Source organism: Rhizobium sp. CNPSo 3670, assembly GCF_057784555.1.
In genome coordinates this window covers 55599-111320 of record NZ_JBXSOL010000007.1, presented here as the reverse complement: position 1 = coordinate 111320, position 55722 = coordinate 55599, and the positions used below count along the sequence as shown (strand labels likewise).

The following is a 55722-nucleotide window of genomic DNA, read 5'->3' as shown; positions in this document are numbered from 1 at the left end:
CAATGTCCGCCATCCGCAATTCAGTCCACGCCGGCTTCCTGGGCCGTGCATTTGCTGCGCTGAGCGCCGCCAACGCCGTCAGCGCCGCTGTCGAAGCCGGCCGTCGTCCGCGCGCCCGCGACCTCAAGGAGCTTGGCATTGATCCGGCTTCGTTCGCTCAGGTCATCCGCTAAGCGCTCAAGGCATGCAGGAATGAAACAGCCCGCAACCGGATGGTCGCGGGCTTTATTTATGTCGGAGTAGCCGCAACGCTGAGGCGCGTTGCGACCCGTAATTGTCTGCCACGTCAGACGTGCAGTTCCTCCCGCCGGCCGGCGTGATCTTCTGCCCGCTCGCGCCTGTTGTAGCGAATGGACGACCAGAGCGACAGGCCGATCAGTGCCGCGCCGCCGAGACCGGTGATCACTTCGGGAATATGCACCAAGGTTTGCGCATACATGATCACTGCGAGGATTAGGATGGCGTAGAAGGCGCCATGTTCGAGGTAGCGGTATTCGGCAAGCGTACCCTTCTCGACCAGCATGATGGTCATCGAGCGCACATACATGGCGCCGATGCCGAGGCCGATTGCGATGACGAAGAGGTTCTGCGTCAAGGCGAAGGCGCCGATGACGCCGTCGAAGGAGAAGCTGGCATCCAGTACCTCCAGATAGATGAAGGCGCCGAGGCCGCCCTTGGCGGCAGCGCTCATCGTCTGCTGCGACGCATCGAGCAGTTCGCCGACGACCTCGACGGCTAGGAAGGTGAGCAGGCCGTAGATGGCGCAATGGACGAAGATGCTGGCTTCCTCGCCGCCGATCAGCCAGGAGAAGACAAGCATCAGCGCCAGCACGAAAGCGATCTCGATGCCCCTGATTGTGGCCGAGCGCGCCATCACCTTTTCAAGGCCGCGAAGCCAATGGATCGTCTTCTCATGGTCGAAGAAATAGCTGAGGCCGACCATCATCAGGAAGGTGCCGCCGAAGGCTGCGATCGGCAGATGCGCATCGTTCATGATGCGAGCATATTCCTCGGGCTCGCGGGCGGCGAGCACCAGAGCGTCCCAGGGGCCGATCCGTGCCGCGATCGCGACGATCGCCAACGGAAAGACGATGCGCATTCCGAAGACGGCAATGATGATGCCCCAGGTGAGGAATCGTTTCTGCCAGACCGGCGTCATCTCCTTCAGCTTGTTGGCATTGACGATGGCATTATCGAAGGAGAGCGAGATCTCCAGCACCGCAAGCACGGTGCAGATGAAGAAGACGGTCGCCATGCCGCCGGTCGTGCCGGTCGTCTGCCAACCAAGCACGGCGCCGAGAACAAGGCCGAGAGCCGTGACGATGAACGCCCAGCGGAAATAGCCGAGCGAGGATTTAGTGGTCTGGGGCTGGTTCATGGCCGCACCTCGCGGCCGCACAGCTTGTTGGAGAGGGTGGAGATTTTGTCAAAACGCCGCATGCCACAACGGGCATGCTGACGAGGCATGGTGAGCTTTTTCATCGATGAAAAATCCGCCGGCTGAGTTGCAGGCGGTACCGACATCACGAGAGCGCCGTAAAAACTCTCGCCAGAGGGGCCCGGCACCAATGTTTCCCGTAGCCGATGTCTGGAAGGCTGCGGGATGGGCCTTAGGTAATCTACTTCCCAAACCAGTCAAGGCCAAACGCCCCACGGAAAACCGCATAATTTCGGGAACCATCCGCGCCTCCCCTCGTTAAACCCTGGTTGAGCTGAAAAGGACGCCGATGATGCACACTTCGACCCATATTCCCGACAAACGCACAGAGGCATCCGACCGCATGAAGCGGGCAAAGCCGAACCGCATGCAGAAGGCACAGGTGCTGCCGCCGCATCACGTCGATCTGACGCTGACGCCCGGCGTCTATCACGACATTCACGTGCCGGCACATGTGAGCGGTGCGGACCTCTCCAAAGGAGGCCCCGACATCAAAGCTCATACGAGAACGAAGAAATAGCGGCTCCGAGGGCTTTTCGGCGCGCTGACAGTTGATTTGAAACACAGGGTGAGAAGCACATGACAATGAACTTTGTGCCCCGGGATATTGTTATCCGGCACGAAAATGAATGGCAGGCCATCCGCGAGGGGGCGGACAACCGCATCGAGATCGGTAAACGCAAACAGCCGATCGGTTCCCCCATCAGCGGCGCCGCATCGGCCGGAAAAAACGAGTCTTCAGCTCAACGTCCGGACTAGGCGAAAGACAAACCTCTGGAGATAGGCGCCCGGCGATGCCGGGCGTTTTGTCGTCTAGCGCATCGGCCCGCGTCAAAGATAACGGCCCTCGCCAACCTTTCGGAAAGGATTGGGCAGCGATAATCCCGGCCTCACGGGATTCGGAAAGATGGCCAAGACAGCGACACGCGGCCGCCGCAAGGCGCCGGCGAGAGGAAAGAGCAGAGCACGCAGCAGTGGCGGATTGCTGCCCTGGGCGGTGATCGCCATTGCCGCGGTCGGCGGCATCGTGGCTCACGACAATTGGAAGAGCCTTCAGCCGCTGCTTGAACGGCAGTCGACGCCGATCGTACGCGAAATGGCGGAGCCGAGACCTGTCGCCAGGAAGGATGTGCCGCCGAAGCAGGTGGCGCTTGCCGCACCGACGCCGAGAGCCGCGCCGACGACGCTACAGGCGCCGCCGCTGCCGCCGGCCGCAATCCCGACGCCGGCCATCCAGCCGATCAAGGCGGTGCCGGCCCCGGCCTCTCCCGGAGCTCAGCAGACGGCGACGGGCGCCTTCGGCTATTGCGGGCAGGGCGCGCACATCAATTGCGTCGGCGACGGCGGCGTTTTCTGGTACAAGGGCGAAAAGATCGTCATTGCCGATATGGCAAGCCCGGTGGCCGACCAGGCGCGCTGCGATGACGAACGCAGGGTGGCCTTTGCCGCGAAGCTGCGCCTGCTGGCGCTTCTGAACGCCGGCCCGTTCACCATCGATGCGGCCGGAAAGACGGAGTCCCCAGGCGCGCCGCGGATCGTCTCGCGCGACGGACGCTCTTTTGGCGCACAGCTGATCAAGGAAGGGCTGGCGCGCAAGCCGGGGGCTGCCGGCGGCGCGTGGTGTGCCGCCTGACGGCAGCTATTTTCCCTTTTTCACCAGCTTGCCGCCGGTACGGAAGCTGCCGGTGAAGGAGGAGTCCTTGCTTTCGGCGGTACATTCGATCGCGATCGGCTTGCCGGCGTAGGGATTGCCGAAGGTGCAGAAACCGGCGACCTTGACCTGGCCGGTCATCTTGTTGCCGACGCCCGTCGTGACGAGGCTCAGCGGCAGGCGAGCATTGCCGTTGGAGGCCGGCTTGATGCCGCTGCCATCGCCCTGGAAACCGAGCGCCTTTCCATCTGAAGTGAAGATGAAGGTCACCGAGCCGTTGGCCAGGGTGACGCTGGCAAGCTCGTTTTTGCAGCCCTTCGTGGCGTCGAACTTGGCGACAACCAGTTTGGCGCATTTGCCGGAAAGCGTAATGACGCCGGGGGCGCCGGGAAATGTCTCTGGCGGGGAGGCGGGCGCAGCAGCGGCTGGCAAGGCGAGGACCGCGGCAACAAGGCCGGCGGCGACAAGCGCGGATAATTTCATTTCGATCTCAAATCCCATGTCCTGGCGAGGCGAATCACCGCTTCATCCTAGCATGGCTCTGTGTCCGGATTTGGTTCCGCTACCGCTGCAGCACAAAGATAGTACTGGCGGCCGGCCGTGCTTAGAGCATCCTTTTGCGTCCGATAGGACGCACGGCTCTATAATGGCGGCGCTGGTCGAGCGCCTGCCGCTTTGGATGCACGTCTGCTCAAGGGGAATGGGCCCAGGCAGGGAAGTCCAGGCCCATTCTTTCCCGATCGGAGGTCAGTCGGATCAGGAATGAATAGCTGCCGGTCGGACCGGCAGCCTTGATTAGAACGCGCGCTGCAGGCGGAAGTAGCCCGAGGTCACGTCGTCGGCATTGTCCGGATCGAGGTACTGAACAGAAACCTTTGCCGAGAAGTTGTCGACGATCTGGTAATCGATCGTGACGCCGGCCTTCCAGGCGCTGACGTCGTCGTTGAACTCGCCGGCGGTGACGCCGTAGTTGTCGTAATACTGAACAGCCGGGGTGATCTTCAGCTTGTCAGTCGCCTTGATGGCGTATTCGGCAGCGATCGCCCATTCAGCCTTGTTGTAGTAGGCGTTCGGGTTGGATGCGTAGACAACTGCGAGGCCGAGCGTGCCCGGACCAACAGCAACCGTACCCATGGCGCGGACGGCGCCTTCTTCGTTGTCGGTGTCGTAACCGGCAGTGATCTGGTAGCTGAAGATACCGGCCTTGCCGCCGAGACCGACTGCAACGCCGACGTTGTTAGCGGTTTCGCCGTTGTAGAACGGGCTGTCTTCCAGCTCGTCGACGCTGATGCCGGCGTAGAAGGCGTCGGTTTCGTACTGATAGCGGAGCGAGTTGTGCAGCGTGACCGGAGAGCCGATATCGTCGGTTTCGCCGGAGAGGCCGTCGTCCCACCAGCTGTAGAACAGACCAGCGCGGAAGCCGGCGATGTCGATGTAAGCGGAGTCGAGCTGGGCCTTCTGGGCCGAAGCGTTGTCAGCGTTGAACTGCATGACGATGACGCCGGTCAGCGGACCATATTCGGTGTCGCTCTTGGCCGTGAATTGAACCTGGCCTCGCGTACGGGCGTCCCAATCCGAGTCGTTGGCGACAGAACCGCCGCCGCCGGCGCCGATCGAGCTGGCGTTCGGAGCAACGTCCACCTGGAAACGGATGTAACCGTTGATCTTCAGGCAGGTTTCGGTGCCCGGGATAAAGAAGTAGCCGGTGCCGTAAGCGTCGCAGACGCGGACGTATTCAACCGGTTCCGGCTCGGCAGCAACGATAGCGTCGGCGGCCTGAGCGCCGGATACTGCTGCGAGGGCAGCAGCGGAGCCGAGAAGAAGGCTCTTGATGTTCATGAAATAACCTCCAGTTCAGATGCAGAAGGATGAAGACCGTTGCCATCGGCAGTCCCTACATGTCTTCACCCCGTGTGATCGAAGCGGCACCTTTTTGGCAAGGTGTCTGCCTCGCCGCGGAAGTTACATAGGGGTTGTTGCGCTGCAATGTGATTATCGATCATGACAACAGGCTTCACAGCTATGTTGCTGAAATAACACGCTTTTTGTCACAAACTCGTCATCTGTTTGTCACAAAAATCATACTTTTGGATTGCGAACAACGAGTGGCTGAGCACTCAGCAATTGTATGCAATTATTGCTCGAATGAGCGCGTCCTCATATGAGGGCGCGCCGCGGCCGCCATCTGCATGCAGCCCTGTGGGGCAAGGACAGTGGTCAACCATCCATGCTCTGCAAATCACTCCAGAATAGCTTCCTTGCGCGCCACATTGCCGCTCACGTCGATGTCGCTGCCCAACATCGCGCTGCCGGACAGATCAACGCCGTAGTCCAGGAGGTTCTGCCGTGTCAGATGGAGTATTACCCGGCCAGCCTGCTCGACCGGCCTTCCTCGCAGGTGAGATACGACATATTCGGCAGTGACGGGGTAGCGTCCCTGGGGAAGGCTGACACCTTTTGCCAGCGAAATCTTGTCGTTGGACACGACGAGAGTTTTGCGTCGTTTAATGACCTGCGCCACGGTGAGAACTCCTATTGGCAGGTCTATCGAACCTGCGGGCCACTATGCAAAAAAGGCCTCTCGATTTCTCGAAAGGCCTTTGCTTTTCAGCGAATTAGGATGGTGGGCGTGACAGGGATTGAACCTGTGACCCCTACGATGTCAACGTAGTGCTCTCCCGCTGAGCTACACGCCCATCCGATGGCGGCGCATAGATCACAAAACCTTTGGAGCCGTCAATAGGCTTTTTTCAGTTTTGTGACGCGCCGCCCGACAAGCCTTACGCGGCAAGCATTTTATTGACCTCATCGACGAGATCGCGCAGGTGGAAAGGCTTGGAAAGGACCTTGGCATCCTTCGGCGCCTTCGAATCGGGGTTCAGCGCCACGGCGGCAAATCCGGTGATGAACATCACCTTCAGGTCGGGGTCGAGTTCGGTGGCGCGGCGAGCCAGCTCGATGCCATCCATTTCGGGCATGACGATATCGGTCAGGAGCAGAGAGAACGGCTCCTCGCGCAGGCGGTCATAGGCGCTGGCGCCGTTGTCGTAAGAAAGGACCTTGTAGCCGGCCTTTTCCAGCGCTTTCACCAGGAAACGGCGCATGTCATTGTCGTCTTCGGCGAGAAGTATCTTCTGAGTCATCAATCCAGACCGCTAATCAATAGGTTTTGGGTGGGCTGCCAGCCGTTTACACTAGTCTTTGTCCGGTAAACAACCGGTGAATTGCCTATGCGCGACCGCCATCCCTCCTACATAGTATGGACTTGCGGCCGGGCAACTGGCAACATGGGCGAAGCAGTCAGTTCATGACATGGTAAAGAGGGCCAGAAGTGCCGGAAATCCGCGAATACGAGCTTTTTGAGGTTCATGAGCCCGTGTCGCAGACCATCCCTTTCGTCTACAACTCCCCCCATAGTGGCCGCGTTTATCCACCGGAATTCATCGCGCAGTCGAGGCTGGAAGGCATAGCGATCCGCCGTTCCGAGGACCATTACGTCGACGAGCTGTTCGGCTCGGCCGTCGAACTCGGCGCGCCACTGCTCGCCGCCAATTTTCCGCGGGCCTATCTCGACGTCAATCGTGAGCCCTACGAGCTTGATCCAAGGATGTTCGACGGGCTGCTGCCGCCCTATGCCAATGTCAATTCGCTGAGGGTCGCCGGCGGGCTTGGAACCATTCCGCGCATCGTTGCCGAGAACATGGAGATCTATGCACGGCGGCTGCCGGTGCAGGAGGGGCTCGATCGGGTCGAGGCAGTCTACAAGCCTTACCACGCGGCGCTGCGACGGCTGATCGCCCGCACCCATGTGCAGTTCGGCTTCGGCGTTCTGATCGACTGCCACTCGATGCCCGGCAATGTTCGGGTCGCGGGCTGCACCGGGCGGCCCGATTTCATCATCGGCGATCGCTACGGCACCAGCGCTTCGGCCGAACTTTCGCGCGCCGCCATCGCCATCCTCGAGGAAATGGGCTTTGCTGCGATCCGTAACAAGCCTTACGCCGGCGGCTTCATCACCGAACATTACGGCCGTCCCTCGCGCGGTCTGCACGCGCTGCAGATCGAAGTGAACCGGGCGATCTATGTCGACGAGGTGACGCTGGAGAAGCGCGAGGATTTCGCCGCGGTGGCCGACGCCGTCGCGGCCTTCATGCGGCAGATGGCGGATCATGTCGAAAAATTCGCCGGCGATCGGGCGTTGGCCGCCGAGTAAACCTGCAATTTCCTGATCTCGGCTTGCCTCCCCAGGCCAAAAAAAACCGCGCTTGTCAGCGCGGCTAAGTCTAGGGAGGAAACACCCAAGGAGGGTATTTACAGTCAGAAGACTGTAATGACGACGCTACTATTGCGTTGCACAAATGTCAAGCAATATATTGCGCTGCGATATCTTTGGGCAATCCGCCCGAAGTTGCCCTCGTCGTTTGCATTCCCGCTCGTTTTCGCTATGAAAGCGCATTCCCGCCAGCCAAACGGTGTCACCATGCTTCCTGACCGTTCATTCTTCAATCGTCTGGCGGAGGTCGCCCGCGCCGAGACGCTGCCGCGCTTCCGCTCCGGCCTCGATGTCACGAACAAGCTTTCTTCCGGCTTCGATCCGGTGACGGAAGGCGATCGGGCGGCCGAGCTCGCAATCCGGGCGCTGATCGAGGAGAATTTCCCCGACCACGGCATTCTCGGCGAGGAGCATGGCGATGTCGGGCTCGACCGGGACTATGTCTGGGTGATCGATCCGATCGACGGCACGCGCGCCTTCATATCGGGCGTGCCGGTCTGGGGAACGCTGATCGGTCTGCAGAGGCAAGGCCGGGCGATCATGGGCATGATCGAGCAGCCCTTTACCGGCGAACGTTATTTTGCCGACGAGAACGGCTCGATCTATATCGGGCCAGAGGGTGAGCGACGGCTGGTGACCCGCCAGTGCGAGGCACTTTCGAGCGCCATCCTGTTCACGACCTCGCCACATCTCTTCACCGGCGGCGAGATGGAGAAATACCGGGAGATCGAGGCGCAGGTGCGGCTCTTCCGCTATGGATGCGACTGTTATGCCTATGCGCTGCTTGCCGCCGGTCATATCGATCTCGTCATCGAAAACGGGCTGAAGCCCTATGACGTCGGCGGCATTATTCCGGTCATCGAGGGGGCGGGCGGCATCATCACCACCTGGGACGGCGGACGGCCGGAAAATGGCGGCTCGATCATCGCCGCGGGCAGCCGCGCGGTCTATGAGCAGGCAATCGCCATCCTGCAGCGCTGAAGCCGGGCTCGGCAAAGCCGATGCCCCGGGTCGGAAAGGCCGATGCCAGTCAGCTAGGTTGCCCCGGCTTATGTGCCGAGGGCGGCGACATCACGGTTTTCTTCGGCATCGCTGCCGGGAATGAAGGCGTGGAAGGCGGCCAGCGCCGCGGCGCGATAGATATCCCGTTCCTGGAAGATCTCATGGCGGGCGCCGTTGATCGGCACCAGCTGGCCGGCGCGGAAATAACGCGAGAGCCGCTCCTGCGCCGTGTAGGGCACGACGCCGTCTCGTGTCGGGGCGATGACGATGGTCGGGATGGTGATCGAGAAGAGATGGTTGGGCGAGGTGACCCGGTCCATGGTCCGGAAGGCTTCGGTCAGCCAGCGGGCCGTCGGCGGCCCGAGCGTCAGTTCCGGATGAGCCTTCATCATCGCAACATTGCGCTCGAAGCGTGTTTCGTCCGAGGTCAACGGATTGTCGCGGAAATCGGGCTCCTTCAGCTTCGAGGTCAGCGGCATGAAGCCGAGGCCGCTGGCGGTCAGCGCGCCGGCGAGGGCGCGGATGACGCGGGGCGAGGCCGACTGGCCGGTCAGGCCGATAAAGGGAGCCGATAGCACCATGCGATCGATGCGGGTGGTGAGATAGGGGGCGGCCGATAGCGCGATCAGTCCGCCGGTGGAATGACCGAGCAGGTAGAAGGGCAGGCGGGTATCCGGCAGCACTATCTTTTCGAGGAAGGTGTCGAGGTCGCGCTCGTAATCGGAAAAGCGGCGGATATGGCCGTGATTGCGGCGCGTCAGGAGCCGCGACGAACCACCCTGGCCACGAAGGTCGAAGGTCGCGACCCAGAGGCCCTTGCCTGTCAGGTCGCGGATCGTCTCGAAATATTTTTCGATATATTCGTTGCGGCCATGGATGATGACGACCGTGCCCTTGGCGACCTGGCCACCGGAGCGGAAAACGGCGTAACGCAACCGGTGGCCGTCATGGGTTTCAAAGAACCCTTCGGTGCGGTTTTCCGGGGCGGGATTATCGGGCGTCGAATAGAGAACCTGATCCATGACTTACCAATGCGCCGCTGCTGAATGCTTCCCTATCACGGATAGCGCATGGCGCCCGGCTTGGAAAGCAGGGGAAAAGGGCCGGCGGGAGCGCGAGGGCGCTCGCGGCCGGCCCAAGTTTAGACTGAAGAAGAAGGGACGATGCACTTCAGCCATCGGGGCCAGTGTCACCCGACATCGTCATTTCTACACAGGCATGTCTGAACGCCTTCCGAACCGGCCGTTCACGCGGGGTTCACGGCTGGTCGAGGTGATTTCGAAAAGGTCTTGAACTCCTCGAATCGCATCACCATCTCCATTCTGCGGGTGCCAAAAGGGCCCGCGCAACCGTCCCGAGACTGCCAAGATGGGGTTTCAGGGGCATTTACCGCAACACGTCGCTTCCCTAGGAGGACATCATGCGTCACGTAGACTTCTCTCCCCTCTATCGTTCGACAGTCGGTTTCGACCGGCTCTTCACCATGCTCGACAGCCTTGCTCAGCCGGAGCAGGCGCAGACCTATCCGCCCTATAATATCGAGCGCACCGGTGAAAACACCTATCGCATCACCATGGCGGTCGCCGGTTTCGACGAGACCGAGCTTTCGATCGAAGCTCATGCCCATGTGCTGTCCGTGAAGGGTGAAAAGAACGAGGAAACCGCCGAAGGCGGCGAATTCCTCTATCGCGGCATTGCCAAGCGCGCCTTCGAGCGCCGCTTCCAGCTCGCCGATCATGTCGAGGTGTCAGCCGCTTCGCTGAAGAACGGCCTGCTTCACATCGACCTTCTGCGCAACATTCCCGAGGCCATGAAGCCCCGCAAGATCGCGATTGCCGCCGAGCCGGTCGAGGCTCCGAAGGCGATCGAGGCGCAGGTCATTAACGGTTAACAGCTGGCCCTCTGGGACACCGGACGGCGCCCCGATCGGGGCGCCTTTTTTGTTGCCGTTCATCTTATTGTTCAGGCCGGGCTTGCGGCATCCTTCATCTGCTGTTCCGTTACGCGCCGGGCTGCTGCGGCGGCATATTTCTGGGCGATGACGGCGCAGACCATCAGCTGGATCTGGTGGAAGAGCATCAAGGGAAGCACGATCGCGCCAATCGACTGGCCGGCGAAGATGACGTTTGCCATCGGCACGCCGCTTGCCAGGCTCTTCTTCGAGCCGCAGAAGGTGATGGTGATCTCGTCGGCCTTGTCGAAGCCCAGCCAGCGGCTACCGAACATCGTCAAAACAAGGACAAAGGCCAGAAGCACGACGTCGGCGACGACGACGACGGCGATGTCGGCAATCGAGAAAGTGTGCCACAGTCCTTCGACGACCGCCGTCGAGAAGGCAAGATAGACCACCATCAGGATCGAGCCGCGGTCGACCGGCATCAGGATCTTCTTCTTGGCGCGAATCCAATCGCCGATCCAGGGCTGCAGGATCTGGCCAGCGATAAAGGGGGCAAGCAACTGCAGCAGGATCTGCTGAAGCGCATCGAAGGAGAAGCCGCCATGGCCGCCGACGGAAAAGAGCAGGCCGACCAGCAGCGGCGTCAGGAACATGCCAAAAATGTTCGAGGCCGAGGCCGAGCAGATCGCGGCGGGCACGTTGCCGCCCGCCATCGAGGTGAAGGCGATCGACGACTGCACCGTCGACGGTAGCACGCAGAGGAAGAGAATGCCGAGATAAAGCGGCCGTGGCAGGATCGTGTCGGGGATGAAGCCGAGCCCAAGCCCGAGCAGTGGGAAGATGCCGAAGGTCGTCAGCAGGATGATCAGATGCAGCCGCCAGTGCAGCAGACCAGCGATGACGACGTCACGGGAAAGGCGCGCGCCGTGCAGGAAAAACAGCGCCGCGATGGCAAGATCGGTGGCGATGCCGAAATAATCCGCAAAACTGCCGCTCGCCGGAAAAAGGGAGGCGAGGATGACGGCGCAGACGAGCAGGATCGTGAATGTATCGGGCAGAAAGCGGCGCATCGCGGTCTCGCAGCAATAAAGTAACCATTGTTCTGTCCTCCATTATGATCCAGGATGCAAGAAATAACAGTTATTGAGATTCTGGATTTCCTATGCTCGACCTCTCGCAGTTGCGCAGTTTCGTCGCCGTCGAACAGATGGGCAGCTTCACCCTTGCCGCGGAAAGGCTGGGCCTCGGGCAATCGACGGTCAGCCAGCATATCCAGCGGCTGGAGGCGGCACTCGGACGCAAGCTGCTCGCGCGCGACACGCACAAGGTGATGCTCACCGGTGATGGCGAGGCGCTGCTTTCGCGTGCGCGCGCCATGCTTTCGATCGAGGGGCAAGTGCAGGCGCTGTTCAAGAGCACCAGCCTGCGCGGCAGCCTCCGGCTGGGCGTGTCGGAGGATTTCGTCACCAGCCAGCTACCTGCGGTGCTGGAGGATTTCGTTCGGTTGCATCCGTCTGTGGACCTGGAGCTGACCGTGGCGCTCTCCGGCGTTCTTTACGAAATGCAGGACAATGGCGAAATCGATCTGGTGCTTGCCAAGCGCCGACTTGGCGATGGGCGCGGAAAGCTGGTCTATCGCGAGCCGCTCGTCTGGCTGGCGCGCGATCCTGAACGAGTACTCGCCTCCGGCCCGCTGCCGCTGATCGCATTTCCGCCACCGAGCGTCACGCGGGCGATCGCCCTGGAAGCGCTCGGGCGCAATGGCGTGCCGTGGCGAATCGTCTGCACTTGCGGCAGCCTGAGCGGGCTGACGGCAGCAGCGCGGGCGGGAATGGGTGTGCTGGTGCAGCCGCGCAGTATGGCTCCCGCCGGACTGAAAGAGATCGCCGCGGGGAAACTGCCGGTGCTCGAGGACGTGGAATTCGTCTTGGTGCCGCGCAAGGGCGCGGATCAGGTGCTGGTCGCGGCGCTGTCCGACGATATTCTGCAAAAAGTAAGGGGGCTGAGGTCCGCATGACCCGTCGCCGTCACCGGTCGGCAAGCCCTACCGATCGGCGCTCAGGCAGCCAGACACCTCAGGAAACCATCCACGTCGGCTTCTGTGGTTGCGAAGCTGGTGACAAGGCGGATCAGGGTTTCGCTTTCGGAAACGAGTTCCGAGGTTGCCGCAGGCACAGGCCATTCGTAGAATTTCGCGCCTTTTTCCTCTGCGGTTCTTGCAGCACTCTTGCTGATGACGGCAAAGACCTCGTTGGAAGCGGTCGGCCAGGCGAGGCGCCCGGCGCTGCTGGCGGCAATTCCGGCGCGCAACCGGTCGGCAGCGGCGTTCGAATGGCGGGCGAGATCGAGCCAGAGACCGTTTTCGAAATAGGCGTCGAACTGGGCAGCAATGAAACGCGACTTGGAGAAAAGCTGGGCGGCGCGCTTGCGAATGAAGGGCATTTCCTTTGCCTGATCCGGATTGAAGAAGATGATCGCTTCCGCGCACCAGCAGCCGTTCTTGGTACCGCCGAAGGACAGCATGTCGACGCCGCGTTTCCAGGTCATCTCCGCCGGCGCGGCGCCGAGCGCGATCAGCGCATTGGCGAAGCGGGCGCCATCCATGTGGAGCGGCAGGTTGCGCTTCCTCGATATTGCGGCAATCTCGCCGATCTCCGGCAGGGAATAGACGGTGCCGATCTCGGTCGCCTGGGTAATGGTCACAGCACTGGCCCGGCCCTGACGGAGGGCGTCCTCGGGGAAGTGGGCGATCTTTGCCGAAAGCTTCGCCGGATCAATCTTGCCGGCTTCACCGTCGACGGCCACGAGGCGGGCGGAGCCGGAGAAGAATTCCGGCGCGCCGCATTCATCCTCGATCACGTGCGCTTCCGAATGGCAGAAGGTAATCCCGCCGGGACGCTGAACGCTCGCCAGCGCCAGGGAGTTGGCGGCCGTGCCGGTGGCGACGAAGAAAACGGAAACCTCACGTTCGAAGATCTGGGAGAAACGAGCCTCGACCTTTTTGTCGAGGTCGCCGGCGCCATAGGCCGGAGCAAATCCGGCCGATTCCCTCAGCAGGCGTTCGGCAATGGATCGGTGGGCGCCGGCCCAATTATCGGAAGCAAAGAACATAGCGGAGACCTGGGGAGTGGAAGGAGCTGGGAGGTTCGCAGCGGACCTTACGCCAAAGCTTCACGGGATCAAGGTTGGCGGCGCTGACACATCACGAAAATTGAAGTACGCAATTAATAAAAATAATCAGGCTTCGTTGCGTAATTTTATTTCGCTGCTTGGGTTTTTCTGGCAATCTTCCGTCTCAAAATGACGATTTTTGGCGCGACGCTCTTGCGGACGGAGAAGGTTTCTGGCATAGAGCTGATGAATTAGGACAGTGTTGCTGTCCTATTCTGGCCTTAGTGGCCGAAGAGGCGCCGAAAACCCTGGCAGCGACGGGCTTTCACGCTATAGTTCTTCCGAGCGTCAGCCCTCCGGCTGGCGCACGGGGGCGAATGGCAGGCGCGGAACGCGACGGTTTGCTTTCCTCAAGAAGCAGATGTCTGCGGCCGATCTTCACCATGCAACAGCGCTGTCATGCGACGGACCTACTTTCAGGTTGCGACGCAAGACGAAAGCCGCCCGCGGCCCCGCGGGCTTCGACAGGAGGAAAGACGATGACGAAGACGCCATCCATGGAATTTGACCGGTTTGCCGCTGCAGAGGCGCGCGCGACGGCCAAGACGTCCAAATCCGCTTCCGGCCTGCCGAAGAAGCAGGGGCTTTACGATCCTGCCAACGAGCATGACGCTTGCGGCGTTGGCTTTGTCGCGCATCTGAAGGGCGAAAAGTCGCACCAGATCGTCAAGGACGGCCTCTTCATTCTCGAGAACCTGACGCATCGCGGCGCCGTCGGCGCCGACCCGCTGATGGGCGACGGCGCCGGCATCCTGGTGCAGATTCCCGATCGCTTCTTCCGCGAGGAGATGGCGGCGCAGGGCATCACCCTGCCGCCAGTTGGCGAATATGGCGTCGGCCATATCTTCATGCCGCGCGACGAAAAGCAGATCGAGCACTTCAAGAAGGTGATCAGGGACGTCATCGTCGAGGAAGGCCAGGTCTTCATCGGCTTCCGCGACGTGCCGGTCGACAATTCGTCGCTTTCCAAGGCGCCTGATATCGCCGCGACCGAGCCGCATCACGTGCAGGTCTTCATCGGCGCCGGTGAAGACGCCGAAAACAACGACGAGTTCGAGCGTCGGCTGTTCACCCTTCGCAAGGTCATCTCAAACCGCATCTACGACGAGTTCGACGGCGAGGAGAGCAACTTCTATCCAGTGTCGCTGTCATCGGCGACAGTAGTCTACAAAGGCATGTTCCTGGCCTATCAGGTCGGTGCCTATTATAAGGACCTGTCGGACCCGCGTTTCGAAAGCGCGGTCGCTCTCGTGCACCAGCGCTTTTCGACCAATACCTTCCCGTCGTGGAAGCTCGCGCATCCCTACCGCATGGTCGCCCATAACGGCGAGATCAACACGCTGCGCGGCAACGTCAACTGGATGGCGGCGCGCCAGGCGTCGGTCTCCTCACCGCTGTTCGGCGAGGACATCTCCAAGCTGTGGCCGATTTCATACGAGGGGCAGTCGGACACGGCCTGTTTCGACAATGCACTGGAATTCCTGGTCCGCGGCGGTTACTCGCTGGCACATGCGGTGATGATGCTGATCCCGGAAGCCTGGGCCGGCAACCAGTCGATGGCGGCCGAACGCAAGGCCTTCTACGAATATCACGCCGCGCTGATGGAGCCGTGGGACGGACCGGCTGCCGTCGCCTTCACCGACGGCAAGCAGATCGGCGCCACGCTCGACCGCAACGGCCTCAGGCCGGCGCGTTATCTCGTGACCGATGACGACCGCGTCATCATGGCATCCGAGGCCGGCGTCCTGCCGGTTCCTGAGGAGAAAATCATCCAGAAGTGGCGCCTGCAGCCGGGCAAGATGCTGCTGATCGACATGGAAGAAGGCCGCATCATCTCGGACGACGAGGTGAAGTCGAAGCTTGCAACGGCGCATCCCTATCGCAACTGGCTCGACCGCACCCAGCTCATCCTCGAAGACCTGAAGCCGGTGGAGCCGAGGGCGCTGCGCCGCGACGTGTCGCTGCTCGACCGCCAACAGGCCTTCGGCTACACGACCGAGGATACCAAGATCCTGATGTCGCCGATGGCGACGACGGGTCAGGAAGCGATCGGCTCGATGGGCACGGACACGCCGATCTCGGCAATGTCAGAAAAGCCGAAGCTGCTTTATACCTATTTCAAGCAGAACTTCGCGCAGGTGACGAACCCGCCGATCGATCCGATCCGGGAGGAGCTCGTCATGAGCCTGGTCTCCTTCATCGGCCCGCGCCCGAACATTCTCGACCACGAGGGCATGGCGAACGCCAAGCGCCTCGAAGTGCGCCAGCCGATCCTGACCAATGGCGATCTCGAAAAGATCCGCTCGATCGGCCATACGGAAGACCGCTTCGACACCAAGACGCTCGATTTCACCTATGATATCGAGCGCGGCGCGGCTGGCATGCCCGAAATGCTCGACCGGCTCTGCGAGCGCGCGGAGGCGGCCGTCAAGGGCGGCTACAACATCATCGTGCTCTCCGACCGCCAGATCGGTCCCGACAGAATCGCCATTCCGGCGCTGCTGGCGACGGCTGCCGTGCACCATCACCTGATCCGCAAGGGGCTTCGCACCTCCGTCGGCCTCGTCGTCGAGACGGGGGAGCCGCGCGAAGTGCATCACTTCTGCCTGCTCGCCGGCTACGGCGCAGAGGCGATCAACCCTTATCTCGCCTTCGACACGCTGCTCGACATGCATGCCAAGGGCGAGTTTCCGAAGGAAGTCGATGCATCCGAAATCGTCTACCGCTACATAAAGGCGGTCGGCAAAGGCATCCTCAAGGTGATGTCGAAGATGGGCATCTCGACCTACCAGTCCTATTGCGGCGCGCAGATCTTCGATGCGATCGGCCTGTCGTCGGAACTGGTCGATAAGTATTTCTTCGGAACCGCGACGATGATCGAAGGCATCGGCCTCGAGGCGATCGCTGAAGAGACCGTTGCCCGCCACACCGCAGCCTTCGGCAAGGATCCGCTGCTGGCGACAACGCTCGATATTGGCGGCGAATATGCCTACCGCATGCGCGGCGAAAGCCATGCCTGGACCCCGGACGCGGTTGCAGCCCTTCAGCATGCCGTGCGCGGCAATGCCGAGGATCGTTACCGCGAATTCTCCGAAATGGTGAACAACTCGGCGCTGCGGATGAACACGATCCGCGGGCTCTTCAACATCAAGAGCGCCGAGGCGCTCGGACGTAAGCCGGTATCGATCGACGAGGTCGAGCCGGCCGCCGATATCGTCAAACGTTTCTCGACCGGGGCGATGTCCTTCGGCTCGATCTCCAGAGAGGCGCATACGACGCTGGCGATCGCCATGAACCGGATCGGCGGCAAGTCGAACACCGGCGAAGGCGGCGAGGAATCCGACCGCTACATGCCGCTCTCCGATGGTTCGATGAACCCGGAACGCTCGGCGATCAAGCAGATCGCATCGGGCCGCTTCGGCGTCACCACCGAATATCTGGTCAATGCCGACGTGCTGCAGATCAAGGTGGCGCAGGGCGCCAAGCCCGGCGAAGGCGGCCAGCTTCCGGGTCATAAAGTCGACGCGACCGTTGCCAAGACCCGCCACTCGACGCCGGGTGTCGGCCTGATCTCGCCGCCGCCGCACCACGACATCTATTCGATCGAGGATCTGGCACAGCTGATCTATGATCTGAAGAACGTCAACCCGACCTCCGACGTCTCGGTCAAACTCGTCTCCGAAGTCGGCGTCGGTACCGTCGCCGCCGGTGTCGCCAAGGCGCGGGCCGACCATATCACGGTCGCCGGCTTCGACGGCGGCACGGGTGCCTCGCCGCTGACCTCGCTCAAGCATGCCGGCAGCCCCTGGGAGATCGGCCTTGCCGAAACCCAGCAGACGCTGGTGCTGAACGGCCTGCGTTCGCGAGTCGCGCTGCAGGTGGACGGCGGCCTCAAGACTGGCCGCGATGTCATCATCGGGGCGCTGCTGGGCGCCGACGAGTTTGGCTTTGCCACCGCGCCGCTGATCGCGGCCGGCTGCATCATGATGCGGAAGTGCCATCTCAACACCTGTCCGGTGGGAGTGGCGACGCAGGACCCGGTGCTGCGCAAGCGCTTCAAGGGCACGCCGGAGCACGTCATCAACTACTTCTTCTTCGTCGCCAACGAAGTGCGCGAGATCCTCGCCTCGCTCGGGTTCACCCGGCTCGACGACATTATCGGCGCTTCGGAGCTCCTGGAGAAGGACGAGATGCTAGCGCACTGGAAGGCGAAAGGCCTCGATTTCAGCCGCATCTTCCACAAGGTCGAGGCTGCCAAGGAGGAGACTTTCTGGACGAGCCGGCAGCAGCACCCGATCGAGGATATTCTCGATCGCAAGCTGATCGAGCTCGCACAGCCGGCGCTGACCGACAAGACGCCCGTCGCCTTCGAGGTCGGCATCAAGAACGTCGATCGTTCGGCGGGCGCAATGCTTTCCGGGGAAGTCGCTAAGCGCTTCCGCCATCGTGGGCTGAAGGAAGACACGATCAACGTGACGCTTCGCGGCACTGCGGGGCAGAGCTTCGGCGCATTCCTGGCGCGCGGCGTTACCTTCAACCTGATCGGCGACGGCAACGACTATGTCGGCAAGGGGCTTTCGGGAGGCAAGATCATCATCCGGCCGCCGGAGAATTCGCGGATCGTCGCCGAAAACTCGATCATCGTCGGCAACACCGTGCTTTACGGTGCGACCGAGGGCGAATGCTATTTCCGCGGCGTTGCGGGTGAACGTTTCGCCGTTCGCAATTCGGGTGCGATCGCCGTAGTCGAAGGTGTCGGCGACCATGGTTGCGAATACATGACCGGCGGCGTCGTCGTCGTGCTCGGCGGCACTGGCCGCAACTTCGCGGCCGGCATGTCCGGCGGCGTCGCTTACGTGCTCGATGAAACAGGCGATTTCGCCAGCCGCTGCAACATGGCGATGGTCGAACTCGAGCCGGTGCCGGAGGAGGACGACATGCTGGAGAAGCTGCATCATCACGGCGGCGATCTCATGCACAAGGGACGCGTCGACGTCTCGGGCGACATGACGCGTCATGACGAGGAGCGTCTCTACCAGCTGATCTCCAACCATCTGCACTATACGGGCTCCGCCCGCGCCAAGCAGATCCTCGACAATTGGGCCGACTACCGTCCGAAGTTCCGCAAGGTCATGCCTGTGGAATACCGCCGTGCGCTCGAGGAAATGGAGCGTAGCCGGATGGGTATAGCCGCGGAGTGATTTGCGCCGGATATCGGCCGCCTGCCGAGCGCAGATGGCCGATGTCGGAAACGTCTCGATGACCCGTGACGATCATGCCGGTGTAGGCCGCCTGGATCGCGCGGATGTTTCAGGGGATATGTTCCAATGACGGTCAAGAGAAGCAACCCGCCCGGGATACCGGGACTGACGACAGAAACTGGCCGCGGGTGAGGCGGTCATGAGGGTAAGGGACGAAGAAATGGGTAAGGTAACAGGATTTCTGGAAATCGACCGGCAGGTGGCGAAGTACCAGCCGGCGTCGGATCGCATCCGTCATTTCCGCGAGTTCACGATCCCGATGTCGGACCCGGAAGTGCAGAAACAGGCGGCGCGCTGCATGGACTGTGGCATCCCCTATTGCCACGGCCCCACAGGCTGCCCGGTTCACAACCAGATTCCCGATTGGAACGACCTCGTTTACAACAACAACTGGGAAGCGGCGATCCAGAACCTGCATTCCACCAACAACTTCCCGGAGTTCACCGGCCGCGTTTGCCCCGCCCCCTGCGAGGAAGCCTGCACTTTGAATCTCGAGGATGCGCCGGTCGCCATCAAAACAGTCGAGCAGGCGATTGCCGACAAGGCTTATGAACTCGGTTTCATCCGGCCGCAGCCGGCGACGGTCCATACCGGCAAAAAGGTCGCCGTCATCGGTTCCGGCCCCGCCGGTATGGCTGCCGCCCAGCAGCTCGGTCGCGCCGGCCACGACGTGCATGTCTACGAGCGTGAGACCAAGCCGGGCGGTTTGCTGCGCTACGGCATTCCCGACTTCAAGATGGAGAAGAACTTCATCGACCGTCGCGTCGAGCAGATGAAGGGCGAGGGCGTGACCTTCCATTGCGGCGTCAATGTCGGCGTCGACGTCAAGGTCGAACAATTGCTGGCCGAACACGACGCCGTCCTTTACTGCGGCGGCTCCGAGACGCCGCGCGAGGCGGGCATTCCGGGCACCGACCTTGCGGGGGTGCATGATGCGATGCCCTATCTGGTGCAGCAGAACCGCCGCGTCGGGCGCGAAAACATCGACAGCGTCGGCTGGCCGTCGGACCCAATCCTTGCCGGCGCCAAACATGTCGTCGTCGTCGGTGGCGGCGATACGGCTTCGGACTGCGTCGGCACGGCCTTCCGCCAAGGCGCCGTCAAGGTCACCCAGCTCGACATCCGGCCGCAGCCGCCTGAGAAGGAAGACAAGCTTGCTGTGTGGCCCTTCTGGGCGACGAAGATGCGCACGTCCTCCTCGCAGGCTGAGGGCGCAGTGCGCGAATTTCAGGTTGCGACGCTCGAATTCATCGGCGAGGACGGCGTGCTGACCGGCGTCAAGTGCTGCGAGGTGGACGAGCGCCGGCGGCCGGTCGCCGGTACGGAATTCGTCATTCGCGCCGATCTCGCCTTCATCGCCATCGGTTTCCGCGGCCCGTTCACGACAAGCGTGCTGAAGGAGCTCGAAGGCAAGCTGACGCTCAACACCGACAAGCGCGGCTCGACCAACGTCGTCGCAAACGACCGCGACTACAAGACTTCGGTCGACAAGTTTTGGACGGCGGGCGATGTGCGCCGCGGCCAGTCGCTGGTGGTCTGGGCGATCCGCGAAGGCCGCCAAGCAGCGCGCGCCATCGACGAGGCGTTGATGGGCTCGACCGTCCTGCCGAACTGATCGCACCTCATATAGGCTGACGAAGACACGAACTCCGCCTTTCCGGCGGAGTTTTTTATTGTGCGCGGCGCATCCGGCGGGACCTCTTTTCGCCGGTGCGACCGCTTGACGCGCCGGGCTGAGGCGCAAGCTTGAAGCAATGCCGGAGGGTGAGGCTTATGCCTGACGCGGGCTCAGGAGGAGCCGCCGCGAATGATCGACAAGGATTATTCAAATGGTTTCTGCACTCGATAATACCAGGATGGTTTCGGCCCAATACGCATTGAAGAATCTTCGTAGCTCCGATGAAAGCTCAGAGGATACGCAGAGTTCGTCGGCGGCGAGCATTCTGAGCAGCTATGGACTCGATTCGAGCTCGGCGTCGCTTCTTTCCAATCAGGCGCTGTCGGGGCTGCTCGGCGCGCTTTCGTCCAAGGACGACACCTCAGATGAGACTGACACGACTGGCGACAGCGCCGATGTGACCAGCGCCTCCTTCATGTCGATGCTGAAGCAGCAGCTGCAGGAAGCAGCTGCGGCCGAAGGCGAAAGCGGCAAGGCTCACGATATGCTGGCTGCGCTCGAAGCAGGCACGCTCACCATCTCCGATCCGACGCAGGGCGTGTCGGTCCCTGCCTGGGACATCGATGATCCGGACGAGGCCGACACCGAAAGCAAGGCCGGCGAGGCGATCGATGTCAGCGGTTGGAGCGACTTCCTCGATGCGCATCTGGAGCGCGGCAGCGACGGGGCCTTCGTCAAGGAGAACGGCAGCTATGTCGACCAGACGAATGCCAGCCATGCCTTCTTCGGGCTGATCGGCTCGAATTACTATTATCTGAGCTGGCCGCAGGCAGCATAAGAAGGCCGCCTCGCCTAGTTTCTATTTCACCGAGACTTCGGCCGGCGTCTTGGCCGCCGGCATGCGATAGTCGTCGACGCGACCGACAGGTGCCGGCGTCATCTCGCCCTGCTCGATCAGGAGATCGCGCGGCGATTTCGTCAGCGTCACCGGTGGCGGCCTTGCTCCCAGGAGCTCGGCGCCGCCATCAAGATTGGGATCGGAGAGGCTGATCGGCACGGTATGCTCGACCGGATTGGTGGCAAGGCCGAGGCCCGGCAGGTTGCTTTCATCGAGGCGCACCAGATCGGGGCTTGCCTGGGTTCCGAGAATCCGGCGGGCGGGCTTTTCCACATAGAAGGCAAGCTTACGCCGGCCGGCCTGCGTAAGGTTGATGCCGTCGGAGGTGCGCAGGCGCACCTGCTGGCCGTTCACGTCGGAACCGGTGACGATGAAGGTGCCGTTTTCGTCGACGAAGCCATCCCAGATGTCGACGAATTCGCCGCCGATGCTCTCGACCTGGTTACGATAGAGCTGGTTCATCTGGACAGCATCGGCCGTCATCTGATCGGATTCGAAGGCAGGAAGACCGACCCAGAGCAGCGGTATCTTGCGGCTGGTGACTTCCTTTCCGAAAGAAAGGACACGACGGCGATATTCGGCAAGCCAGCCGTCGGTGCGGAACTTCTCCTTCGCGCTGTCGGTTACCATCTGCTGGCGGTCATTGGCGCCGATCATGACGACGACCATTGCCGGCTTCAGCTCGTCGATCATCTTCGGTAACTGTTCCGGCCAGTCGTAATAGTCGTCGCGGACAAGGCCTGAGGAAATGTTGCCGCGGGCTTCGACGACGACGCCCGGTGAAGTCTCGAAGGCGGCGGTGAGCCCGTCGCCGAGGCCGCTGGCAAGGAAATCGCCGACGATCAGGATTTTCCGGGCGTCGCCAAGCTTCTGCACGACCGGCTCTTCCTGCACGGGCGGGCGCACAGGCGATGCGGTGCGGGTATTGATCACGGCTTTCTGGGCTGGCGGCGGGCGCTTGCGCTGCTGGCGTCTCGGCTGCGGCACATCAGGAGCCTGCGGGCTGTCGTCGAGATAGCGCCTGCCGAGGAAGAAATCCAAGATCGATCGGCGCTGATAGCGCTGCTCTTGGGCTTGCGCGACAGTCACCGGCGCAACAGCGCCGAGACAAAGCGAAGCCGCCATCAATGCGAGCATGAGCCAGCGGATTTTAGGGGTCCGGTCAGTTTTCTTCATCATGGGCAGTTCCGCAGAGGGCAAGCCAGCTTCTACCCCCGCTATGTAGGTCACGGTTGGGCCGCTTCTAGCGGCGAAGCGCGTTCAGAAGCGGCAACGAGGGCTCGCCGTCCGGCTGCATGCCGATTCGCTCCTGCACGGCCGATATCGCCGCTTTCGAACCTGAGCCGAAATTGCCGTCGACCTCGCCATTGTAATATCCGAGCGTCTTGAGACGAGTCTGCAGCTCGAATTTCTCGGTGATGTCGAGCGCGCCGTCGGGACGCGGCCAGCGCTGCTGCATGCCGCCATAGCCGGCGATCTGGTCGGCCAGCAGGCCGACGGCAAGCGCATAGCTGTCCGACGCATTATAGTTCTTGATGGTGAAGAAGTTTGCCGTCATCAGAAAGCCGGGGCCGCCGGCTCCGGCCGGCATTTTCAATACGGCTTTGGTGCCGCCGTCGCGGAAGGCCTTGCCATTCGGCCGTTTCAGGCCGAGCTCCGCCCATTGGGCGAGCGTATGGGTCTTGCCGATCTGCTTGGCGGCTGCCGCGGGGACGACGACCTCGTAGCCCCAGGTCTTGCCAGTATCCCAGCCGTTCTTCATCAGGAGATTGGCCGAGGTCGCCAGCGCGTCCGGCACCGAATTCCAGATATCGCGATGGCCATTGCCGTCGGCATCGACAGCGTAGAGCAAATAGCTTGTCGGGATGAACTGAGTGTGGCCCATGGCGCCGGCCCAGGAGCCGGTCATCTGACGTGCCGGCACATCGCCGTTCTGGAGGATCTTCAGCGCGGCAACCAGCTGCTTCTTGGCGAATTTGGCGCGGCTCGGATCGGCATAGGCAAGGGTTGCCAGTGCGCGCGGCACATAGTGCAGCCGGTCGTCCTTGTCGAGAATCGCGCCGTAATTCGATTCCATCGACCAGATCGCGAGCAGAATGGTCTTGTCGACGCCGAAGCGCTGCTCGATCGCGTTGAGCGTCCGCGCATGCTTGACGGCCATCTCGCGGCCGATCCTGACGGTGTAGGGGTTAACGCGGGAATCAACGTAATCCCAGATCTTCGAGGTAAATTCCGGTTGATAGGCCGCCTTTTCGAGCACGGTCGGGTCGGGTTCGCTCACCCCGGAAAAGGCCTTTTGATAAGTTGCCTTACTGATGCCACTCTCAGCGGCTGTTTGGTAAAAGTCCGCGATCCATTTCTGGAACCGGGAATCGGCTTTCGCGTTGTCGGGGGCCAGCCCCACCTGGGCGGCGACAACGAGGGCGAGAGCAAGGCCACGAAGGGAGTTTTTGTGATTCTGGATCATCGACAGTCGTATCCGTCATCTTCAGTTTTCGGTGCAGCAGGGGGCATCATGTCCGCCCAGACCCGAGACTACAGGAACGGAGTCAACAAATTCTTTACCATGGCGGCCCGCGGCGGTCACCATTGCAAAACAGTAGCAATTCTATACTAGTCAGACATGAACGGCTTTATTTAAAAGGCGATTTAGTCAAAGCAGGAGGCCTGTGTGGCGCATCACAATAAAGTTCGTAAGGCAGTTTTTCCGGTGGCAGGGTTGGGAACGCGGTTCCTGCCGGCAACGAAGGCTGTTCCAAAGGAAATGTTGACCGTTGTCGACAAGCCTATCATTCAATATGTCGTCGATGAGGCGCTCGAAGCCGGAATCGAGCATCTGGTCTTCGTTACCGGACGCAACAAGCACATTATCGAAGACTACTTCGACATCCATTTCGAGCTGGAACAGACGCTGCGCGAGCGCGCCAAGGAAGCGGAAATTACCCTTCTTGCCGAGCAACTGCCGAAGGCAGGAACGGTAAGCTTCACCCGTCAGCAGGAACCGCTCGGCCTCGGTCACGCCGTCTGGTGCGCCCGCGAAATCGTCGGCGACGAACCTTTTGCGCTGCTGCTGCCGGACATGATCATGAAGGGCGACAAGGGCTGCATGAAGGGGATGATCGACCTCTACAGCCAGAGCGGCGGCAATATCATCGCCGTCGAGGAATGTGCACCCGATCAGGCTCATAAATACGGCATCGTCGGCGTCGGCGAAGCGATCGGCGAAGGCTTCCGCATCACCGGCATGGTGGAAAAGCCTGCCAAGGGAACGGCGCCGTCCAACTTCTTCATCAACGGCCGCTACATCCTGCAACCGGAGATCTTTAAGATCCTCGAAACTCAGGAACGTGGCGCCGGCAACGAGATCCAGCTCACCGACGGCATGCTGAAGCTACTGAAGGAACAGGATTTCGCCGGCTACCATTTCCGCGGCACGACCTACGACTGCGGCGCCAAGGACGGCTTCATCCTGGCCAACGTCGCCTACGCCCTCGAACGTGCTGATATCCGTCCGTCTGTCGAAGGCGGCTTCAAGGAACTGCTCGCAGGGCTGAAGTAAGGCTTCACTCAGACTTGTCATTGATAACCGCCGCGCCTTCCATCGAAGCGCGGCGTTTATCTTTTCAGCTTGAGGCCGACCCCCGCGCGCCATTGCCGCGAGTCGTCGCCGTCCTTGCGCGTCGTCAGTTCGTAGCCAAGCGTGCTGGTGAGATCGAGATAGCGGTTGATGTTCCAGGTCAGGCCGGTCGCCGCAGTATAGACGAGCTCGTCGCTAATTGTGCTGTCGGTGGGATAGTCGCGCCATATGACGCCGCCGATCATGGTTCCGACCAGATTGTCGCGCAGCTGGTGGGTGACCGTCGTCGTCAGCGCATGCGAGACGTAGCCGCTCTCGCCAGCGGTGGTCGAGGGCTGGATGCTCGTCTGCAGGTCGAGATTGACGTCGGTGCCGCGGATCGGTGACCAGAGCAGGCTCGCATCGAGCGTGGCCGTATCGATCGAGGTCAGCCGGCTGTCTTCGAAATCCGCCCTTTCGTAGCCGACGCCGACTTCACCCTTCAGCTTTTCGCCGAGGTCGACCTCGACGCCGGCTTTGGCGCCATAACTATGGCTTGAGCGCTCGTAACCGGCGGAATCGCGCGTCTCGTCGTAGATCGTACGGCCGATCGTGGCCTCGATGAATGGGATGAGCGCCGGCGACAGCTCGTAGCCGACGCGACCGCGCAGCGTGCCGGTCGTCTGGTTGCGATCGCTCAACGCCACGGTCGTGCCGTTCGCAAGCGTGGCGTCGGAATAGATCGAACGGTTCAGGGCGAGCGCCGTCGTGCCGCGCAAGATGCCGAAATCGCGCTGGACGGAGGCGCCGGCGGTGAACTCCTGCACGTCGGACTGCTGTGTGGCATCGGCGATGGCGTCGGGATCGTCCGTATCCTCGCGGTAGAAATTATAGCCGGCCGTGAGATGCGCGACCGTGTCGTCGGGAAGGTCCAGCCGGAGATCGCCGTTGACCTTGAATGACGGCTGCTCCTCGCCTTCACCGCTGATATTCCTCTGCCAGGCGCCTTCCGAGGTCACGGTCAGCTGGTGCCGTCCCCAGTCGGAGGTGAGCGTCGCGGCTGCGTCCGTTTCGAGGAAAGCGCGCCGCTGCCTGGTATTGCCGTCCTTGGTGGTCTCGGTATTGATGCTTTGGGTCACGCTCGGGCGGAGCACGAAAGTGCCGATCGGAATACCGGGTGTTTCTGCCGTCGAGGCATTTTCGCCAGCCCTGCGGATCGGCGGCGTCTCGTCGATCCGCGCTTCACGGGTGTTCAGTCGGCGCATGTCCTCATCGAGAATGGAGCCGGTAATGTCGTCACCGGATTGCGCGTCCGGTATGGCGGGCCTCTGTTGGGTATCGTCCGGATCTCCCGCCGCACCCGTTGCCACAGGAGTGGCAGAAACGCTGATTTCGTCATCGAAACCGGCTGCGGCATTGTTCGTAGTGCGATTGTCCGGGCTGGCGGAGCGGCTAGCGACAGGCTGCTGTGAGGCGGACTGTGCGAGTGCTGCAGTCTGGCCGAACAGCAGTGTGCCGAACGCAGTAAAGCAGACGACACGCCTCATCGCGCGGAGCGGCGTCACACTGCTCGTCTGTTTTGGCTGACCCATTCACTCGCCTGACATGCTTTCGGTTCTTACTCAAAGGTAAAGCCTTGTGGTTAATCATTCGTTGCCACGGGCGGGCGCTGTTCACAGTTCGGAAATGGTGCGGGGTGGACTTGGAAAGTGAAAAGGTCTAACGCATCTCCATGAACAGAAGAGCGATCAAACTCGTTGAAAACAGCGTGCTCGAGTCGGCAAAACGCACGATAGAGACCGAAAAACGCGGTCTTGAAGCGCTCGAACGGGCCTTTGACAACGGACTGGCCGGTTCTTTCACCCGCGCCGTCGAGATCATCGGCGACATCTCCGGCCGCGTCATCGTCACTGGTGTCGGCAAGAGCGGCCATATCGGTGCCAAACTCGCGGCGACATTCGCCTCGACCGGCACCCCCGCCTTTTTCGTGCATGCGGCCGAAGCCAATCATGGCGATCTCGGCATGATTGCGCGCGACGACGTGGTCTTGGCGATTTCCAAAGGCGGCGAAAGCGCCGAACTCAAGAGCATCATTTCCTTCACGAGGCGCTTCTCGATCCCCTTGATCGCGATCACTTGCAGCGAAGCGTCCTCGCTGGCGACGGCCGCGGACATCGTGCTTCTGGTGCCGAACGAACAGGAAGCCTGCCCCAACGGGCTGGCGCCGACGACCTCGACGCTGATGCAGCTTGCACTCGGCGATGCCTTGGCGGTCGCACTCCTGGAGGCGCGGGGCTTTACCGCCACCGACTTCCACGTTTTTCATCCCGGCGGCAAGCTGGGTGCGAGCCTGATGCATGTCGCCGATATCATGCATACCGGCGAGAAGCTGCCGCTCGTTTCCAAGGGCACGCCGATGCCGGAGGCGATTACGGTGCTATCGCGCAAACATTTCGGCTGCGTCGGCGTGCTCGACGAGGACGGGCGGCTCTGCGGCATCGTCACCGAAGGCGACATGGCTCGGAGCCTGAGCCGCAATCTTGCCGAACTTGCCGTCGACGACATCATGACGAAGACGCCGAAGACGGTGAAACCGACGATGCTGGCGACGGCGGCCCTGGCGTTGCTCAACCAACACCACATCGGCGCCCTGATCGTCATCGACGAGGATATTAGGCCGATCGGGCTGGTGCACTTCCATGACCTGCTGCGGATCGGCGTCGCCTGATCAGACCGGTTCGACCCGCAAGTCGCGGCCGTGACACGAGATCACCTTCACCTGTGTTCCCACGGGCAAATCAGGCCCCATTACCTGCCATAGCGTATCGTCGAGGCGGATGCGGCCGCGGCCCTCGCGGATCGGTTCCTGCAGCGTCGCCGTACGGCCAACGAGGCTCGCGCCGCGCTGATTGAGGAAGGGCTCGTCGGTGTCGGCGTTGCGTAGCGTCAGTCGGCGGCCGGCAAAGGTCGTGGCCACGGCCAGAAGCGCAAAAAGGATCGCCTGGAGTTCCCAGATCCAGAAGGCGCTGTCCCAGAAGAGCAGCGACAGTGCGCCGACAATCAGGGCCGCGAGGCCGATCCAGACCAGGAAGAAACCGGGCACGATCATTTCGGCGGCGAGCAATACAAGGCCTGCAACCCACCAGTTCCATGGACCGAGTTCGGCGATGATCTTCGCCAGCATGGCTTATCGCTCCTGATCCGGATTGAAGGGATTGGGGGCAGGCGGATTGATCGGCGGCGTAGAGCGGATCGGCGCGGGACGCGGACGCGGCGGGGAAGGCGGCTGCGGATTGCCGGCGTCCCCGAAGACTTCGCGGGCGATGGCGCCGATGCCGCCGAGCGAGCTCAGGATGGAAGAGGCTTCCATCGGCATCAGCACGATCTTGGAATTGGGCGCCGAGCCGACCGAGGCGAGCGCTTCGGTGTATTTCTGGGCGACGAAATAGTTGATCGCCTGAACATCACCGGCGGCAATCGCTTCGGAGACCATCTTCGTCGCCTTGGCTTCGGCCTCGGCCAGTCGCTCGCGGGCTTCGGCGTTGCGGAAGGCGGCTTCGCGCTGGCCTTCTGCCTGCAAAATGGCGGATTGCTTGGCGCCCTCGGCCCTGAGGATCTGCGCGTTGCGCGCTCCTTCGGCTTCCAGTACCTGGGCGCGCTTCTCGCGCTCGGCCTTCATCTGGCGGGCCATCGCATCGACGAGGTCGCGCGGCGGCTGGATGTCCTTGATTTCGACGCGGGTGACCTTAATGCCCCAGGGCTGCACCGCCTCATCGACGACGCGCAGTAGCCGGTCATTGATCGCGTCGCGGTTGGAAAGCAGTTCGTCGAGATCCATGGAGCCCATGACCGAGCGAATGTTGGTCATGGTGAGATTGAGGATGGCATTTTCGAGGTGGGAAACCTGGTAGGCGGCCTGGGCAGCATTCAGAACCTGAAAGAAGGCGACGGCATCGGCTGAAACCGAGGCATTGTCTTTGGTAATCACTTCCTGGGTCGGCACATTCAGTACCTGCTCCATCACGTTCATTCGCGCTCCGACGCGCTCGATGAAGGGAGTGATGAGGTTGAGGCCCGGCTCCAGCGTGCGGGTATAACGGCCGAAGCGCTCGATGGTGTAGCGATAGCCCTGCGGTACGGTCTTGATCCCGGCAAAGAGCACTAGAATGACGAAGATGACCAGCACGATCACGACGATGTCGAAGCCGCCGAACAGCATGAAAAATTCCTCCCATCGGCGCATGCGCGCCTGCCCAACTGATGTGGTGAGTTAGCACGTTATTTGCGAGGAAGAAATGAGGGCGCAACCGCCCGACTCCAAGTGAGAAGGAGGTTCCGCCTCGGCTACGTCACCCGACTGTTACCGGCGACTTGTCCGGCCCCAGCTTTCTGTCGAGAGTCTCTCAGACCCAGCCCTGCAACTCGCGGCGAACGACCTTTTCCAGCACCGTCATTCCGTCCTCGCTATCGTTGAGGCAGGGGATATGCGCGAACTTCTCACCACCATTCTCATGGAATGAGTGGGCGGCCTGTTCGGCGATCTCCTCGAGCGTTTCCAGACAGTCGGAGACGAAGCCGGGATTGATGACGGCGATGCGCTTGACGCCGTCCTGAGCGAGCTTCTCCACGGTCTTGTCGGTATAGGGCTGCAACCATTCCTCCGGCCCGAAGCGGGACTGGAAGGTGACCATGAAGTTTTCCTTGGTCAGCCCGAGGCGCTCGCGCAGCAGCCGGCCGGTCTTCTGGCATTGGCAGTAATAGGGATCGCCCTCTTTGAAATAGGACATCGGAATGCCGTGGAAGGAGGCGAGCAGCATTTCCGGCTTCCAGTCGAGCGTCGAAAGGTGCTTTTCGACGGATTGGGCGAGCGCCTCGATATAGGTCTCGTCGTCATGATAGTCGGGCACGGTGCGCAGCGCCGGCTGCCAGCGCATGGTGAGCAGCTTCTGGAAAGCCTTGTCGTTGACCGTCGCGGTCGTCGCCGCCGCATATTGCGGATAAAGCGGGAAAAGCACGATACGGTCGCAGCCTTCTTGCTTCAGCGCGTCGATGCGCGAAGCGATCGACGGCGTGCCGTAGCGCATCGCCCAGTCGACCTTGACATTTTCGAGATCCCGCAGGCGCTCGGTCATCAGTTCCGACTGGTTGCGCGTGTAGGTGCGGAGATAACTTTCGTTTTTCTCCTTGTTCCAGATCAACTGATAGGCCTTGCCGACTTTCTGTGGACGGGTGTTGAGCACGATGCCAAAGAGGATCGGATACCACTTCCAGCGAGACCATTCGATGACGCGGCGATCGGTCAGGAACTCCTTGAGATAGCGGCGCATTGAGGTGTAGTCGGTGCCGTCGGGCGTGCCGAGATTGACCAGCAGGACGCCGATCTTGCCTGATTTGATGGCTGGATGATCTGCCGGACGGAGTGAAATATCTGCTGTCATTCTGGTCCCAACGGTCGTTGTCTCGTCGGCTGATACGCAGCCTCGAGAACATGGTTCACCCTATAGAAAGAAAAGCCGACCCGGGAAACCCCGGGCCGGCCGATGGTGTCGAGACAAATCGTCTTACTTTGCGGGAACCTGGATCTCCTTGCCGACCGTCAGATGACGTGGGTTGGGCTTGCCATTGGCATCCGAAAGCTTCCGCCATAGCGTACCATCGCCATAGAAGGTCTCGGCGAGATCCCAGAATGTGTCGCCCTCGGCGATGACGTGGGTGGACGGCGTGGCGGATGCGGGAGCGGCGGTCGGGGCAGGCTCCGTGGCTGGAGCAGCGGCGCTCGGGGCCGGTGCGGGCTCTGCAGCGGGAGCCTGTGCAGAAGGTGCCGGCGCCGGTTCTGCGGGAGCGGGCGTTGCAGGAGCCGGGCTCGGTTCGGCAGATGGAGCGGGAGCTGCAGGCGCAGGGGCCGCGGGTGCCGGAGCGGCGGGCGCCGGTTCCGCGGAGGGTGCGCGCGCGGCCTGCGCCACCTCGTTGATACGGCCATCGGTATAGGGCTTATAGGGCGAATGCGCGGCCAGGTAGTCGGCAGTCACGTCGGCGAGATCCGGACCGTAATCGTAAGCGTTCTTGCCTTCCTTGAAGATCGAATAGCCATCGCCGCCTGATCGCATGAAGTTGTTGGTGGCGATCTTGTAGGTCTTGGCCGGATCGATTGGCGCGAAATTGTCGCCCTCCTTCACCTGAACATCGCTGACGCGGCTGCCGACAGGCTTCGATTGGTCGAACGAGAACTTCAGGCCGGCGACCTGCGGGAAGCGGCCGGCGCCCTGATCGATCTGGCTGACGCCGTTCTCGAGCGCCTTGACGACGTCCGCACCGGTCGCTTCAAACGTGGCGAGCGTGTTCTGGAAGGGCAGGACGGTGATGACTTCGCCCTGGGTGACATCGCCGCCGTCGATCGAGGCGCGCAGGCCGCCGCCGTTCTGGAAGGCGATGGTGACGCCCTGGTTCTTGGTGCGGTCGAGCATGGCGTCGGCCACCAGATTGCCCATTGAGCATTCCTTGACGCGGCAGACCTTGCGGTCGCCCTCGATAGGACCTTCGGAAGAGCCAATCACCTTTTTGCGCAGTTCCTCGATCGGTTTTGCCAGTTCGGCGACGCGGGTGACGACGGCCGGATCGGGCGTGAAGGCCGAGTCGATCAGGATCGGGTCGCCCTTGGCATCCTTGACGACGCCATTGTCGTCGAAATTGACGACGACGTCGCCGAGATATTTGCTGTAAGAGGCGGCCTGGACGACCGGCACCTTATAGCCACCGGGGTTGTCGACCATCGTCGGATACGGGCCTTCAGCCTTTGGGTCGGTATTGGAGAGCAGGCTATGGGAGTGGCCGCCGACCACGACATCAACGTCCGGGATCTTGGCGATGAACGCCAGGTCGCGGGGATAGCCGACATGGGTCAGCGCGATGATCTTGTTGACCCCCTTGCTTTTCAAGTCCTGCACGGCTGATGTGATCGTCTGAACGTCATCTTCGATCGTGACATTCGGGCCGGGGGAGGACAGTTCGGGTGTATCATTGGTGACGGCGCCGACGATGCCGATCTTCTGGCCGCCGACATCGAGCACCAGCGAAGGCTTGATGCGGTCGCCGAGCTTTGAGGCGGCGCTCGCCTTGACGTTCGCGGTCACGACGGGGAATTGCACCTTGTCGAGGAAGGTCGCGAGCCCATCCTCGCTGTCGTCGAATTCATGGTTGCCGACGGTCATGGCGTCGAACTTCATTAGGTTCAAAAATTCGGCTTCGGCCGCGCCCTTATAGGTGGTGTAGAAGAGCGAGCCCTGAAAATTGTCGCCGGCATTCAGGAGAAGAACATTCTTGCCTGACAGCGCCTGACGGCGCTGGTCGATCGCGGTCTTCAGGCGGGCGGCGCCGCCGAAGCATTCCTTCTTGCCTTCCTCCTCGGCCGAGCAGGTAGAATCGAATTTGTTGATGGACTCAATGCGTGAATGGAAATCGTTGATGTGAAGAATATTGAGTTCGTAATCGGCAAAGGCGGCGCCCGCGCTCAGCGCCAGCATGGACGCGGTCAAAAGACCGAAGCTGAAAGACTTCGTCATCCCTGTTCTCCTGATTGAGGCGAAAGATCCCCCTGATCCACGCCAATCCCTTCCAAAGTCCGCCGGGTCGGTTTCCCGGCGAGCAGATGTTCCATCAGACGATTCACAACCGCAAGGGAAAGCTGGATCAGAAGGGATTCTTTCCAAGAGGACCGGCACAAAAAAGCGGCCTCTTAAGCGGGCGTCATCTCCTTCGAGATGAGACCAGCATCAGCAGGACAAGGTGACCAGAAAGAGATTCGCACGGTAACCAGCACAAGACCGTCAGCGCATCCGCTCTTTTCAGCCGCGGCGGGAAAGTGTGAATTGTGCACCGGAATCCGAAGTGCAGTTGAGCTGGGTAGGATTGACGAGGGCGCAATTAACCTTGGACTGTGTCTTGCGCACCAGCGAGGTCATGTTGATCTCGACCAGTGTCGGCGAGGTATTGATATAGGTGCCGGAAGCAAGAAGCTGGTTGCTATCGGTCGTGCGGGTGGTGAAGGTACCGCCCTGGAACGTGGAGACGATGCCGTTCGGATCGCTCCAGCTGCCTTCAACGCCGTTGGCGGCGGGCGTGGCTGCAACCGGCAATGGCCGTGGCTCCGGCGAAACGCAGGAGGCAAGAGCGGCCGCTGCACCGACAAGAACGAGACCAGTTCTGATTTTCATAAGGCTTCTCCCGGCGAATCGGCGTGGCGGTCACCCGCCAAGTTCGGGCAAAACATGGCGTGCGTCTGCCATGATGGCAAGGCTTGGAGCAGTGGGGACGGCATTTATACAGCCAGCGTTACAAAAATGCCCGCCTCGCGGCGGGCATCTTCAAAGTTGCACTGACAATGTCAGCGAACGAGGATGTTCCTGAACTGCCAGGGATCCTTGGTGTCGATATCCTCAGGAAACAGACCGGGACGGCCGTCTAGTGGCGTCCAGTCGGTATAGTGGCCTTCGACCGGGCCGAGATAGGGCATCTGCACGTCGAGGCAGCGCTTGTAATCGATCTCGTCGGCTTCGACGATGCCGGCCTTCGGGTTTTCCAGCGCCCAGACCATGCCAGCGAGAACGGCGGAGGTCACCTGCAGGCCGGTGGCGTTCTGGTAAGGCGCGATGCGGCGGGTTTCTTCCAGCGACAGGCGCGAACCATACCAGTAGGCATTCTTCTCATGACCGTAGAGCAGGACGCCGAGTTCGTCGATGCCGTCCTCGAGCTCGTCCTCGTCGAGAACGTGGTGGACCGGCTGCGGGGTGCCGCCGTTGCCGAACATCTCATGCAGCGAGAGCACGGCGTCGTTGGCGGGATGGTAGGCATAATGGCAGGTCGGACGGAAGGTGACTTCGCCGTCCTTGTCGCGGACCGTGAAGTAATCGGCGATCGAGATCGACTCGTTGTGGGTGACGAGGAAGCCGTATTGCGGGCCGGGGGTCGGGCACCAGGTGCGCACGCGGGTGTTGGCGCCCGGCTGCTCCAGGTAGATCGCCGCCTTGTTGCCCTTCTTGTGCTTCTTGGCGTTCTTCGGCATCCACTGCTCGTGCGTGCCCCAGCCGAGTTCGGCCGGCTGCATGCCTTCGGAGATGAAGCCTTCGACGGACCAGGTGTTCCAGAATACGTTGAGCGGCTTCGGATGTTTTGTGCGCTGGGTGTCGCGCTCGGCGATGTGGACGCCCTTGACGCCGACTTTCTTCATCAGTTTGGCCCAGCCTTCGCGATCGTGCTGGTCCGGTTCCTCGAATTTGACACCGGTATCATTGGCGAGGTTGACGAGCGCCTGCTTGACGAACCAGGAGACCATGCCCGGATTGGCGCCGCAGGTGGAGACGGCGGTGGCGCCGCCGGGGTTTTTCGCCTTTTCCTTGCGCACCGTCTCGCGCAGCGCATAGTTGGTGCGGTCGGCATTGCTCATGCCCTTGTCGAAATAGAAGCCAAGCCAGGGCTCGACGACCGTATCGATATAAAGAACATCGAGCTTGCGGCAGAGCTTGATGATGTCGAGCGAGGAGGTGTCGACCGAGAGGTTGACGCAGAAGCCCTGGCCTTCGCCTTTCGTCAGCAGGGGCTTGAGCAGCTCCTTGTAATTGTCCTTGGTAACATATTCCTTGATGTGGCGAACGCCATGTTTCTTCAGGATCTCCATGTCGGAGGGTTCTTCACGCGGGTCGATGACGACCATCCGGCTCTTGTCGAATTTGAAGTGGCGCTCGATCAGGGGCAGGGTGCCGCGGCCGATGGAGCCAAAGCCGATCATCACGATCGGACCGGTAATTTCGGCATATACCGGATAGTTCTGTTCCGTCATTCTTTTCTCCTGTGGAAGGGGACGAAGGCGCTCAGCCTGAAGAATTCTTGTGAGATTGCCGCAGAAATTGCGAAGTGACCGGCTCTAACCACAAAACGCCGTCACAATAAAGAGCGTTGACGGGGAAAGGCCAAATATCGGCGCGACAAGATGCCTTGACCGAAAATCACCGCTTCAGGATTTCCAATCCTTCGACCGTCGTCGTTATCGCAAGTTCGGTGATTTCGTATTCGGCGACGCCGTGGGCGGTGAAGGGGTCGGCGGCGACATAGGCTTCGATTGCGGCACGGTCGCCAATGGCGAGGATCGCGCCGCCGGTGCGCGGCACCTTGCGGCCGGAGGCGAGGAACCAGCCTTTAGCGTAACCCTCCTTCACCCAGGCCATGTGCGGCTCCATGTGAATGTCGGCATCGTCGTTGGATTTGCGATAGGTGAGGGAGAGGATGAACATGCTCAATTCCTGAGGAGGTTTGCGCGGATCAGTCCACGCAGCGAGTTGCCGACATAAAGCGTGCCGGCTTCGAGATCGGCAAGGGTCAGATGGCCGACGCGGGCCTTGCGCCCGCAGATGAGTTCGGTGCGCAGCACTCCGGCGAGCAGGCCGCAGGAGATCGGCGGAGTGCGTAAAATACCGCTTCCGTCGTCTAGAAAGATGGAGGTGATGGTTCCCTCGCAGACCTCGTCGCGTTCGTTCAAGAGGATGACTTCGTCGGCTTCCGCCTGAGCATATTCGGAGCGCGCGGTTTCGTAGACGGCGCGCCGCGTGGTTTTGACCCGCAGCAGCCGGTCGGCGGAATCGAGGCGCGTTGCGGCGAGGCGAGTGGTCCAGACTGTATCAGGCGCCAACGGGACGAAGGGCGCGCTCGTCACCTCGATGCGGCCTTGTGCGTCGAAGGTCATGCGGATGCGCAGCGGGCCCTTTGCCTCACTGACGGCTTTATCGAGCTTCGCCGCTGCGCCGAGCGGTTGCGGAAAGCCGAGGCGGCGGGCGGAGCGGGAAAGCCGGGCGAGATGCAGGCGCAGGCGGATGAAGCCTTCCCCAGGCTGCCAGCGCAGTGTCTCGATCAGCGAGAAATCGGTCATCGCGCGATCCACTGGTCGCCGACGGCGAAGCGGGCCTTGAGCAGGCATTCCTCATATTCCGCCTCGGCGGTGGAATCGAAGACGATGCCGCCGCCGACATTGAAGACCGCCCTGCCGCCGCCAAAAAGCGTGACGGTGCGGATGGCGACGGAAAAACGCATGGCGCCGGTCGGCGAGATCATGCCGATCGCACCGCAATAGGCGTCGCGGGGACTATCTTCGAGCGCGTGGAGGATTTCCATCGCCCGTATCTTCGGCGCTCCGGTGATCGATCCGCAGGGGAAGAGGGCGGCAAAGATATCGCGGATCGATAGGCCGGGTCGCAGCTTTGCCTGCACATGGCTGACCATCTGGTGGACGGTCGGATAGGTCTCCACGTCGAAGAGCTTCGGTACATCGAGCGTGCCGACCTCGGTGATGCGGGAGATGTCGTTGCGCAGGAGATCGACGATCATGCGGTTTTCGGCCTGCGTCTTGATATCTGCCCGCATGGCCGCGATGATTTCGGCATCTTCGGCGGCGGTAGCGCCGCGTTTTGCCGTGCCTTTCATCGGATGGGTTTCGATCCAACCTTGCTCATCGGTGCGGAAGAAGAGTTCGGGTGAACGCGACAGGATGATCGGGCCGCCGAGATTGATCAGTGCACCGTATTTCACAGGCTGGCGTTCGATCAGCGACCAGAAGGCGGCACGAGGATCGCCGCTCCAGCGGGCTTTGACCGGCATGGTGAGGTTTGCCTGATAGGCGTCGCCGAGCCTCAGGTGCTGGTGAAGGCGGTTGAAATGCTCTTTATATATAGGGAAATCCCAGCCGGCCTTCGGTGCGGTGAGGAATTCCTCGTTTTCGAGACGCTGTTTCGGCTGGGCGAGCGGGTGTGTGTCCGGCTGCGGAGCATCGAATACGCCGAAACAGAGGAGCGGCGTTTCGCGACCTTCTCCGGCGAAGGCAGCGAGTTTTTCTTCGAAGAGATATCCGGCCTCGTAGGCCATGTAGCCCGCAAGCCATTTGCCCTCGGCCTTGGCCTCTTCCATGCGGACAAGGCCGGCGAAGAATTCGCTGCGCGTCCGAGCGACGATGATCTCAGCCGGCTTGGCGAAAAGCATCACCTCGTCGGTCGTGTCGTCGCGAAAAAGGATATAGGGTTGGTCGGCCACGCGACACTTTCAATTTGTTCTGCTCTCCATTGCTCGAGGTGAGATGGGGAGGGTGAGATACTTCCCTCTTCTCCCCATGGGGGAGAAGATACCCGAAGGGCAGATGAGGGGGCGGAGCGACGTCCTGAGCAGATGCGAAGGACAGCATCTGCTATGTCGCCCCCTCATCCGCCTGCCGGCACCTTCTCCCCCGAGGGGAGAAGAGACTCATTGCTGCCTCTCCGCTCCTGGCGACGAGAATTCACCCCTTGTCTAACGCTTCCAACTCATCAATCAGCCCTTCGATCATCGACAGGCCCTGGCTCCAGAACGACGGATCGGTGGCGTCGAGGCCGAAAGGCTTCAAGAGTTCAGAATGATGCTTGGTGCCGCCGGCCTTCAGCAGTTCGAAATACTTTTCCTGGAAGCCCTTCTCGGCCTTCTGGTAAACGGCGTAGAGCGAATTGACCAGGCAATCGCCGAAAGCATAGGCGTAGACATAGAAGGGCGAATGGATGAAGTGGGGGATATAGGCCCAATAGGTCTCGTAGCCCTCTGAAATATTGATCGCCGGCCCGAGGCTTTCCGACTGGACGGAGAGCCAGAGTTCGCCGATGTCGTCGGCGGTGAGTTCGCCTGCCTTGCGGGCGGTGTGCAGCTTGCGCTCGAATTCGTAGAAGGCGATCTGGCGCACGACCGTGTTGATCATGTCCTCGACCTTCTGGGCAAGCATCGCCTTGCGCTCGCGCCTGTCGGTCGTCTTTTCCAGGAGCGCGCGGAAGGTCAGCATCTCGCCGAAGACCGACGCGGTTTCGGCCAGCGTCAGCGGCGTCTGGCACATCAACGCGCCTTGCGCGCCGGCGAGAACCTGATGGACACCGTGGCCGAGTTCATGGGCAAGCGTCATGACGTCGCGCGGCTTGCCCATATAATTGACGAGCACGTAAGGGTGGGCCGAGGGAACCGTCGGATGAGCGAAGGCGCCAGGCGCCTTGCCGGGGCGAACCGGGGCATCGATCCATTGCTCGTCGAAGAAGCGCCTGGCGATATCGGCCATCTCGGGGGCGAAATTGCCGTAAGCCGATAGCACCGTGTCCTTCGCGTCGGACCAGGAGATCACGGCGCTCGACGTTTCCGGAAGGGGCGCGTTGCGGTCCCAGAAATTCATCTGCTCCATGCCGAGCCATTTCGCCTTCATTCTATAATAGCGGTGCGAAAGGCGGGGATAGGCTTCGCGGACGGCTGCGGCCAAGGCGTCGACAACCTCTCGCTCGACGCGGTTTGCCAAATGCCTGGAGTCGGCGATATCCTCGAAGCCGCGCCAGCGGTCGGAGATATCCTTGTCCTTGGCAAGCGTATTGGTGATCAGCGTGAAGATGCGGATATTCGCGTTGAAGGTTTCGGCGAGCGCCATGGCCGCCTTGCGGCGCACTTCCGGATCCTTCTCCTGCAGCATGTTCAGCGTCACCTCGAGCGGCACTTTCTCGCCATCGATCTCATAGCGAAGCTCCGCCATGGTTTCATCGAAGAGGCGATTGAAGGCGGAGGCCGATGTCATCGACTTCTCGAGGAAGAGCTGCTCCAGCCTGTCATCGAGCTGATAGGGCTTATCTTTGCGCAGGTCGATCAGCCAGGGGCGATAATGGCCGGCGTCGGGGTCATTGGCCATGCAGGCGTCGATCACGGCGTCGTCGATCCGGTTCAGCTCGAGCGCGAAGAACAGGAGATGGCCCGAGAATTCGGTAATCTTGGCCTGGACGTCGCCGTAGAGCTTGCCGTTTGCCGGATTGGTGGTGTCGGAAAAATAAGTGAGGCCGGCAAAGGAGCCGAGGCGGCCCATGATGTCGTCAAGCGCCTCATATTCCTTCAGCGCCGCGCCGATGCCTTCGGTGCCGGTCTTCGCCGCTGCTTCGGCGAGTTTGCCCTTCCACTTTTCTTCGAAAGCGACCGCGGCCTTGCCGGCCTTTTCCATGTCGGCGACGAAGGCGGTGGACGTGGCGGAGGGATAAAGATCCTGCAGCTTCCAAACCGGCAGGTCGCCGAGCGCCGGATCGGCCGCTGCCCCGGCTGGCGTTGCTGGCGAGAAAGAAAACCCGGCGTGCAGGGGCTCGATTTTCATGGGCGCAATTCCTCTCCACTTTATGACAGGTCTGCTTGAATAAGCGCGAGAAGGCCCCGCATCAAGGGTCTTTCGGCGCATAAAAGGCCTCGCTTCGGCACGAAATCGGGCCTTCGCAATCGTTAAAATGCAATTATTTCTCAAAACTGGATGTTCAAGCCTTTCTGCCAGAGTGCGCTTCATGGTTTCGCATGAAGTGGAGCGACAATGACCGGTTACAATGAGCTCAAGGGAGCAGGGCAAATCCTCGTGGTCGAGGACGACCCGGTGCAACGCCGTCTGCTCAAGAACGCAATCGAGCGTCACGGCCATGTCGTGCACCAGGCCGAAAACGGCCGCATCGGCCTGGAAATGGTCAAACGCGACAGCGGCCTTTTCAATGTCATCGTGCTCGATCTGATGATGCCCGAGATGACCGGCCTCGAGTTTCTCGATGCGCTTCACGAATTCGGCACGCAGATCCCGGTCATCGTCCAGACGGGCCAAGGCGGCATCGAGACCGTGGTGCAGGCGATGCGTGCCGGCGCCTTCGATTTCGTCGTCAAGCCGGTGTCGCCCGAACGCATCGCCACCTCGATCTCCAACGCGATGAAGCTAGACCAGCGCGAGGTGAAGGCGCGGGCCGGACGCCGGTCCCGCTCGGGCTCCGTCGGCTTCGACGACATTGTTTCGGCCAGCCCGGCGATGATCCGCGTCATCGATCTGGCCCAGCGGGCGGCGCAATCGAACATCCCGGTCGTGCTCGAAGGCGAATCCGGCGTCGGCAAGGAGTTGGTGGCCCGCGCTATCCAGTCCGGCGGCGACCGCTCGAACAAGCCTTTCGTCACCGTCAATTGCGGGGCGATCCCGCACAACCTCGTCGAAAGCATCCTCTTCGGCCACGAGAAGGGCGCGTTTACCGGCGCGACCGAACGTCACATCGGCAAATTCATGGAAGCCGATGGCGGCACCATCTTCCTCGACGAGATCGGCGACCTGCCGCTCGAGGTGCAGGTGAAACTCCTGCGGGCCGTGCAGCAGGGCGAGATCGAGACGGTCGGCGCGCGCACCGCGCACAAGGTCAATGTCCGGCTGATCTCCGCCACCAACAAGGATCTGATCGAAGAGGTCAAGAGCGGGCATTTCCGCGAGGACCTCTATTATCGCCTCAACGTCTTCCCGATTACCATTCCGGCTCTGCGCAAGCGCAAGGAAGACATCCCGCATCTGGTGCGCGTCTTTACCGACCGCTTCTCCAGCGAGCAGAAGAGCGGCCGCCGCATGACCGTGAATTCAGGCGCGTTGGCACTGCTGACCGCCTATGATTGGCCGGGCAACATCCGCCAGCTCGAAAATGCGATCTTCCGTGCGGTCGTTCTCGCCGAAGGGCCGGAGCTGACGGAGGCGGATTTCCCGCAAATCGCCGCCCAGCTTCCGGAATATGAAGTGGTTGACCACCTGGCGCTCGTTGCCGACAATACCGGCCTCGACCCGGATGAAGCCTATGGCGAGGAATACCGGGCGCCGATGCCAAGTGAGGTGCATCACCGCCTGTCGGAGACTTCCGAAAACGCCATTGCCAGTGTCAATCCCTCCGGAGATGTACGCAAACTTGCCGACGTTGAGGAGGAGCTCATCCGATTCGCGCTCAAATTCTATCGTGGGCAGATGAGTCAAGTGGCGCGCAAACTTGGCATCGGCCGGTCCACACTTTATCGCAAGCTCAAAGATTACGGCATAGATCCCGATAATCCCCAGAAAGATGCGGCTTAGGCCTTATTTATTAAGACTCGGGCAACCACGATTTGTTACTGATCATAAACCACTTGTTAGTGGCTCGTTCACTATGTAAAGAAAAGGTTGATCATGTGTGGCATTTTTGCCATCGTGTGACCGCATTTGACAGTCATCTGGGACAGTACGGGACATTGTCTGTCTGACGGGGATCGAGTTGCCGAATCTGAATGGGAATTCCAAGCCTTCGCGCTTGAGCTGGCGTTCTTTGTGCGCCGACATTTGCGGAAAGGCAGTGAGGACGGCGGCGGCCGCCCTTCTTGCGCTTGCGGTTTCCTCGCCGGTATTGGTCGGTACGCCTTCCCAAGCAGCGGGCGAAACCCGCAGCCTCAAGCTTTATTTCATCCATACCGGCGAAAAAGCCGTCATTACCTACAAGCGTAACGGCAAGTTCGACCCAAAGGGTCTGGAGCAGCTGAACCGGTTCCTGCGTGACTGGCGCAAGAACCAGCCGACCAAGATGGATCCGCGCCTGTTCGACCTGATCTGGGAAGTCTACCGCCAGAGCGGTTCGCGGGACTACATCAACGTCGTCTGCGGTTTCCGTTCGCCGGCAACCAACGAGATGCTGCGCGGCCGCTCGCGCAATTCCGGCGTCGCCGAAAAAAGCCAGCACATGCTCGGCAAGGCGATGGACTTCTTCATTCCCGACGTCAAGCTTGCGACGCTCAGGGCCATCGGCATGAAGATGCAGATCGGCGGCGTCGGCTTTTATCCGAAATCCGGTTCGCCCTTCGTGCACATGGATGTCGGCGGCGTTCGCGCCTGGCCGCGTATGAGCCGCGACGAGCTTGTCCGGCTTTTCCCGAACGGCAACACTATTCATATTCCGGCCGACGGCAAGCCGCTGCCCGGTTATCAGCAAGCGATGGCCGACTACAAGCGCCGCGTCAGCGGCACGCAGATCGAGATCGCCAGTGCTTCCGAATCGGCGCCGAAGCATAAGACGCTGTTTGAGGCGCTGTTTGGCGGCGGGGCTGACGAACAGGAAGATGATTCCGACGATTCGGCTCCCGTTGCTGTCGCCAAGGCGACGCCGCCGAAGACGGAGCCTGCTCCTGCCGAGCCGCAGCAGACCGAAGTCGCAGCCCTGAACGCGCCCGTGCCGCAGGTTCGCCCGGCTTTCAGCAACCAGCCGGCCGGCAGTGAAATGGCCAGCGCACTGGTGGCGCCCTCTTCGGGTAACGCCGCGCAGCAGGCCCTCGTCGCGGCGCTTCCGGCCGATCAGGCCCAGCCACAGCAATTCGCCGATCTCAGCGCCTACAGCATTCCCGTTCCCTCGCTTCTCGGTCAGCGCCGCGCGCCGGGTGACGCCGAGGTCGCGTCGATCGATCCGAACATGCAGAACGGAATGCCAGTTCCCACTCCGGTCGAGCGCCCTGCCGTTGCTGAAAATCTGCTTGCTGCGGCGGATGCCGATCCCGAAGCGGAGGCAGACGAGGCCGATCAGGATGGCGACCTGTCTCCTGCCATCGCCGCCGCGCTCGAGCAGCAGAACAAGGATACGCAAAGCCAGGTCGCCTCGCATGAGCCTCAAATGAGCGTGGAGCAGGCAATCGCCGCCGCGATGCCGCAAAAGGCGCCCGCCGAAAAGCCGTCATTGCAGCTCGCTTCCTTGGCGCCGGCGACGAAGTCGGCAAGCTTCGGCGATGCTTTCGACGCCCCGGCTGCCGAGAGCCCCGCGCCGCAGCCCCTCCCGGTCAAGGGCCGCCGTCCGACGCAGAAGGAAGCCGCCGCAGCCGATGCCAGCCGCGCGACTGTGCGTACCGAGCCGAAGCTGACGCAGAAGATGATCTCACAGTGGGCGCTGACCAATGCCCGTCTCGAAATGGCCTCCAAACAGGTCAAGGCGCCGCGCTTCGTCAGCCAGACGATGCGCGCCCAACCGACCGCTGTCTATGCCGAGGGCTTCAACGTCAAGACCGCCTCAGTTGACCCGGCCCGTTTCAGCGGCAACGCCGTCAACTTCATGGAAGTGCGTAAGTTCAATACGAACTGAGCTTGCTGATCGCGTCAGACCGAAAACCGCCGGAGCGATCCGGCGGTTTTCTTGTGACTATTCGATTGGCTGGACAGTTGGTTTGCCAGCAAGATCCGGCGCAAAAGAAAAGCCGCCGGAAGGTCCGGCGGCTTTTATCGAAGCAGCGACGTCGGCGAATCATCCTTCCGGCGGCGCTTCGATCATGCCGAGCGCGTGCAGATAGGTGTCGAGGATGGCTTCCTCCTCGATGCGCTCCTGCTCGTCCTTCTTGCGCAGCGCCACGACCTTCTTCAGGATCTTGGTATCGAAGCCCATTCCCTTCGCTTCGCCATAGACGTCCTTGATGTCGTCGGCGATGGTCTTCTTTTCTTCTTCCAGCCGTTCAATGCGCTCGATGAAAGCGCGAAGCTGATCGCGGGCGACGCCATGAGCATCAGACATCGTGTTCTCCTGATTTTTCGGTGATCAATTCGGGATGCACGTGACTGCCGCGAAGCGGCGTCACGGTCAAGCCTGTTAAAGGCCAAGCGGACTATTTGTGTGGCTTGTTCAGCTCAAATGCCGCCTTTTGCACAGGCGAGGCCTCCCTCTGGTGGAGGTTCTTCCAGTCCTCGTAGGGCATGCCGTAGATCATCTCACGCGATTCGTCCCGGCTGACCGGAACACCTTCGGCCTCGGCGGCTTCGCGATACCAGTTCGACAGGCAGTTGCGGCAGAAGCCGGCTAGGTTCATCAGATCGATGTTCTGGACGTCGCTGCGGTCACGAAGATGCGCGATCAGACGACGGAAGGCGGCGGCTTCGAATTCGGTCTGTTGTTCCTTGCTGAGCGCAGTCATCTCGCTCTCCTTTCATTCCGTGGGCCTCAATAGGGGCCGGTGCGCGACGGATGGACGTCGTATTCGTGCATGGCCGGATCCGCATTCATCGCTGCAAAAATCGGCGCCAGGCGCTCGGCCCATGCCGATATGCCGGCTTCATCCGCGATCAAATCCTGACGCACTTCGAGCAGGGCATGTGGGATTCCTGTCACCATACAATGGCGGTACATGGTATCGCCCTTCAAAGCGCCGTCATAGGGTTCGTTGTCGCCGACTACGAGATCGGGATCGGCGCGCAGCATGTCGAGCAGCGGGCCGACCGCGCGCCGGTCGCTGTCCCAAAGAACGGCGGCGTGCCAGGGTCGGGGAATGCTCTTCCATGCCGGCGTGAAAGAGTGCAGCGATAGCACCAGCGGTGCCTTGCCGGTGCTATTCGCCACCGCGTCGATCGTGCCTGCCACGGCCTCGTGGTAGGGGCGATGAAAGGCTTCGATCCGATAAATCCACTCCTGCGGCGTGATCGGGTGATTGCCTGGTATGACGGCGCCGTCCGAGATCTTCATGATCAGGGTCGGGTCGTCCTCCCCTCTATTCGGGTCGATCAGCAGCCGCGAGAAACCGCCGAGCACTGCCGGTATGCCGAGCCTCGCTGAAAGCTGGCGCGTCAGGCGCTCGATGCCGATGTCATAGGCGATGTGGCGGGCGAAGGCAGACTCCGGCAGGCCGAGCCTTTCATACCGGGCGGGAAGGCGGTTCATCGCGTGATCGGCGAGGATCACCATGCCTTTGTCATGTTTTCCGGGTAGAATTTCGAAGGATTGGAAGTCGTCCATGAAGGAATTGCCGTTGCTCATTGCCAGTCGCGCCCAGTGATTGCATGAGCCCGCGACCGGTTCAAGCGCGACGGGCGGCGACAGCGGATATGAACCTTTGCGGACCGTTATGAAAGGGAATATAATCGATTAGCATTGCGTTGACTTTCGGATGGCGGCGGCGCAAGAAGGCACGGATATGAATAACCGTGGAGCTATTTGGGAGCCGTGTTGATTCAAGCCGCGCCAAGTTTCCTCACGCGGTCCGGACCGCTGGTCCGACTCGCCCTGTTTGCTCTTGCAGCCGCCATGCCGTTCTTCATCGCAGATGCCGCACGCGCCGACTTTCGCGTGTGCAACGGAACGCAAAATCTGGTTGGGGTAGCGATCGGATACAGAGCCAAAGACGGCTGGATCACGGAGGGCTGGTGGCAGGTGCCGGCAACAACTTGCGCCACGCTGATCGAGGGAGAATTGCAGTCGCGTTATTATTACCTCTACGCAGAGGACGCCGCCCGGGGAGGACGGTGGACGGGGGACGTGCAGATGTGCGTGGCGGAAAACGAATTCAAGATCTCGGGCGTGCAGGATTGTTATGCCCGGGGCTACCAGAAGATGGGATTCAAGGAATATGACACGGGCCGCCAGGGCAGCTGGATGGTTCAACTCTCCGACACCCCAGGGACGCAAGAAAGTCAGAATTGATGAAGCGTAATCGCAAAGTTAAAATCCTCGCCACCCTCGGGCCCGCCTCCGCCGAGGAATCGATGATCGAGAAGCTGCACCAGGCTGGTGCCGATGTCTTCCGCATCAATATGAGCCATGCGAGCCACGACCTGATGCGAACGCTCATCCAGCGCATCCGCTCGGTCGAGGCGCGTTCAGGCCGGCCGATCGGCATTCTCGCCGACCTGCAGGGACCGAAGCTGCGCGTCGGCAAGTTTACCGACAGCAAGGTCGATCTGAAACCCGGCCAGACCTTCACGCTCGACAACAATGAAGCGCTCGGCGATGCCACACGCGTCTACCTGCCGCATCCCGAGATCCTGGAATCGGTACAACCTGGCCACCGTCTGCTGATCGATGACGGCAAGCTCTGCCTGCGCGCCGACAAGTGCGACGGCAAGAGCATCGTCACGACGGTGGTGTCCGGCACGCGCATTTCCGACCGCAAGGGTGTCAGCCTTCCCGACACGTTGCTCGGCGTCGGTGCGCTGACCGACAAGGACCGGTCCGATCTCGACGCTGTGCTCGCCACCGACGATGTCGACTGGGTGGCGCTTTCCTTCGTCCAGCGTCCAGACGACCTTGCCGAAGTGCGCAAGATCGCCCGCGGCCGCGTCGGCCTGATGTCGAAGATCGAAAAACCGCAGGCTCTCGAGCGCATCGAGGAGATCATCGAGCTTTCCGACGCTCTGATGGTCGCCCGCGGCGATCTCGGCGTCGAAATGCCGCTCGAATCGGTTCCAGGCATTCAGAAGCAGCTGATCCGTGCCTGCCGCCGTTCGGGCAAGCCGGTTGTCGTCGCCACGCAGATGCTGGAATCGATGATTTCAGCGCCGGTGCCGACACGCGCCGAAGTATCAGACGTCGCGACCGCCGTCTTCGAAGGCGCCGATGCCGTCATGCTCTCGGCCGAATCGGCCTCGGGCGACTATCCGGTCGAAGCCGTCTCGACCATGGCCTCGATTGCCACGGCCATCGAGCGCGAGCCGCATTATCCCGGCATCATCTATGCTCAGCGCGCCCAGCCGGAAGCAACCGGCGCCGATGCGATCTCGCTTGCCGCCCGTCAAATCGCCGAAACGCTGAAGCTGTCGGCGATCGTCTGCTACACCTCGTCGGGCACGACGGGTCTCCGCGCCTCGCGCGAGCGCCCGCAGGTGCCGATCCTGGCATTGTCGCCGATCATCAAGACGGCGCGCCGGCTTGCCATCGTCTGGGGCCTTCATTGCGTCGTCACCCATGACGCGACCGATCTCGACGACATGGTCAACCGCGCCTGCCGCATCGTCGCCGACGAAGGTTTCGGCAAGCCGGGCGATCGCATCATCATCTCGGCCGGCGTGCCGCTCGGCACGCCGGGCGCCACCAACATGCTGCGCATCGCCTATATCGGTTCGGACGGCCAGAGCGGCGTCTGATCCGATCGCATCTGTGATGAAGCCTGCTGCCTAAAAGGGCGGCAGGCTTTTTTCGTTCATGTGACCAGGCATTGCCAAGGGATGCGGCGCATGCAAGTCTCGATCCTCGGGTTTGGAGGGATCATCATGGATATCGTCACTCTTTTGGCTTTCGCGGCCGTTTCCTTCGTCGGTATCGCCACACCAGGACCGACAGTGCTGCTGGCGTTGACAAATGGTTCTCGGCATGGGCTGCGCCGCGCGGTCGCCGGCATGGTCGGCGCGGTTCTTTCGGATTTCGTCCTGATCGGCGCTGTGGCTGTCGGACTCGGCGCGCTGCTTGCGGCATCGGAATTCTGGTTCTCGATGCTGAAATGGGCGGGTGCCGCCTATCTCGCCTTTCTCGGCATCATGCTCTTGCGCTCGAAGGGCACGATCGACGCGGCGCTGAAGTCCGATGAGGCGGCCGCGAGATCGACCTTTTCGATCGGGCTGAAGAGTTTCATGGTCGCGGTGACCAACCCGAAGGGATATCTCTTCTTCTCCGCCTTTCTGCCGCAGTTCATCGAGCCCACCCAGCCGCAGACGGCGCAGTATTTGCTGCTCGCCCTTGTCTTCGCTGTGCTCGATTTCATCATCATGTTCGGTTACGCTTTCTTCGGCTCGCAGGCGGTCCGTTTCCTGAAAACGTCAGGCGCCTTATGGCTGGAACGCGCATGCGGCGGCGCGCTGCTCGCCCTTGCGGGATCGCTTGCCTTTTACCGTCGGGCCACCGCCTAAACTCATCGGGCCAAGGACATATGGCCGACGCGGTAGGTCTGCGCGTCATCGCCGATCTCGGGAGGCTCCCGCCACAAGCTGAAGCGTATGCGGGTCCATGTCGTCGGTTCGAAGCCGGAGACGGAGGCGAGTGCGCCTGCCGCCAGATCGGCTTCGGCCTCTGCGATTTCGGCCCGCCGGAGATCGGCAAGCGGTGCATGGGCTTCAGTCTGCAGGATATTGCGGGTTGCGAACGCGGCAGCGGCGATATCGGGCGAGATTTGCGCCTTCCATACGATCCAGGTCTTTACCTGCGGCCAGCCGAAGGAACTGGTGAGCGCCTGGAAACCCGTGCCGCAGAGGAAGTCGCCTGCCCGTTCCGGCCTCCGCCAGAGGTAGAAGGGCGCATACAGGTTGTCGCGGCTGCCGAATTCGCCGATGCGGGCGCTGAGATAGGCTTTGAAACCGAGATTGGGGAAGCCGTCGAGCAACCGCCCCTTGTCGCGGATGCGGCGATCGATGATCGACATGTCGTAATCGGCCGGCAGGGTAAAGCTGTATTGCATAGCGATCATGGCCGTGCCTCCACTGGATCCAGCCATTCGACAAAGCTGCCATTTTCCGCCGGCTGGATGCTGATATAGGTGAGCGGGCTGTCAGCGGCGGCGCCATGCCAGTGGCGTTCGCCGGGCGCAAACCAGACCGCATCGCCGGCACGCAATTCCTCAACCAAGCCGCCCTCGTTCTGTGCCAGGCCCTGTCCCGCAAGGACATAGAGCAACTGCCCCTTGGGATGGGTGTGCCAGCGGGTGATGGTGCCCGGATCGAGCGTGGCACGCATCGCGGTATTTTCGCCGTCGGTGCCTTCGAGCAGCATCTCAACCCAGAAGGGCGCGGTTGCCACGCCTTCGGGCGAGCGGGCCACCTTACCAGGTCGCCTGACGGTCATCGATTTCGGGTTCGCAGCGCTCATTGCCGGCCTCCGGCTATCTGCAGCCGCCAGTCTGGATCGGTCATTTGGGCGATTCCGTTGCCGAAGGACCAGTCCTCAGGCGCGCTGGTGCTGACGACGATCATCAGGTCTTCCGGCCGAAGGCCCGGCGATTGGGTCAGCAGCTCGGCGAGCCGCCGATACAGCGCTGCTTTCATCTCCCCCGTTCGCGGCCGGCCGATCGTGACTGAGATATAGACGAAATCGTCCGAGCGAGGGCCGGCAAGATAGCTGCGGTCGAAGATCAGTTCATTCTCATCATGCTGATGGATGGCCTGGAAGCGGTCGTTTTCGGGCACGTCGAAGGTCTCGACCAGTGCGCGCTGGACGTTGTCGGCAAGCGCTGCGAGATATTCCTGTGACTTGCCTTTGCGAAGAGAGATGCGAACGAAGGGCATTGGGATCTCCATGGTTCGGGCCGTCGGGCGGCCTTGACAACAGCATCATCGCAGCACAGGATGATGCTGAAAATCAGAATTTTATGGATCAAATATCCCAAAATTTGGAACAATACGATGCGGCGAACGATCTTCGATCTCGATGTGCTGCGGACCTTTTCGACCGGCATGGAGCTCGGCAATTTCGCCAAGGCGGCGGAAAAGCTTGGGCGTTCGACGTCAGCGGTCAGCGCGCAGCTGAAGAAGCTGGAGGAACAGGCGGGCACCCCAATCTTCCGCAAGGCGGGTCGCGGGCTGGCGCTGACCGATGCCGGCGAAACGATGCTCGGTTATGCCAGACGGTTGCTGGAGCTCAATGACGAGGCGGCGGCGGCCGTGCACAGCATCGAGCTGGAAGGCTGGGTGCGACTGGGTCTGCAGGAGGATTTCGGCGAGAGCTTGTTGCCTGAGGTGCTCGGCCGTTTCGCGCGGGCCCACCCGAAAGTCCGCATCGAGGCGCGGGTGGTGCGCAATGCCGAACTTCTCGAGCGGGTCACCTCAGGCAAGCTCGATTTGGCACTCGCCTGGAGCGACGGGAAATTGACGGCGCATTGCGAGCGCATCGGCGAAGTGCCGATGTGCTGGATCGGGCCTGCCGAGGGACAGCCCGGCTGGCATGCGGCAAGCGGCGAGCCGATGCCGCTTTCCTCGCTGGAGGCGCCGTGCCTGTTGCGCAGTGCGGCGACCAAGGCGCTCGACGCAGCGGGAATCTCCTGGCGGCTCGCATTCGTCAGCCCCAGTCTCGGCGGCCTCTGGGCAGCGACGGCGGCGGGTCTCGGTTTGACCATCCGCACACCGATCGGCCTGCCGGCGAAGGTCCGGGCGCTCGCGCCAGAGGCAATCGGCCTGCCTGAGCTGCCGAAGCTCGGCCTGGTGCTGCATAGAGCCGAAGCTGAGCTGCAACCAGCTGCGGCGCGGCTTGGCGAACTGGTTCTACAGTCCGTGCATGGCGCGCTGCACGGGACGGCAGGCTGATCTCTCGATTGCCTCTGCGAGCGCAGGCCCCGATCAATGAATCCGCCCTGTTATTCAGCCGAAGCGTTCCAACGCCATAGCGAAGATGTCGGTATCGACATTGCCGCCGGAGGTGACGGCGACCACGGTATCGCTTTCCAGCGCCTCGCCGTGGAAGAGGGCGGCAGCCAGCGCCACGGCGCCGCCCGGCTCGACGACAATCTTCAATCTAACGAAGGCCAGCGCCATGGCGCGCAGCGCTTCGTCGTCGGTGACGACGATGCCGGCGCCGGCGAGGCGCTGCAAGATCGGGAAGGTGATCTTGCCCGGCTCCGGTGTGATGATCGCATCGCAGATCGAACCCGACATGGAGGCGTTGCGTTCGATCCTGCCGGAGGCGAGCGAGCGGGTGGTATCGTCGAAGTCCCTAGGCTCGCAGGGACGGACGCGAAAGCCGGGGGCGCTGGCTTCGAGGGCGAGCGCGATGCCTGACGTCAGTCCGCCGCCGCCGCAGGGAACGAGCACCTCGGCTTCAGTTATACCTTCTTCTGCCGCCTGTTCGGATATTTCGAGACCAGTCGTGCCCTGACCGGCGATGACAAGCGGTTCGTCGAAAGGTTTGATCAGCGTCAGGCCGCGCTCGGCGGAGAGCCGGGCGCCGATTTCGTCGCGATCCTCGTTGGCGCGGTCGTAGAGTACGACCTCGGCGCCGAAGGCGCGGGTATTGGCGATCTTCAGCTTCGGCGCATTGCTCGGCATGATGATGACCGCGGGCACGCCGTGCAGCTTGGCGGCAAGCGCGACACCCTGCGCATGATTACCCGAGGAGAAGGCGATGACGCCGCGTGCGCGTACTGCCGGGTCGAGCCCGGAGACGGCAGACCAGCCGCCGCGAAACTTGAAGGAACCCGAATGCTGCAGACATTCCGCCTTCACGAACAGGCGCCGGCCGGCGATCTCGTCCAGGAAGGGGGAGGAGAGAAGCGGCGTGCGGCGCGCGAGACCGCGCAGTCGAGCGCGGGCGGCAACAATCATTTCAATGCTGACCATTCGAGAATCGTCCTGCTTGCGGCGTCGCTCATGCATAGGACGGGGCAAACGCTTTGTGAACGGTGACTTTGTCACCGTGACATGAATGACCATGCGCAATGCCCGGCGGCTCGCCGACCGTCAATAGCCGCCCGCCGAGCCTTCTGTCGCGCGGGCGTCCATGGCGCCGTTGTAACGAGCGCCGCCGCCCTTTTCGATGGCGGCAAGGCTTTTGCCGCCGACGAGGATGCCAGCGGCCTGGCCCCAGAGCGGCGCGCCGTTGCCGCCGTCGAAGCTATAGCCCATTGCCGCAAGCGTCTTTTCCGTATCCGGCGAGAGCGCATAGGGCTCGAGATAGACCTTGTCGGGCTGCCATTGGTGATGAAACCGCGGTGCGTTGACCGCCTGGCTGATATCCATGCCAAAATCGACGACATTCAAAATCGCCTCCAGCGTGATGGTTATGATGCGCGAACCGCCGGGGCTGCCGATCACCATGAAGGGCTTGCCGTCGCGGGTGACGATCGTCGGGCTCATCGAGGAGAGCGGCGTCTTCTTCGGAGCGATGGCGTTGGCTTCGCCCTGAACGAGGCCATAAAGGTTCGGCACACCCGGCTTGGAGGTGAAATCGTCCATCTCGTTGTTGAGCAGAATGCCGGTGACGGGTGCCACGACCGCTGCGCCGAAGGAGCCGTTCAGTGTATAGGTGACGGCAACCGCATTGCCCTCGTCGTCAATGATCGAATAGTGGGTCGTCTCGTTGCTTTCCTTGCCGCCGAGCGGTTCCAGGTTGGCCGAAGTTCCGGCCTTGTAGGGATCGATCTTTGCTGCGATCTCCTTGGCGTAGCTCTTGTCGAGCAGTTTTTCGACCGGATTGTTGACGAAATCGGGATCGCCGAGGGCCGCGTTGCGGTCGACATAGGCGTAGCGCATCGCCTCGACCATCACATGCACGGTTTCAGCCGAGGCGTAGCCGAGATAGGAGAGCGGATAACCTTCGAGGACGTTGAGGATCTCGCATATGATCACGCCGCCGGAAGAGGGTGGCGGCGAGGAGATGATGTCGTAGCCGCGGTAATTGCACTCGATCGGCTTCAGCTCGCGCACGGCATACTGCTCGAAGTCCTCCTTGGCGAGGATGCCGCCCTTGGCCTGGCTCGCTTTTACGATCGCCTCGGCGGGGGAAGCCTTATAGAAGGCGTCCGGTCCTTTTTCCGAAATGGCCGCCAGGACTGCAGCGAGATCCGGCTGCGCAAGCTTTTCGCCGGAGCCATAGGGCTTGCCGTCCGATTTCAGGAAAATCTTCGCCGCCGTCTCGTCCTTGGCAAGGCGCTTGGCGCTGCCGGCAAGGATCGCCGCGTCACCCTGTTCCAGCGTGTAGCCCTCCTTGGCGAAGCGGAGCGCCGGCCCGATCAGATCCTGGCGTGAGCGGGTGCCGTATTTCTCGCGAGCCGTCTCGAAACCCATGACGGAGCCCGGAACGCCGACGGCGAGATAGCCATCAAGGCTGGCCCGCGGCACGATATCGCCCTTAGCATCGAGATACATTGTCTTTGTCGCGGCGAGCGGCGCGCGTTCGCGGAAATCGAGGAAGGTCTTGGTGCCGTCTTTCAGGCGGATGGTCATGAAGCCGCCGCCGCCGAGATTGCCGGCCGAGGGATAGACGACCGCCAGTGCATAACCGACGGCGACCGCTGCATCGACGGCGTTGCCGCCGCTCTTCAGCACCTCGACGCCGACATCGGTCGCCAGATGCTGGGCGGTGACGACCATCCCGTGTTCGGCTTCGACCGGTGCGGGCGAGGCCGCGAAGGCCGTCGTCAGAGTTAGCGACAATGCCGATATGACGGAGATCGTCCCGATATGCAGGCGGCCCATGATTTCCCCTCCTATGGACAACAACGGAAAGACATATGGGGCTGCTGCGGTCCGCGGCAATGCGAGGGGCAGGCTTTATGCCGGATCCAGATCCAGCAGTTTGGCGAGTTTGCTGTTGGTATCGTCGTCATCGAGCGGCGTGTAGACGATGAGCTTCATCTCGGGCCGGTTCGTCAGCGCCAGGCCGGTGTGTTCGAAGGACATGCGGCCCATGACCGGATGATCGATGCGCTTGATGCCGGATAGCGGGCTGATCACCTCGTGGCGCTGCCACCAACTGCGGAACTCGTCACTTGCCTGCATGAGCAGTGCAATCAGCCGCTCGAAATCCGGATCGCCGGCATAACGAGCACTGTCGGCCCGGAACATCGCGAGGGAGACGCGGGCAACCGATTCCCAATCAACGAGCAGCCGGCGATGTGCAGGGTCGACGAAGAGACGATGCATGATGTTGCGCTCGTCGCGCTCAAGCGTGTCATAGCCACCGAAGAGCACATCGGTTGCGCGGTTCCAGGCGAGCACATCCCATCGCCGGCCGAGCACATAGGCCGGTTGATGGGTCAGATTGGCGAGCACGCGCTGCAGCGACTCGTCGACGTGTTCGGGTGTTGTCGACATCGCCTGTACCGCCTGGCGATTATTGAGGGTGAAGAGGTGCCGGCGCTCGGCATCGTCGAGGCGGAGGGCATCGGCAAGGGCGTTTAGCACCTGTGGGGAGGGGCGGACGTTGCGGGCCTGCTCCAGCCATGTGTACCAGGTGGTGCCGACGCCTGCGAGCATGGCGAGTTCCTCGCGCCTCAGGCCTGGAGTGCGTCGGCGGATGCCTTCCGGTAAGCCGACGTCAGATGGCGCCAGCCGCTCGCGGCGTGAACGCAGGAAGGCCGCGAATTCGCGGCGGCGGGCTTCGAAGACGTCGGTTTTCTGATCCATGGGTCCGATCATATCAGTATCGATACCAGGATAAAATTGGAACTGTTTGCCGTTTTCATTGGGCGCATGGTGCCAAAGTCGCAGGTGATCCCCGCCTGCGGATCAATGAGTTCAAGGAGCAGCATCATGACTTTGCAGCATGTGGTCATCATCGGCGGTTCATCCGGCATCGGCCTTGCCACAGCAAACTTACTTTTGAAACAGGGATACGCGGTCACCATCGCAAGCCGCGACGGCGAAAAACTCGCGGCCGCACAAGCTTCGCTAGTCGGCGATCTGCGCACCGTCGTGCTCGATGCGACGGAGTTTTCAAGCCTAGCAAGAGTTTTTGCCGGCATCGGCACCTTCGGCCATCTCGTGCTGGCGATGGGCAGCGGCCATGGCGCAGGTCCCTTCGCAACGCTCGATATGGCGGATCTGCTCGCCGGATTTCAGACCAAACTCATTCCGCATGCGGCTGCGGCACAGGCGGCACTACCCTTCCTTCAACCGGGCGGCAGCATCACTTTCGTCTCTGCGGTCAGCGCCCAAGCGGCGATGCCCGGCACGGCGGGGCTTGCCGCCGTCAATGCCGGAATTGAGGCGATGGTACCGGTACTAGCCGTCGAGTTGAAGCCGCTGCGCGTCAACGGAGTCTCACCCGGGATCGTCGATACGCCCTGGTGGCATTTCCTGCCATTCGAGCAGCGCAGCAGCGTCTTCGCGGATTTCGCCGGCCGCACGCCGGTCGGCCGTGTCGGCAGGCCGGAGGATATCGCGCAGACGATCGCATTCTTGATCGAAAGCGGCTTCATGAGCGGTCATGTCGTCACCTGCGACGGCGGTGTGCGGCTCGGCGCCTGAGGGAGGTTGCGAGCGCCCCGCCGAACATCTTGCCAGCGGGACGTTCGAGTCCCGAGATGTCGCGCACCATGCCGGGCTCCTGATCAGAGACCACGGAGTTTCGGTCGCTCGGTCGCGTGATGGGGCGGCGAGCCTCTCTTCGGCTCTGCGGGCGGCCGACTGGAGGTCGCGCGGCTCGCCGGCGATCTTTTCCATGGCGGCGATGGCGACGTCGGTGGCGAGATAATCCGGCTTATGGCCGACGCCGCGGACCGTAACGAGTTCGGAGCCTGCGATATCGCGGGCAAGGCCACGCGAATGCAGGTGTTCCCAGACGATCTCGTCGCGGTCGCCTGTGATGATGACGGTCGGCGCGGTGATCTGCGAGTAGAGCGGCGACTGCTCCTTCACGTAGGCGAGCAGTCTTTTGAAATCGGCTGCATTGTTGTGGAAGGTGTTCGGCCGCAGCACCAGCGACGGGCCGGTTTTTTCGATGTAGTCGGCAGGGCGTGGATTGGGACGGAAGACATTCAGCGTGCCGCGCTCCAGCCGGCTCAGTCCAAGCGGAACGACGACGGCGTGGTTGAAGAGCCAACCGATGACCGGCACGGTCGCCACATGATAATACCAGTCGATGCCGCCGGGCCACGGATGGGTGGCCGGCGCGAGGAAGAGCAGGCCGGCGGTCTTATCCGGGTGGCGCAGGCCGAAGGCGGCGGTGATCGCGCCGCCGAAGGAATGGCCGACGATGATCGCCTTCTCGATGCCGCGCTTTTCCATCAGTCGGGCGATTGCATCGGCCTGGCCCGAGGGTAGGGCGTTCTCAGGTCCGCCGCGTTCCGAATAGCCGTGACCGGGACGATCAACGAACAGCATTTCCGCCCGGCCTTCGAGCAGTGCGCGAAAAGCGACGATCTGATCGAGCAGATTGCCGCTGGCGCCGTGAATGAAGACGAGCGCCGGCAGGTCCGCATTTTCGGGACGCTCGACATGGACGGCGTTCATGCGGTAGCCGCCGACATCCGTTAACTCGCCGATATTCGGATAGGTCTGTTCGAATTGCCGCGCCTTATAAGAGGAGTAGCCGATGATGGCCGCGAGCGGGGCGAGAAGAGCGGAAACTTCGGCAAGCATGATCTTAACGGCGACGATCGATGGATTTTGCGGGGGACGATCGTGTCAAATTCCCTCGACAGTTCTAAAATTGCGCGCTCTGGGCGCAGGTCAAGCTCGGCGATCCTGCTTCAGGTTCGATTGCCGGCCAGTTTTTCCGCAAGCATGTTGACCTGCTCCTGCGCGGTGCGATCGGCGGGATAGATATCGAGGAACCGTTCCCAGGCCTTCAGGGTCAATTGATCATTGCCGGAATTGTTGAGGATCGCGGCCATGCCGGAGAGCGCGCCGAAATGGCGTGGCTCGATATCCAGCACATGCTCGATGTCGGACATCGACTTGCGGTAATTGCCCATGATGAAATTCAG

General features: G+C 61.6%; 51 protein-coding genes, 1 tRNA gene and 1 pseudogene (1 of these 53 cut by a window edge). 20 read left to right on the top strand and 33 right to left on the bottom strand.

What is annotated here, in order from left to right:
* Positions 1–2 precede the first annotated feature (2 nt).
* Positions 3–173 (top strand): hypothetical protein, encoded by a 171-nt coding sequence (locus AC13QO_RS09400; protein ID WP_097597244.1) that lies wholly within the window; start codon positions 3–5, stop codon positions 171–173.
* A 113-nt stretch (positions 174–286) separates the two neighbouring features.
* Here the strand turns inward: AC13QO_RS09400 and AC13QO_RS09395 are convergent, their stop codons facing one another.
* The gene (locus AC13QO_RS09395) at positions 287–1378 is read right to left on the bottom strand and encodes a DUF475 domain-containing protein (RefSeq protein ID WP_285192545.1); all 1092 of its coding nucleotides are present in this window, start codon (positions 1376–1378) and stop codon (positions 287–289) included.
* Positions 1379–1727: 349 nt separating this feature from the next.
* Here AC13QO_RS09395 and AC13QO_RS09390 point away from each other — a divergent pair, with 349 nt between their 5' ends.
* The 3 genes from AC13QO_RS09390 (at position 1728) to AC13QO_RS09380 (ending at position 3071) form a co-directional block, all read left to right on the top strand.
* On the top strand, positions 1728–1958 hold the full coding sequence (locus AC13QO_RS09390; protein ID WP_285192546.1) for a hypothetical protein: 231 nt from the start codon (positions 1728–1730) through the stop codon (positions 1956–1958).
* A 59-nt stretch (positions 1959–2017) separates the two neighbouring features.
* Positions 2018–2197: a hypothetical protein gene (locus AC13QO_RS09385; protein WP_085779457.1), complete on the top strand. Its 180-nt coding sequence runs from the start codon at positions 2018–2020 to the stop codon at positions 2195–2197.
* Positions 2198–2345: 148 nt separating this feature from the next.
* The gene (locus AC13QO_RS09380) at positions 2346–3071 is read left to right on the top strand and encodes a hypothetical protein (protein ID WP_488540510.1); all 726 of its coding nucleotides are present in this window, start codon (positions 2346–2348) and stop codon (positions 3069–3071) included.
* Between the two features lie 6 nt (positions 3072–3077).
* Here AC13QO_RS09380 and AC13QO_RS09375 read toward each other — a convergent pair whose 3' ends face one another.
* The 5 genes from AC13QO_RS09375 to cpdR1 form a co-directional block, all read right to left on the bottom strand.
* Positions 3078–3572, bottom strand: a complete 495-nt coding sequence (locus AC13QO_RS09375) for a hypothetical protein (protein WP_183698729.1) — start codon at positions 3570–3572, stop codon at positions 3078–3080.
* A 312-nt stretch (positions 3573–3884) separates the two neighbouring features.
* Positions 3885–4928 (bottom strand): porin, encoded by a 1044-nt coding sequence (locus AC13QO_RS09370; RefSeq protein WP_285192548.1) that lies wholly within the window; start codon positions 4926–4928, stop codon positions 3885–3887.
* A gap of 400 nt (positions 4929–5328) precedes the next feature.
* Positions 5329–5610 carry a hypothetical protein gene (locus AC13QO_RS09365; RefSeq protein ID WP_085779454.1) on the bottom strand — a complete coding sequence of 94 codons (282 nt, stop codon included), beginning with the start codon at positions 5608–5610 and terminating at the stop codon, positions 5329–5331.
* Between the two features lie 100 nt (positions 5611–5710).
* Positions 5711–5785, bottom strand: a tRNA-Val gene (locus tag AC13QO_RS09360).
* Between the two features lie 84 nt (positions 5786–5869).
* Positions 5870–6232 carry a response regulator CpdR1 gene (gene cpdR1 / locus AC13QO_RS09355; protein ID WP_003542883.1) on the bottom strand — a complete coding sequence of 121 codons (363 nt, stop codon included), beginning with the start codon at positions 6230–6232 and terminating at the stop codon, positions 5870–5872.
* A gap of 188 nt (positions 6233–6420) precedes the next feature.
* On the opposite strand from cpdR1, the gene AC13QO_RS09350 reads away from it, so the two are divergent.
* Positions 6421–7302: an N-formylglutamate amidohydrolase gene (locus AC13QO_RS09350; RefSeq protein WP_085779417.1), complete on the top strand. Its 882-nt coding sequence runs from the start codon at positions 6421–6423 to the stop codon at positions 7300–7302.
* Positions 7303–7569: 267 nt separating this feature from the next.
* The gene (gene hisN, locus AC13QO_RS09345; protein WP_085780191.1) at positions 7570–8343 is read left to right on the top strand and encodes a histidinol-phosphatase; all 774 of its coding nucleotides are present in this window, start codon (positions 7570–7572) and stop codon (positions 8341–8343) included.
* 68 nt (positions 8344–8411) lie between these two features.
* Here the strand turns inward: hisN and AC13QO_RS09340 are convergent, their stop codons facing one another.
* Complete coding sequence (locus AC13QO_RS09340) at positions 8412–9386, bottom strand: alpha/beta fold hydrolase (RefSeq protein ID WP_285192553.1); 975 nt, start codon at positions 9384–9386, stop codon at positions 8412–8414.
* 398 nt (positions 9387–9784) lie between these two features.
* Here AC13QO_RS09340 and AC13QO_RS09335 point away from each other — a divergent pair, with 398 nt between their 5' ends.
* The gene (locus AC13QO_RS09335) at positions 9785–10255 is read left to right on the top strand and encodes an Hsp20 family protein (RefSeq protein ID WP_097597249.1); all 471 of its coding nucleotides are present in this window, start codon (positions 9785–9787) and stop codon (positions 10253–10255) included.
* 71 nt (positions 10256–10326) lie between these two features.
* Here the strand turns inward: AC13QO_RS09335 and AC13QO_RS09330 are convergent, their stop codons facing one another.
* On the bottom strand, positions 10327–11331 hold the full coding sequence (locus AC13QO_RS09330) for a bile acid:sodium symporter family protein (RefSeq protein ID WP_285192554.1): 1005 nt from the start codon (positions 11329–11331) through the stop codon (positions 10327–10329).
* Positions 11332–11423: 92 nt separating this feature from the next.
* On the opposite strand from AC13QO_RS09330, the gene AC13QO_RS09325 reads away from it, so the two are divergent.
* A complete protein-coding gene (locus AC13QO_RS09325; RefSeq protein WP_097597251.1) occupies positions 11424–12278 on the top strand; it encodes a LysR substrate-binding domain-containing protein in 855 nt (284 codons plus the stop codon).
* A 41-nt stretch (positions 12279–12319) separates the two neighbouring features.
* Here AC13QO_RS09325 and AC13QO_RS09320 read toward each other — a convergent pair whose 3' ends face one another.
* Positions 12320–13372 carry a threonine aldolase family protein gene (locus AC13QO_RS09320; RefSeq protein ID WP_285192555.1) on the bottom strand — a complete coding sequence of 351 codons (1053 nt, stop codon included), beginning with the start codon at positions 13370–13372 and terminating at the stop codon, positions 12320–12322.
* A gap of 539 nt (positions 13373–13911) precedes the next feature.
* Between AC13QO_RS09320 and gltB the strand changes: the two genes are divergently transcribed.
* From gltB to AC13QO_RS09305, 3 genes are all read left to right on the top strand, one after another.
* Complete coding sequence (gene gltB / locus AC13QO_RS09315) at positions 13912–18633, top strand: glutamate synthase large subunit (protein WP_488540509.1); 4722 nt, start codon at positions 13912–13914, stop codon at positions 18631–18633.
* 220 nt (positions 18634–18853) lie between these two features.
* On the top strand, positions 18854–20308 hold the full coding sequence (locus AC13QO_RS09310) for a glutamate synthase subunit beta (RefSeq protein WP_085779410.1): 1455 nt from the start codon (positions 18854–18856) through the stop codon (positions 20306–20308).
* A 214-nt stretch (positions 20309–20522) separates the two neighbouring features.
* A complete protein-coding gene (locus tag AC13QO_RS09305; RefSeq protein WP_085779409.1) occupies positions 20523–21149 on the top strand; it encodes a hypothetical protein in 627 nt (208 codons plus the stop codon).
* 21 nt (positions 21150–21170) lie between these two features.
* Here the strand turns inward: AC13QO_RS09305 and AC13QO_RS09300 are convergent, their stop codons facing one another.
* Both AC13QO_RS09300 and AC13QO_RS09295 read right to left on the bottom strand, forming a co-directional pair.
* The gene (locus AC13QO_RS09300) at positions 21171–22388 is read right to left on the bottom strand and encodes an SGNH/GDSL hydrolase family protein (protein WP_488540508.1); all 1218 of its coding nucleotides are present in this window, start codon (positions 22386–22388) and stop codon (positions 21171–21173) included.
* Positions 22389–22452: 64 nt separating this feature from the next.
* On the bottom strand, positions 22453–23676 hold the full coding sequence (locus tag AC13QO_RS09295; RefSeq protein WP_285192559.1) for a lytic murein transglycosylase: 1224 nt from the start codon (positions 23674–23676) through the stop codon (positions 22453–22455).
* Positions 23677–23880: 204 nt separating this feature from the next.
* Between AC13QO_RS09295 and galU the strand changes: the two genes are divergently transcribed.
* Positions 23881–24768 (top strand): UTP--glucose-1-phosphate uridylyltransferase GalU, encoded by an 888-nt coding sequence (gene galU, locus AC13QO_RS09290; RefSeq protein WP_085779406.1) that lies wholly within the window; start codon positions 23881–23883, stop codon positions 24766–24768.
* A gap of 56 nt (positions 24769–24824) precedes the next feature.
* Here galU and AC13QO_RS09285 read toward each other — a convergent pair whose 3' ends face one another.
* Positions 24825–26357 (bottom strand): outer membrane beta-barrel protein, encoded by a 1533-nt coding sequence (locus tag AC13QO_RS09285; protein WP_285192560.1) that lies wholly within the window; start codon positions 26355–26357, stop codon positions 24825–24827.
* 140 nt (positions 26358–26497) lie between these two features.
* Between AC13QO_RS09285 and AC13QO_RS09280 the strand changes: the two genes are divergently transcribed.
* Positions 26498–27493 (top strand): KpsF/GutQ family sugar-phosphate isomerase, encoded by a 996-nt coding sequence (locus tag AC13QO_RS09280; protein WP_488540507.1) that lies wholly within the window; start codon positions 26498–26500, stop codon positions 27491–27493.
* Here the strand turns inward: AC13QO_RS09280 and AC13QO_RS09275 are convergent, their stop codons facing one another.
* The 10 genes from AC13QO_RS09275 to AC13QO_RS09230 form a co-directional block, all read right to left on the bottom strand.
* The gene (locus tag AC13QO_RS09275; RefSeq protein ID WP_488540506.1) at positions 27494–27949 is read right to left on the bottom strand and encodes an NfeD family protein; all 456 of its coding nucleotides are present in this window, start codon (positions 27947–27949) and stop codon (positions 27494–27496) included.
* A gap of 3 nt (positions 27950–27952) precedes the next feature.
* Entirely contained in the window at positions 27953–28984 is a 1032-nt protein-coding gene (locus tag AC13QO_RS09270) for an SPFH domain-containing protein (RefSeq protein WP_488540505.1), read from the bottom strand.
* A 184-nt stretch (positions 28985–29168) separates the two neighbouring features.
* A complete protein-coding gene (gene hemH / locus AC13QO_RS09265; RefSeq protein WP_488540504.1) occupies positions 29169–30203 on the bottom strand; it encodes a ferrochelatase in 1035 nt (344 codons plus the stop codon).
* A 123-nt stretch (positions 30204–30326) separates the two neighbouring features.
* Complete coding sequence (locus tag AC13QO_RS09260) at positions 30327–32324, bottom strand: 5'-nucleotidase C-terminal domain-containing protein (protein ID WP_488540503.1); 1998 nt, start codon at positions 32322–32324, stop codon at positions 30327–30329.
* A gap of 282 nt (positions 32325–32606) precedes the next feature.
* A complete protein-coding gene (omp10, locus tag AC13QO_RS09255) occupies positions 32607–32975 on the bottom strand; it encodes an outer membrane lipoprotein Omp10 (RefSeq protein WP_085779399.1) in 369 nt (122 codons plus the stop codon).
* A gap of 170 nt (positions 32976–33145) precedes the next feature.
* A complete protein-coding gene (locus tag AC13QO_RS09250) occupies positions 33146–34597 on the bottom strand; it encodes a homospermidine synthase (RefSeq protein WP_183698754.1) in 1452 nt (483 codons plus the stop codon).
* 166 nt (positions 34598–34763) lie between these two features.
* Positions 34764–35048 (bottom strand): YciI family protein, encoded by a 285-nt coding sequence (locus tag AC13QO_RS09245; RefSeq protein ID WP_488540502.1) that lies wholly within the window; start codon positions 35046–35048, stop codon positions 34764–34766.
* Between the two features lie 2 nt (positions 35049–35050).
* Positions 35051–35680: an aminotransferase class IV family protein gene (locus tag AC13QO_RS09240; RefSeq protein ID WP_488540501.1), complete on the bottom strand. Its 630-nt coding sequence runs from the start codon at positions 35678–35680 to the stop codon at positions 35051–35053.
* On the bottom strand, positions 35677–36783 hold the full coding sequence (locus tag AC13QO_RS09235) for an aminodeoxychorismate synthase component I (RefSeq protein WP_488540573.1): 1107 nt from the start codon (positions 36781–36783) through the stop codon (positions 35677–35679). Before AC13QO_RS09235 ends, AC13QO_RS09240 begins: the two co-directional genes overlap by 4 nt.
* Before the next feature lie 292 nt (positions 36784–37075).
* Positions 37076–38932, bottom strand: coding sequence for a M3 family oligoendopeptidase (locus tag AC13QO_RS09230; RefSeq protein WP_488540500.1), 1857 nt, complete (start codon positions 38930–38932; stop codon positions 37076–37078).
* Between the two features lie 207 nt (positions 38933–39139).
* Here AC13QO_RS09230 and AC13QO_RS09225 point away from each other — a divergent pair, with 207 nt between their 5' ends.
* Together AC13QO_RS09225 and AC13QO_RS09220 are read left to right on the top strand one after the other, a co-directional pair.
* Positions 39140–40684 (top strand): sigma-54-dependent transcriptional regulator, encoded by a 1545-nt coding sequence (locus tag AC13QO_RS09225; protein WP_285192570.1) that lies wholly within the window; start codon positions 39140–39142, stop codon positions 40682–40684.
* A 178-nt stretch (positions 40685–40862) separates the two neighbouring features.
* Positions 40863–42704, top strand: coding sequence for a peptidoglycan L,D-endopeptidase MepK (locus tag AC13QO_RS09220; RefSeq protein WP_488540499.1), 1842 nt, complete (start codon positions 40863–40865; stop codon positions 42702–42704).
* A gap of 159 nt (positions 42705–42863) precedes the next feature.
* On the opposite strand, the gene AC13QO_RS09215 is transcribed toward AC13QO_RS09220, so the two are convergent.
* From AC13QO_RS09215 to AC13QO_RS09205, 3 genes are all read right to left on the bottom strand, one after another.
* Positions 42864–43127 carry a DUF2312 domain-containing protein gene (locus tag AC13QO_RS09215; protein ID WP_285192572.1) on the bottom strand — a complete coding sequence of 88 codons (264 nt, stop codon included), beginning with the start codon at positions 43125–43127 and terminating at the stop codon, positions 42864–42866.
* Between the two features lie 91 nt (positions 43128–43218).
* Entirely contained in the window at positions 43219–43524 is a 306-nt protein-coding gene (locus AC13QO_RS09210; protein ID WP_285192573.1) for a DUF1244 domain-containing protein, read from the bottom strand.
* Between the two features lie 26 nt (positions 43525–43550).
* Positions 43551–44339: an N-formylglutamate amidohydrolase gene (locus tag AC13QO_RS09205; RefSeq protein WP_285192706.1), complete on the bottom strand. Its 789-nt coding sequence runs from the start codon at positions 44337–44339 to the stop codon at positions 43551–43553.
* Between the two features lie 198 nt (positions 44340–44537).
* Here AC13QO_RS09205 and AC13QO_RS09200 point away from each other — a divergent pair, with 198 nt between their 5' ends.
* The 3 genes from AC13QO_RS09200 to AC13QO_RS09190 all read left to right on the top strand — a co-directional run bounded on the left by AC13QO_RS09200 (position 44538) and on the right by AC13QO_RS09190 (position 47221).
* Entirely contained in the window at positions 44538–45023 is a 486-nt protein-coding gene (locus AC13QO_RS09200) for a DUF1036 domain-containing protein (RefSeq protein ID WP_011426762.1), read from the top strand.
* The gene (gene pyk, locus AC13QO_RS09195; RefSeq protein WP_285192707.1) at positions 45023–46462 is read left to right on the top strand and encodes a pyruvate kinase; all 1440 of its coding nucleotides are present in this window, start codon (positions 45023–45025) and stop codon (positions 46460–46462) included. The genes AC13QO_RS09200 and pyk overlap by 1 nt, the downstream gene beginning before the upstream one ends.
* Positions 46463–46588: 126 nt before the next feature.
* Complete coding sequence (locus tag AC13QO_RS09190; RefSeq protein WP_285192574.1) at positions 46589–47221, top strand: LysE family translocator; 633 nt, start codon at positions 46589–46591, stop codon at positions 47219–47221.
* 2 nt (positions 47222–47223) lie between these two features.
* Here the strand turns inward: AC13QO_RS09190 and AC13QO_RS09185 are convergent, their stop codons facing one another.
* From AC13QO_RS09185 to AC13QO_RS09175, 3 genes are read right to left on the bottom strand one after another with little or no spacing between them, the layout of a single operon-like run.
* Positions 47224–47775 carry a DUF4865 family protein gene (locus AC13QO_RS09185; protein WP_285192576.1) on the bottom strand — a complete coding sequence of 184 codons (552 nt, stop codon included), beginning with the start codon at positions 47773–47775 and terminating at the stop codon, positions 47224–47226.
* Positions 47772–48173 carry a cupin domain-containing protein gene (locus AC13QO_RS09180; protein WP_285192577.1) on the bottom strand — a complete coding sequence of 134 codons (402 nt, stop codon included), beginning with the start codon at positions 48171–48173 and terminating at the stop codon, positions 47772–47774. The genes AC13QO_RS09185 and AC13QO_RS09180 overlap by 4 nt, the downstream gene beginning before the upstream one ends.
* Positions 48170–48589, bottom strand: a complete 420-nt coding sequence (locus AC13QO_RS09175) for a tautomerase family protein (RefSeq protein WP_488540498.1) — start codon at positions 48587–48589, stop codon at positions 48170–48172. Before AC13QO_RS09175 ends, AC13QO_RS09180 begins: the two co-directional genes overlap by 4 nt.
* A 117-nt stretch (positions 48590–48706) precedes the next feature.
* Between AC13QO_RS09175 and AC13QO_RS09170 the strand changes: the two genes are divergently transcribed.
* Positions 48707–49603: a LysR substrate-binding domain-containing protein gene (locus tag AC13QO_RS09170; RefSeq protein ID WP_285192579.1), complete on the top strand. Its 897-nt coding sequence runs from the start codon at positions 48707–48709 to the stop codon at positions 49601–49603.
* 54 nt (positions 49604–49657) lie between these two features.
* Here the strand turns inward: AC13QO_RS09170 and AC13QO_RS09165 are convergent, their stop codons facing one another.
* The 3 genes from AC13QO_RS09165 to AC13QO_RS09155 form a co-directional block, all read right to left on the bottom strand.
* Positions 49658–50632: a threonine ammonia-lyase gene (locus AC13QO_RS09165; protein ID WP_285192580.1), complete on the bottom strand. Its 975-nt coding sequence runs from the start codon at positions 50630–50632 to the stop codon at positions 49658–49660.
* A gap of 120 nt (positions 50633–50752) precedes the next feature.
* A complete protein-coding gene (ggt, locus tag AC13QO_RS09160; protein ID WP_488540497.1) occupies positions 50753–52489 on the bottom strand; it encodes a gamma-glutamyltransferase in 1737 nt (578 codons plus the stop codon).
* A gap of 75 nt (positions 52490–52564) precedes the next feature.
* Entirely contained in the window at positions 52565–53431 is an 867-nt protein-coding gene (locus tag AC13QO_RS09155; protein ID WP_285192584.1) for a helix-turn-helix transcriptional regulator, read from the bottom strand.
* 114 nt (positions 53432–53545) lie between these two features.
* Here AC13QO_RS09155 and AC13QO_RS09150 point away from each other — a divergent pair, with 114 nt between their 5' ends.
* Positions 53546–54262, top strand: a complete 717-nt coding sequence (locus AC13QO_RS09150) for an SDR family oxidoreductase (protein ID WP_488540496.1) — start codon at positions 53546–53548, stop codon at positions 54260–54262.
* An 84-nt stretch (positions 54263–54346) separates the two neighbouring features.
* Here the strand turns inward: AC13QO_RS09150 and AC13QO_RS09145 are convergent.
* Positions 54347–55375, bottom strand: a pseudogene (locus tag AC13QO_RS09145) (alpha/beta fold hydrolase); the annotation flags it as partial.
* A gap of 110 nt (positions 55376–55485) precedes the next feature.
* Positions 55486–55722, bottom strand: the final stretch of a protein-coding gene (locus AC13QO_RS09140; RefSeq protein WP_097597281.1) for a tetratricopeptide repeat protein. It continues 378 nt past the right edge of the window; only the last 237 of its 615 coding nucleotides appear in the window; its start codon lies off the right edge, out of view; the stop codon is at positions 55486–55488.

Excerpts from the sequence above, each read along its gene's own strand:
- AC13QO_RS09370 (WP_285192548.1), bottom strand. The coding sequence starts at position 4,928 with ATGAACATCAAGAGCCTTCTTCTCGGCTCCGCTGCTGCCCTCGCAGCA.
- AC13QO_RS09225 (WP_285192570.1), top strand. The coding sequence starts at position 39,140 with ATGACCGGTTACAATGAGCTCAAGGGAGCAGGGCAAATCCTCGTGGTC.
- AC13QO_RS09305 (WP_085779409.1), top strand. The coding sequence starts at position 20,523 with ATGGTTTCTGCACTCGATAATACCAGGATGGTTTCGGCCCAATACGCA.
- AC13QO_RS09180 (WP_285192577.1), bottom strand. The coding sequence starts at position 48,173 with ATGAGCGCTGCGAACCCGAAATCGATGACCGTCAGGCGACCTGGTAAG.
- AC13QO_RS09400 (WP_097597244.1), top strand. The coding sequence starts at position 3 with ATGTCCGCCATCCGCAATTCAGTCCACGCCGGCTTCCTGGGCCGTGCA.
- AC13QO_RS09295 (WP_285192559.1), bottom strand. The coding sequence starts at position 23,676 with ATGATCCAGAATCACAAAAACTCCCTTCGTGGCCTTGCTCTCGCCCTC.
- AC13QO_RS09285 (WP_285192560.1), bottom strand. The coding sequence starts at position 26,357 with ATGGGTCAGCCAAAACAGACGAGCAGTGTGACGCCGCTCCGCGCGATG.
- AC13QO_RS09310 (WP_085779410.1), top strand. The coding sequence starts at position 18,854 with ATGGGTAAGGTAACAGGATTTCTGGAAATCGACCGGCAGGTGGCGAAG.
- ggt (WP_488540497.1), bottom strand. The coding sequence starts at position 52,489 with ATGGGCCGCCTGCATATCGGGACGATCTCCGTCATATCGGCATTGTCG.
- AC13QO_RS09215 (WP_285192572.1), bottom strand. The coding sequence starts at position 43,127 with ATGTCTGATGCTCATGGCGTCGCCCGCGATCAGCTTCGCGCTTTCATC.
- AC13QO_RS09150 (WP_488540496.1), top strand. The coding sequence starts at position 53,546 with ATGACTTTGCAGCATGTGGTCATCATCGGCGGTTCATCCGGCATCGGC.
- AC13QO_RS09390 (WP_285192546.1), top strand. The coding sequence starts at position 1,728 with ATGATGCACACTTCGACCCATATTCCCGACAAACGCACAGAGGCATCC.
- AC13QO_RS09235 (WP_488540573.1), bottom strand. The coding sequence starts at position 36,783 with ATGCTTTTCGCCAAGCCGGCTGAGATCATCGTCGCTCGGACGCGCAGC.
- AC13QO_RS09175 (WP_488540498.1), bottom strand. The coding sequence starts at position 48,589 with ATGCCCTTCGTTCGCATCTCTCTTCGCAAAGGCAAGTCACAGGAATAT.
- AC13QO_RS09155 (WP_285192584.1), bottom strand. The coding sequence starts at position 53,431 with ATGATCGGACCCATGGATCAGAAAACCGACGTCTTCGAAGCCCGCCGC.
- cpdR1 (WP_003542883.1), bottom strand. The coding sequence starts at position 6,232 with ATGACTCAGAAGATACTTCTCGCCGAAGACGACAATGACATGCGCCGT.
- AC13QO_RS09210 (WP_285192573.1), bottom strand. The coding sequence starts at position 43,524 with ATGACTGCGCTCAGCAAGGAACAACAGACCGAATTCGAAGCCGCCGCC.
- AC13QO_RS09250 (WP_183698754.1), bottom strand. The coding sequence starts at position 34,597 with ATGACGGAACAGAACTATCCGGTATATGCCGAAATTACCGGTCCGATC.
- AC13QO_RS09185 (WP_285192576.1), bottom strand. The coding sequence starts at position 47,775 with ATGATCGCTATGCAATACAGCTTTACCCTGCCGGCCGATTACGACATG.
- AC13QO_RS09340 (WP_285192553.1), bottom strand. The coding sequence starts at position 9,386 with ATGGATCAGGTTCTCTATTCGACGCCCGATAATCCCGCCCCGGAAAAC.
- AC13QO_RS09245 (WP_488540502.1), bottom strand. The coding sequence starts at position 35,048 with ATGTTCATCCTCTCCCTCACCTATCGCAAATCCAACGACGATGCCGAC.
- AC13QO_RS09325 (WP_097597251.1), top strand. The coding sequence starts at position 11,424 with ATGCTCGACCTCTCGCAGTTGCGCAGTTTCGTCGCCGTCGAACAGATG.
- AC13QO_RS09205 (WP_285192706.1), bottom strand. The coding sequence starts at position 44,339 with ATGGACGACTTCCAATCCTTCGAAATTCTACCCGGAAAACATGACAAA.
- AC13QO_RS09380 (WP_488540510.1), top strand. The coding sequence starts at position 2,346 with ATGGCCAAGACAGCGACACGCGGCCGCCGCAAGGCGCCGGCGAGAGGA.
- AC13QO_RS09335 (WP_097597249.1), top strand. The coding sequence starts at position 9,785 with ATGCGTCACGTAGACTTCTCTCCCCTCTATCGTTCGACAGTCGGTTTC.
- AC13QO_RS09240 (WP_488540501.1), bottom strand. The coding sequence starts at position 35,680 with ATGACCGATTTCTCGCTGATCGAGACACTGCGCTGGCAGCCTGGGGAA.
- AC13QO_RS09385 (WP_085779457.1), top strand. The coding sequence starts at position 2,018 with ATGACAATGAACTTTGTGCCCCGGGATATTGTTATCCGGCACGAAAAT.
- AC13QO_RS09375 (WP_183698729.1), bottom strand. The coding sequence starts at position 3,572 with ATGAAATTATCCGCGCTTGTCGCCGCCGGCCTTGTTGCCGCGGTCCTC.
- AC13QO_RS09190 (WP_285192574.1), top strand. The coding sequence starts at position 46,589 with ATGGATATCGTCACTCTTTTGGCTTTCGCGGCCGTTTCCTTCGTCGGT.
- AC13QO_RS09270 (WP_488540505.1), bottom strand. The coding sequence starts at position 28,984 with ATGCTGTTCGGCGGCTTCGACATCGTCGTGATCGTGCTGGTCATCTTC.
- AC13QO_RS09280 (WP_488540507.1), top strand. The coding sequence starts at position 26,498 with ATGAACAGAAGAGCGATCAAACTCGTTGAAAACAGCGTGCTCGAGTCG.
- AC13QO_RS09300 (WP_488540508.1), bottom strand. The coding sequence starts at position 22,388 with ATGATGAAGAAAACTGACCGGACCCCTAAAATCCGCTGGCTCATGCTC.
- AC13QO_RS09165 (WP_285192580.1), bottom strand. The coding sequence starts at position 50,632 with ATGGTCAGCATTGAAATGATTGTTGCCGCCCGCGCTCGACTGCGCGGT.
- pyk (WP_285192707.1), top strand. The coding sequence starts at position 45,023 with ATGAAGCGTAATCGCAAAGTTAAAATCCTCGCCACCCTCGGGCCCGCC.
- hisN (WP_085780191.1), top strand. The coding sequence starts at position 7,570 with ATGCTTCCTGACCGTTCATTCTTCAATCGTCTGGCGGAGGTCGCCCGC.
- AC13QO_RS09230 (WP_488540500.1), bottom strand. The coding sequence starts at position 38,932 with ATGAAAATCGAGCCCCTGCACGCCGGGTTTTCTTTCTCGCCAGCAACG.
- AC13QO_RS09320 (WP_285192555.1), bottom strand. The coding sequence starts at position 13,372 with ATGTTCTTTGCTTCCGATAATTGGGCCGGCGCCCACCGATCCATTGCC.
- AC13QO_RS09275 (WP_488540506.1), bottom strand. The coding sequence starts at position 27,949 with ATGCTGGCGAAGATCATCGCCGAACTCGGTCCATGGAACTGGTGGGTT.
- AC13QO_RS09260 (WP_488540503.1), bottom strand. The coding sequence starts at position 32,324 with ATGACGAAGTCTTTCAGCTTCGGTCTTTTGACCGCGTCCATGCTGGCG.
- gltB (WP_488540509.1), top strand. The coding sequence starts at position 13,912 with ATGACGAAGACGCCATCCATGGAATTTGACCGGTTTGCCGCTGCAGAG.
- AC13QO_RS09170 (WP_285192579.1), top strand. The coding sequence starts at position 48,707 with ATGCGGCGAACGATCTTCGATCTCGATGTGCTGCGGACCTTTTCGACC.
- AC13QO_RS09395 (WP_285192545.1), bottom strand. The coding sequence starts at position 1,378 with ATGAACCAGCCCCAGACCACTAAATCCTCGCTCGGCTATTTCCGCTGG.
- omp10 (WP_085779399.1), bottom strand. The coding sequence starts at position 32,975 with ATGAAAATCAGAACTGGTCTCGTTCTTGTCGGTGCAGCGGCCGCTCTT.
- AC13QO_RS09330 (WP_285192554.1), bottom strand. The coding sequence starts at position 11,331 with ATGCGCCGCTTTCTGCCCGATACATTCACGATCCTGCTCGTCTGCGCC.
- hemH (WP_488540504.1), bottom strand. The coding sequence starts at position 30,203 with ATGACAGCAGATATTTCACTCCGTCCGGCAGATCATCCAGCCATCAAA.